The sequence below is a fragment of the Georgenia sp. genome (genome assembly GCF_054605595.1).
Genome location: NZ_JBTSDU010000010.1, coordinates 1 through 44,388, shown reverse-complemented (window position 1 = coordinate 44,388; position 44,388 = coordinate 1). Strand labels below are relative to the sequence as shown.

40 protein-coding genes and 1 pseudogene are annotated in these 44,388 nt (G+C 73.3%); 9 read left to right on the top strand and 32 right to left on the bottom strand.

Annotated elements, in window-relative coordinates; genetic code table 11:
* On the top strand, positions 1-274 hold a 274-nt coding region (locus ACYC1Z_RS02665), incomplete at its 5' end, for a hypothetical protein (protein ID WP_461408011.1).
* Between the two features lie 60 nt (positions 275-334).
* On the opposite strand, the gene ACYC1Z_RS02660 is transcribed toward ACYC1Z_RS02665, so the two are convergent.
* From ACYC1Z_RS02660 to dapA, 6 genes are all read right to left on the bottom strand, one after another.
* Positions 335-640 (bottom strand): helix-turn-helix domain-containing protein, encoded by a 306-nt coding sequence (locus tag ACYC1Z_RS02660; protein WP_461408013.1) that lies wholly within the window; start codon positions 638-640, stop codon positions 335-337.
* A gap of 284 nt (positions 641-924) precedes the next feature.
* A complete protein-coding gene (locus ACYC1Z_RS02655; protein ID WP_461408010.1) occupies positions 925-1,419 on the bottom strand; it encodes a CinA family protein in 495 nt (164 codons plus the stop codon).
* Complete coding sequence (gene pgsA, locus ACYC1Z_RS02650; protein WP_461408009.1) at positions 1,416-2,045, bottom strand: CDP-diacylglycerol--glycerol-3-phosphate 3-phosphatidyltransferase; 630 nt, start codon at positions 2,043-2,045, stop codon at positions 1,416-1,418. Before pgsA ends, ACYC1Z_RS02655 begins: the two co-directional genes overlap by 4 nt.
* A 48-nt stretch (positions 2,046-2,093) precedes the next feature.
* Complete coding sequence (locus ACYC1Z_RS02645; RefSeq protein ID WP_461408008.1) at positions 2,094-4,814, bottom strand: FtsK/SpoIIIE family DNA translocase; 2,721 nt, start codon at positions 4,812-4,814, stop codon at positions 2,094-2,096.
* Between the two features lie 98 nt (positions 4,815-4,912).
* Positions 4,913-6,598, bottom strand: a complete 1,686-nt coding sequence (locus ACYC1Z_RS02640) for a ribonuclease J (RefSeq protein WP_461408007.1) — start codon at positions 6,596-6,598, stop codon at positions 4,913-4,915.
* A gap of 38 nt (positions 6,599-6,636) precedes the next feature.
* Positions 6,637-7,554 carry a 4-hydroxy-tetrahydrodipicolinate synthase gene (gene dapA / locus ACYC1Z_RS02635; RefSeq protein ID WP_461408006.1) on the bottom strand — a complete coding sequence of 306 codons (918 nt, stop codon included), beginning with the start codon at positions 7,552-7,554 and terminating at the stop codon, positions 6,637-6,639.
* Positions 7,555-7,698: 144 nt separating this feature from the next.
* On the opposite strand from dapA, the gene ACYC1Z_RS02630 reads away from it, so the two are divergent.
* Positions 7,699-8,415: a GNAT family N-acetyltransferase gene (locus ACYC1Z_RS02630; RefSeq protein WP_461408005.1), complete on the top strand. Its 717-nt coding sequence runs from the start codon at positions 7,699-7,701 to the stop codon at positions 8,413-8,415.
* A 3-nt stretch (positions 8,416-8,418) separates the two neighbouring features.
* On the opposite strand, the gene dapB is transcribed toward ACYC1Z_RS02630, so the two are convergent.
* Complete coding sequence (dapB, locus tag ACYC1Z_RS02625) at positions 8,419-9,183, bottom strand: 4-hydroxy-tetrahydrodipicolinate reductase (protein WP_461408004.1); 765 nt, start codon at positions 9,181-9,183, stop codon at positions 8,419-8,421.
* Between the two features lie 84 nt (positions 9,184-9,267).
* Between dapB and ACYC1Z_RS02620 the strand changes: the two genes are divergently transcribed.
* Positions 9,268-9,396, top strand: a complete 129-nt coding sequence (locus tag ACYC1Z_RS02620) for a hypothetical protein (protein WP_461408003.1) — start codon at positions 9,268-9,270, stop codon at positions 9,394-9,396.
* Positions 9,397-9,451: 55 nt separating this feature from the next.
* On the opposite strand, the gene ACYC1Z_RS02615 is transcribed toward ACYC1Z_RS02620, so the two are convergent.
* From ACYC1Z_RS02615 to ACYC1Z_RS02560, 12 genes and pseudogenes are all read right to left on the bottom strand, one after another.
* Entirely contained in the window at positions 9,452-10,831 is a 1,380-nt protein-coding gene (locus ACYC1Z_RS02615) for a M16 family metallopeptidase (RefSeq protein WP_461408002.1), read from the bottom strand.
* A gap of 2 nt (positions 10,832-10,833) precedes the next feature.
* Entirely contained in the window at positions 10,834-13,170 is a 2,337-nt protein-coding gene (locus ACYC1Z_RS02610) for a polyribonucleotide nucleotidyltransferase (protein ID WP_461408001.1), read from the bottom strand.
* A 198-nt stretch (positions 13,171-13,368) separates the two neighbouring features.
* Positions 13,369-13,638, bottom strand: coding sequence for a 30S ribosomal protein S15 (gene rpsO, locus ACYC1Z_RS02605; protein ID WP_461408000.1), 270 nt, complete (start codon positions 13,636-13,638; stop codon positions 13,369-13,371).
* A 125-nt stretch (positions 13,639-13,763) separates the two neighbouring features.
* Positions 13,764-14,759 carry a bifunctional riboflavin kinase/FAD synthetase gene (locus ACYC1Z_RS02600; protein ID WP_461407999.1) on the bottom strand — a complete coding sequence of 332 codons (996 nt, stop codon included), beginning with the start codon at positions 14,757-14,759 and terminating at the stop codon, positions 13,764-13,766.
* Positions 14,760-14,926: 167 nt separating this feature from the next.
* Positions 14,927-15,157: a hypothetical protein gene (locus ACYC1Z_RS02595; protein WP_461407998.1), complete on the bottom strand. Its 231-nt coding sequence runs from the start codon at positions 15,155-15,157 to the stop codon at positions 14,927-14,929.
* 131 nt (positions 15,158-15,288) lie between these two features.
* A complete protein-coding gene (gene truB, locus ACYC1Z_RS02590; RefSeq protein ID WP_461407997.1) occupies positions 15,289-16,335 on the bottom strand; it encodes a tRNA pseudouridine(55) synthase TruB in 1,047 nt (348 codons plus the stop codon).
* Positions 16,332-16,877, bottom strand: coding sequence for a 30S ribosome-binding factor RbfA (rbfA, locus tag ACYC1Z_RS02585; protein ID WP_461407996.1), 546 nt, complete (start codon positions 16,875-16,877; stop codon positions 16,332-16,334). The genes truB and rbfA overlap by 4 nt, the downstream gene beginning before the upstream one ends.
* A 91-nt stretch (positions 16,878-16,968) precedes the next feature.
* On the bottom strand, positions 16,969-19,860 hold the full coding sequence (infB, locus tag ACYC1Z_RS02580; RefSeq protein WP_461407995.1) for a translation initiation factor IF-2: 2,892 nt from the start codon (positions 19,858-19,860) through the stop codon (positions 16,969-16,971).
* A gap of 56 nt (positions 19,861-19,916) precedes the next feature.
* Positions 19,917-20,051, bottom strand: coding sequence for a hypothetical protein (locus ACYC1Z_RS02575; protein ID WP_461408014.1), 135 nt, complete (start codon positions 20,049-20,051; stop codon positions 19,917-19,919).
* Positions 20,052-20,069: 18 nt separating this feature from the next.
* Positions 20,070-20,297 (bottom strand): annotated as a pseudogene (locus ACYC1Z_RS02570) (YlxR family protein); the annotation flags it as partial.
* A gap of 32 nt (positions 20,298-20,329) precedes the next feature.
* A complete protein-coding gene (gene nusA / locus ACYC1Z_RS02565; RefSeq protein ID WP_461407994.1) occupies positions 20,330-21,373 on the bottom strand; it encodes a transcription termination factor NusA in 1,044 nt (347 codons plus the stop codon).
* Between the two features lie 9 nt (positions 21,374-21,382).
* Positions 21,383-21,865: a ribosome maturation factor RimP gene (locus tag ACYC1Z_RS02560; RefSeq protein ID WP_461407993.1), complete on the bottom strand. Its 483-nt coding sequence runs from the start codon at positions 21,863-21,865 to the stop codon at positions 21,383-21,385.
* A 145-nt stretch (positions 21,866-22,010) separates the two neighbouring features.
* Between ACYC1Z_RS02560 and ACYC1Z_RS02555 the strand changes: the two genes are divergently transcribed.
* The gene (locus ACYC1Z_RS02555; protein WP_461407992.1) at positions 22,011-22,976 is read left to right on the top strand and encodes a DUF4439 domain-containing protein; all 966 of its coding nucleotides are present in this window, start codon (positions 22,011-22,013) and stop codon (positions 22,974-22,976) included.
* A gap of 40 nt (positions 22,977-23,016) precedes the next feature.
* Here ACYC1Z_RS02555 and ACYC1Z_RS02550 read toward each other — a convergent pair whose 3' ends face one another.
* Positions 23,017-24,813, bottom strand: a complete 1,797-nt coding sequence (locus ACYC1Z_RS02550) for a proline--tRNA ligase (protein WP_461407991.1) — start codon at positions 24,811-24,813, stop codon at positions 23,017-23,019.
* Positions 24,814-24,894: 81 nt separating this feature from the next.
* Here ACYC1Z_RS02550 and ACYC1Z_RS02545 point away from each other — a divergent pair, with 81 nt between their 5' ends.
* Complete coding sequence (locus ACYC1Z_RS02545; RefSeq protein ID WP_461407990.1) at positions 24,895-25,773, top strand: Fpg/Nei family DNA glycosylase; 879 nt, start codon at positions 24,895-24,897, stop codon at positions 25,771-25,773.
* A 13-nt stretch (positions 25,774-25,786) separates the two neighbouring features.
* Here the strand turns inward: ACYC1Z_RS02545 and ACYC1Z_RS02540 are convergent, their stop codons facing one another.
* The 11 genes from ACYC1Z_RS02540 to rpsB form a co-directional block, all read right to left on the bottom strand.
* Positions 25,787-26,647 carry a GNAT family N-acetyltransferase gene (locus ACYC1Z_RS02540; protein ID WP_461407989.1) on the bottom strand — a complete coding sequence of 287 codons (861 nt, stop codon included), beginning with the start codon at positions 26,645-26,647 and terminating at the stop codon, positions 25,787-25,789.
* A 14-nt stretch (positions 26,648-26,661) separates the two neighbouring features.
* Positions 26,662-27,810, bottom strand: coding sequence for a flavodoxin-dependent (E)-4-hydroxy-3-methylbut-2-enyl-diphosphate synthase (gene ispG, locus ACYC1Z_RS02535; protein ID WP_461408012.1), 1,149 nt, complete (start codon positions 27,808-27,810; stop codon positions 26,662-26,664).
* 74 nt (positions 27,811-27,884) lie between these two features.
* The gene (locus tag ACYC1Z_RS02530) at positions 27,885-29,186 is read right to left on the bottom strand and encodes a M50 family metallopeptidase (protein WP_461407988.1); all 1,302 of its coding nucleotides are present in this window, start codon (positions 29,184-29,186) and stop codon (positions 27,885-27,887) included.
* Positions 29,187-29,361: 175 nt separating this feature from the next.
* Positions 29,362-30,579 carry a 1-deoxy-D-xylulose-5-phosphate reductoisomerase gene (gene dxr / locus ACYC1Z_RS02525; RefSeq protein ID WP_461407987.1) on the bottom strand — a complete coding sequence of 406 codons (1,218 nt, stop codon included), beginning with the start codon at positions 30,577-30,579 and terminating at the stop codon, positions 29,362-29,364.
* Positions 30,576-31,124: a DivIVA domain-containing protein gene (locus tag ACYC1Z_RS02520; RefSeq protein ID WP_461407986.1), complete on the bottom strand. Its 549-nt coding sequence runs from the start codon at positions 31,122-31,124 to the stop codon at positions 30,576-30,578. The genes dxr and ACYC1Z_RS02520 overlap by 4 nt, the downstream gene beginning before the upstream one ends.
* Positions 31,121-32,344, bottom strand: a complete 1,224-nt coding sequence (gene rlmN / locus ACYC1Z_RS02515; protein WP_461407985.1) for a dual-specificity RNA methyltransferase RlmN — start codon at positions 32,342-32,344, stop codon at positions 31,121-31,123. The genes ACYC1Z_RS02520 and rlmN overlap by 4 nt, the downstream gene beginning before the upstream one ends.
* A gap of 15 nt (positions 32,345-32,359) precedes the next feature.
* A complete protein-coding gene (locus ACYC1Z_RS02510; RefSeq protein WP_461407984.1) occupies positions 32,360-33,307 on the bottom strand; it encodes a phosphatidate cytidylyltransferase in 948 nt (315 codons plus the stop codon).
* A gap of 17 nt (positions 33,308-33,324) precedes the next feature.
* Positions 33,325-33,882, bottom strand: coding sequence for a ribosome recycling factor (gene frr / locus ACYC1Z_RS02505; protein ID WP_461407983.1), 558 nt, complete (start codon positions 33,880-33,882; stop codon positions 33,325-33,327).
* Positions 33,879-34,655, bottom strand: a complete 777-nt coding sequence (gene pyrH / locus ACYC1Z_RS02500; RefSeq protein WP_461407982.1) for a UMP kinase — start codon at positions 34,653-34,655, stop codon at positions 33,879-33,881. Before pyrH ends, frr begins: the two co-directional genes overlap by 4 nt.
* 141 nt (positions 34,656-34,796) lie before the next feature.
* Complete coding sequence (gene tsf / locus ACYC1Z_RS02495) at positions 34,797-35,636, bottom strand: translation elongation factor Ts (protein WP_461407981.1); 840 nt, start codon at positions 35,634-35,636, stop codon at positions 34,797-34,799.
* A gap of 34 nt (positions 35,637-35,670) precedes the next feature.
* Entirely contained in the window at positions 35,671-36,762 is a 1,092-nt protein-coding gene (gene rpsB / locus ACYC1Z_RS02490; protein ID WP_461407980.1) for a 30S ribosomal protein S2, read from the bottom strand.
* A 425-nt stretch (positions 36,763-37,187) separates the two neighbouring features.
* On the opposite strand from rpsB, the gene ACYC1Z_RS02485 reads away from it, so the two are divergent.
* Positions 37,188-37,868, top strand: a complete 681-nt coding sequence (locus ACYC1Z_RS02485) for a M23 family metallopeptidase (RefSeq protein WP_461407979.1) — start codon at positions 37,188-37,190, stop codon at positions 37,866-37,868.
* 9 nt (positions 37,869-37,877) lie between these two features.
* Here the strand turns inward: ACYC1Z_RS02485 and ACYC1Z_RS02480 are convergent, their stop codons facing one another.
* Complete coding sequence (locus ACYC1Z_RS02480; RefSeq protein WP_461407978.1) at positions 37,878-38,891, bottom strand: tyrosine recombinase XerC; 1,014 nt, start codon at positions 38,889-38,891, stop codon at positions 37,878-37,880.
* A 451-nt stretch (positions 38,892-39,342) separates the two neighbouring features.
* On the opposite strand from ACYC1Z_RS02480, the gene cas7g reads away from it, so the two are divergent.
* The 3 genes from cas7g to cas3g form a co-directional block, all read left to right on the top strand.
* Positions 39,343-40,563, top strand: a complete 1,221-nt coding sequence (gene cas7g / locus ACYC1Z_RS02475; protein ID WP_461407977.1) for a type I-G CRISPR-associated RAMP protein Csb1/Cas7g — start codon at positions 39,343-39,345, stop codon at positions 40,561-40,563.
* Positions 40,563-42,134: a type I-G CRISPR-associated protein Csb2 gene (gene csb2, locus ACYC1Z_RS02470; protein ID WP_461407976.1), complete on the top strand. Its 1,572-nt coding sequence runs from the start codon at positions 40,563-40,565 to the stop codon at positions 42,132-42,134. Before cas7g ends, csb2 begins: the two co-directional genes overlap by 1 nt.
* A partial coding sequence (gene cas3g / locus ACYC1Z_RS02465; protein ID WP_461407975.1) for a type I-G CRISPR-associated helicase/endonuclease Cas3g occupies positions 42,131-44,388 on the top strand: 2,258 nt, incomplete at its 3' end. The genes csb2 and cas3g, both read left to right, overlap by 4 nt.

The window sequence follows — 44,388 nt, the reverse complement described above, 5'->3', positions numbered from 1 at the left end:
CGCCGTCCTCTACGTGGAGCGGGGCGGCCGCACCCTGCTCTCCTTCACCCGGGACGCGGTCACGCTGACGGCGGCGACGGCCGCCCTCGCGCGGGTCGCCGCACGCGGCGCCCTGGGGCCGCTCACGCTCCGGCGCATCGACGGGGCACCCGCACTCGATGCAGACGGTCCGCTGCGGGCGGCCCTCGACGCGGCGGGTTTCGGACCCACGCCGCAAGGTCTGCGCCCACGCGTGGCGCCGGGGCGAGGACCTGACGGCAGGGCGAGGACCTGACGGCGGCGAGGCCCGGACCTGATGGTCCGGGCCTCGCCGTGAAGCATTCTCGTGCACTGGTCAGCCGACGGGCGTCAGGACGCTCTCGCGGCGCAGCAACTCCTCGGGCACCGTGTCGGGCACGTGCACGCCCTCGGTGACGGCCACGCGGTCGGAGACGGCGCGGAGCACGAAGCTCAACGGGACGTTGAGAGCCTCGCAGATGGACGCGAGCAACTCGGAGGATGCCTCCTTCTGCCCGCGTTCGACCTCGCTGAGGTAGCCGAGCGAGACGCGTGCGGCGGAGGAGACCTCGCGCAGCGTGCGGCCCTGGCGCTGGCGGGCGTCTCGGAGCACGTCTCCGATCTCGCGACGAAGCAGGATCACGGTGCTGCCCTCCTCCCCGGCCCGGATGGGCTGTGTCTTGCTACCGTACCCCGCCGTCTGGGCAGGGGCCTTGCTACCGCGCCCCGCCGTCTGGGCGGGGCGCCTCCCCGCGCGGCCGTCGGGGCGTCCCTCGGGTCCGCGCAGGGCCTGGACGGTAGCACGCTTACCCGCCCGGTACTGATATCTGCTGCTAGTCATCAACGTGTCCAACGGTTCCGGGTGGCCCGTTGTTCCCCGGCGCGCTTGGGTCGAACCACGCCCGCGGCCGCGCACCGCACCCGTGCTCACGCCCCGGCGCCGTCCTCGTCCGCGAGCAGGCCACCGAGGAGGGCGAGCACCGCGGCGGCGGCCGCCGCACGCACCGCTGTCCGGGGCCCGGCGAGCACGAGCGAGCGCACGCGCTCGGCGCCGGGGCCGTGGGCGGCCACGTGCACGGTGCCGGCGGGGTGACCGTCGGCGGGGCCGGGCCCGGCCACCCCGGTCGTCGCGATCGCGTGGGTGGCCCCCAGGCGGGCCGCGGCGCCGCGCGCCATCTGGCGGGCGACGTCGGGGTGCACCGGCCCGCGGGCGGCGAGGAGCGCGGGGTCCACCCCGAGGAGCTCGGCCTTGAGGTCGCTCGCGTACGCGACGACGCCGCCGCGCAGCACCGCCGAGACGCCGGGCACGGCCACCAGGGTGGCGCAGACCTGCCCCCCGGTGAGGGACTCGGCGACGGCGAGCGTGGCGCCCCGGCGGGCGAGCGCGTCGACCACCCGGGTGACCGGGTCGGCGGCGTTCATTCCCCGGTGGTACCCGCCCGGGAGATCCTGACCGCCGTGCCGAGATAGTCGAGACCGGTCAGGACCGTGACCGCGACGGCGATCAGCACGATCACCCACGCGACGAGGGCGACGGCGTCGGCGATGCCGCTCGAGACCAGGTCGGGCCACGGGACGAGCAGGAGGCCGATGAAGACGATCTGCAGGCTCGTCTTGAGCTTGCCGCCCCGGCTCGCGGCCATGACGTAGCCGCGGCGCTTGAGGTAGTCACGCAGCACCGTGATCGCGAGCTCGCGGACGATGATGACGACCGTCACCCACCACGGCAGCAGGCCCTCGACGGAGAGCAGGACGATCGCGGTGATGACGAGTGCCTTGTCCGCGATGGGGTCGGCGAGCTTGCCGAAGTCGGTGACGAGCCCCCGGGCGCGGGCGATCGAGCCGTCCAGCTTGTCGGTGGCGGCGGCGAGGAGGAAGACGACCGTCGCCGCGATCCGGGTCGCCGTCGTGCCTTGGAGGAAGATGACCGCGAAGACCGGCACCATGACGATGCGGAGCATCGTCAGGATGTTCGCGATGTTCCAGAGCGGGACCGGGGCGGGTGCCTGGGTCGGGTCCTGGTGCGGTGCAGCCGGGTCGTTCGTCACCCGCTCACCTTAGTGTCACGGCACCGGTGCGGGCGCCCGACGCCGCCGTCAGCGGCCGGTGAGCGACCAGGCGTCGTCGTCACCCGCGTCGTCCTGGTCGTCCCAGGGTTCCGCGACGGCGGGGGCGTGCCCCTCGATGCCGTCGGCGTACGGGTCGGTGTGCCCGCCGTCGACCGCGTCCACCGCCACGTCGTACGGCGCCGCGCCGTCGCCGCCGGGCGGGTCCTCGCCGCGCAGCATGGCGAGCGTGGCCGGGAGGTCGTCGGGCTGGACCAGGACGTCGCGTGCCTTCGACCCCTCCGAGGGGCCGACGATCTCGCGGGACTCGAGCAGGTCCATGAGCCGACCGGCCTTGGCGAAGCCGACCCGCAGCTTGCGCTGGAGCATCGAGGTGGAGCCGAACTGCGTGGTGACCACGAGCTCGGCGGCCTGCAGCAGCAGGTCGAGGTCGTCGCCGATGTCCTCGTCGACCTGCTTCTTGACCACGGGGACGATGACGTCCTCGCGGTAGCTCGGCTTGAGCTGGGACTTGACGTGGTCGACGACGGCGTGCATCTCGGACTCGGTGACCCACGCGCCCTGCACGCGCATCGGCTTCGCGGTGCCCATCGGCAGGAACAGGGCGTCGCCCTGGCCGATGAGCTTCTCGGCACCGGGCTGGTCCAGCACCACCCGCGAGTCGGCCAACGACGATGTCGCGAACGCCAGCCGGGAGGGGATGTTGGCCTTGATGATGCCGGTGACCACGTCCACGGAGGGCCGCTGGGTGGCGAGCACCAGGTGGATGCCGGCCGCGCGGGCGAGCTGGGTGATGCGCTGGATCGAGGCCTCGACGTCGCGCGGGGCGACCATCATGAGGTCGGCGAGCTCGTCCACGATGACCAACAGGTACGGGTAGGGCGCGATCTTTCGCTCGGAGCCCGCGGGGGGCTGCACCTTGCCGGCGCGGACCGCGGCGTTGAAGTCGTCCACGTGCTTGAACCCGAACTGCGAGAGGTCGTCGTAGCGGGCGTCCATCTCGCGCACGACCCAGTCCAGCGCCTCGGCGGCCTTCTTGGGGCTGGTGATGATCGGGGTGATCAGGTGCGGGATGCCCTCGTAGATGGTGAGCTCGACCCGCTTGGGGTCCACCAGCACCATGCGCACCTCCTCCGGCGTGGAGCGCATCATGATCGAGGTGATCAACGAGTTCACGAAGCTGGACTTGCCGGCTCCCGTGGCACCGGCGACGAGCAGGTGCGGCATCTTGGCGAGGTTGGCGACGACGTAGCCACCCTCGACGTCCTTGCCCACGCCGACGACGAGCGGGTGCTCGCTGCGCCGTGCGACGGAGGAGCGCAGGACGTCCCCGAGGGCGACGGTCTCCCGGTCGGCGTTGGGGATCTCGACGCCGATGGCGGACTTGCCGGGGATCGGGGACAGGATGCGCACGTCGGCGCTGGCGACCACGTAGGCGATGTTCTTGCTCAGGGCCGTGATGCGCTCGACCTTGACGCCGGGGCCGAGCTCGAGCTCGTAGCGGGTGACGGTCGGGCCGCGGGAGAAGCCGGTGACGTGGGCGTCGACGGCGAACTCGGTGAGCACCTTGGTCAGGGCCTCGACCACGCGGTCGTTCGCGGCGGAGCGGACCTTGTGGGGGGCGCCCTTGGTGAGGGCGTCGTCGGCGGGCAGGGTGTACACGACGTCGGGCGCCAGCTCGAGCTGCTCGGCCCGGGCGGGCAGGGCCTGCGTGGGCGGGGCGACGAGCTCCCCCTCGGCGTCGTCCGGGCCGGCGGCGGTCGGTGCGGTGGGGGCGTCGCCGCCCCGACGTCGACGCCGGGCACCCTTGGCTCCCGCGAGCCCCCGGGTCGCGGCGTCGTCCCCGTCCGCCGGCTCGAGGTCGTGGGGCTGCGCGAACGCCTCGTCGGCGTGATACGCACCGGGGTCGATCTCGGGCGCCGTGCTCGCGCGCTGCTTGCGGCGGCGAGGAGCGGGGGGGCGGGCGGTGCCGTCGGCTGCGACGAGCTCGTCCGCCGCCGTCTCCGTCGCGTCCCGGTGCCCGTGGCCGAGCAGCCACGACCCGGCGGTACGCAGCCGCCCCGGGACGGCGGCCACCGGGGTGGCGGTGGCGACGAGGAGGCCGAAGGCGGCGAGGAGCACGAGCACGGGGACGGCGCCCCAGGCCGAGAGCAGCGTGGTGAGCGGCGTACCCGCGAGCCAGCCGAGCAGCCCGCCGGCGGACTCGACGGCGGCGAAGTCGGCGGTGGGGCTCGGCAGGTCGGCACCGAGGTGGATCAGGCCGGCGACGGCGGTGGTGACGGCACCCAGGCCGATCGTGACGCGGGCGCTGGCCCGGGCACGTTCCGGGTGCCGCATGAGGCGGACGGCCAGGGCGGTGAGGGCGACGGGCACGAGCACGCCGAGCACGCCGACCACGCCCGCGGCGACGTGGTGGATGACGTCACCCGCGACGCCGGACAGGCCGAACCACTCGCGCAGCGCGATGACGATCGCCAGCCCGAGGAGCAGGAACGCGAGCCCGTCGCGACGCAGCGCCGGGTCGAGGTCCCGCGCGCCGGACCCGACGCTGCGGGCCGTGCCTGCCACCACGTGTGCTCCTCCCATCCAGATGCCGCGGACCATCCGCACCGGGAGCGGGCCGCGCCTCGGGCGCGCCGGCTTCGCCGGGCGCCCGGCGCCACGGGGGGCCTTGCCGCCGCGCGAGCCGCGCGCAGAGGATCCACGTGCCGTCGAGGCCGACCGTCCGGAGGATGTCGTACGGGTAGCCATGTTGCGCCCCAAACTAGCGCCGCCGCGCCGCCCGGGCACCCCCGCCGCGCCGGGGTGACGAGCGGCACTCGCCCGTGCGCGGCCTCGACGGTCCGCGCTCAGGCCTCGACGACGGTGGGGATGATCATCGGGCTGCGGCGCAGCCGCTTGGCCGTCCACCGGCCGACGACGCGGCGCATGGCCTGCTGCATCTGGGGCACGTCCGCGTTCCCGCGGCCGACCACCTCGTTCAGCGCCTGCGTGACGTCGGGCAGGATGCTGTCGAAGACGGCGTCGTCCTCGGCCATGCCGCGGGCCTGGATGTGCGGGCCGGTGAGGACCTTCCCGGTGGCCGTGTCGACGACGGCGAAGATCGAGATGAAGCCCTCCTCGCCGAGGATGCGGCGGTCCTTGAGCTCGGCGTCGGTGATCTCCCCGACGCTGGAGCCGTCGACGTACACGTAGCCGCAGGGCACGGCGCCGGCGATGCGCGCCCTGCCGGCGACCAGGTCCACGACGACGCCGTCCTCGGCGAGGACGACCCGCTCCGGGGCCACGCCGGTGGCCACCGCGAGCGCCCCGTTGGCCACCAGGTGCCGGATCTCGCCGTGCACGGGCATGACGTTCTTGGGCCGGACGATGTTGTAGCAGTACAGCAGCTCGCCGGCGCTGGCGTGCCCGGAGACGTGCACCTTCGCGTTGCCCTGGTGGACGACCTTCGCGCCGAGGCGCATGAGACCGTTGATGACCCGGAACACGGAGTTCTCGTTGCCCGGGATGAGGGAGCTGGCGAAGATCACCGTGTCCCCGGGGCCCACGGCGACGCGGTGGTCCCGGTTGGCGATGCGGCTGAGCGCGGCCATCGGCTCCCCCTGCGAGCCCGTGGCCATCAGGACCGTGTCGGACGGCGCGTAGTCGTCGATCTTCTTGACGTCGATGAGCGTGTTCGGCGGCACCTTGAGGTAGCCGAGGTCGGCGGCGATGGTCATGTTGCGCACCATCGAGCGCCCGACCAGGGCGACCTTGCGCTCGTGCAGGGCGGCGGCGTCGAGCACCTGCTGGACCCGGTGCACGTGCGAGGCGAAGGACGCGACGACGATCTGCCCCTGCGCCTGCGCGAAGACGGAGTCGAGCACCGGGCCGATGTTGCGCTCGTGCGCGGTGAAGCCGGGGACCTCGGCGTTGGTGGAGTCGACCATGAAGAGATCGACCCCCTCCTCGCCGAAGCGGGCGAAGGCACGCAGGTCGGTCACGCGCCCGTCCAGCGGCAGCTGGTCCATCTTGAAGTCGCCGGTGTGCAGGACGTTGCCGGCATCGGTGCGGATCATGACGGCGAGGGCGTCCGGGATGGAGTGGTTGACGGCGACGAACTCCAGGCCGAACGGCCCGAGCTGCTCCACCTGGCCCGCGGCGACGGTGAGCGTGACGGGGGTGATCCGGTGCTCGCGGAGCTTGGCCTCGATGAAGGCCAGGGTGAGTTGCGAGCCGATCAGCGGGATGTCCCCGCGCTGGCGCAGCAGGTACGGGACGCCGCCGATGTGGTCCTCGTGCCCGTGGGTCAGGACGATGGCGACGACGTCGTCGAGGCGGTCGGCGATGTAGTCGAAGTCCGGCAGGATGAGGTCCACGCCGGGCTGGTTGTCCTCGGGGAAGAGCACGCCGCAGTCGACGATGAGCAGCTTGCCGGCGTGCTCGAAGACGGTCATGTTCCGCCCAACCTCGCCGAGGCCGCCGAGGGGGACGATCCTCAGTCCTCCCTGCTGGATCGGACCGGGCGTGGACAGCTCAGGATGGGGATGGCTCACGGACCCATCTTGCCAGGCGTGGGCCGCACCTGCCGCACTCAGCCGAGCAGCGCGTGCTCGCGCAGCACCCGGGCGAGCTCGTCGACCTCGGCGGGGGACGCCGCCACGAGGGGCAGCCGGACGGTCGCCGTGGGGATGACGCCCTGGAGCACGAGGGCGTGCTTGGACATCACCGCACCCTGCCCGCCGCCCATGAGGGCGGCGACGATCGGGCGCATCCGGGCGGCGACGTCGCGTGCGCCGGGCAGGTCACCGGAGTCGACGGCGCGCACCATCGTGGCGTAGGCGCCTGCTGCGACGTGGCCGACCACGGAGACGACGCCGGACGCACCGTGGGCGAGCCAGTCGAAGTTGAGGGCGTCGTCGCCGGAGTAGAACTCCAACCCGGTGCGCGCCATCCGTTCGAACCCGGCCGGGACGTCCCCGGTCGCGTCCTTGACGCCCAGGACCCGCGGGTGCTGGGCGAGGCGGTCGAGCGTGTCGTCGCCGATGGCGACGCCGGTGCGGCCGGGGATGTCGTAGAGGAGCACCGGCAGGTCGACGGCGTCGGCCACGGCCTTGATGTGCTGGTACACACCCTCCTGGGAGGGTCGGTTGTAGTACGGGGAGACCACGAGCACGCCCTGCGCGCCGGAGCGCTGGGCGCCCTGCGCGATGCGGACGGCGTGCGCGGTGTCGTTGGAACCGGCGCCGCCGACGATCATGGCCCGGTCCCCCACCGCGTCGACGACGGCGCGCACGAGGTCGTCCTTCTCGGCCTGGTGCGTCGTCGGGGACTCCCCCGTGGTGCCGCTGAGCACGAGGGCGTCGCAGCCGTCGTCGACGAGCTTGACCGCCACCCGCACCGCGGAGTCGATGTCGATCGAGCCGTCCTCGTGGAAGGGTGTCACCATCGCCGTGGAGACGGACCCGAAGGTCCTCGACGGGGTGCGGGCCGCGATGTCGGAGTGCGCCATAGGCGAACCGTAGCGCCGTACGTCCCCGGCGCCGAGCCCCTCCCACATGGTGGTGCCGGGACGTGCCGGCTGCCCGGGCCGGGCCCAGGACGCACCCTGGCCCCGTCGGCAGCCGCCCACCTCCTCGGCGGTTAGCCTGGCGCGGTGACCACTCCCGGCGATCCCTCGGACGACCTGCTCGGCAGCCTGCTCGGCGGCACCGACCCCGACCCGCACGCGGGCCACGCCCACAACGACCCGCTGCGCCCGACCGCGGACTACTCGGTGCGCCCGGCGACGGCGGACGACGCCCGCCTCCTGGGGAACATCCATGCCCGCACCCTGCGCGCCACGCTCGCCGCGGGCACCGGGAAGGAGCTCGCCCCCGAGGTGGCGGGCCTCATCGATGCGCGGGCGCTCGGGGAGTCGTGGGCCGCTGCCATCACCGCGCCGCCGACGCCGCGGCACCGGGTGCTCACCGCGCTCGCGGGGCGGGTGATCGTGGGCTTCGCCGCCTACGCCCCGGCCGAGGTCGCCGTGCCGGTGGAGCCGGGCGAGGCCGCCGTGCCGGTGGAGCCGGGCCAGGCGGGTGCCGGCGCCGCGACCGCGGAGCCTGGGGGCGCGGGCGCCGTCGCGGAGATCCTGGCGCTCGAGGTACCGGCGGAGTACGGCCGGCGCGGCCACGGCTCCCGGCTGCTGGCGGCGTGCGCCGACCTGTTGCGCGAGCAGGGCGCCCGGCGTGTGCAGACGTGGGCGGTGCAGGGCGACGATGCGCGCACGCGGTTCCTCGACCAGGCCGGCTTCGCCCCGGCGGGGCTGCGCCGCACGCTCGACGTGGGCGGCACGCCCGTCACCGAGAGCTGCTGGTACGCCGAACTCTGAGCCTCACAGGTCGAGCAGCTCGCCCAGGCCGAACGTCAGGCCCGGGTGGGCACCGACCTGCCGAGCCGCGAGCAGCACCCCGGGCATGAAGCTGGACCGGTCGAAGGAGTCGGTGCGGATCGTCAGCTGCTCCCCGGGGTTGCCGAGCAGGATCTCCTCGTGCGCGACGAGGCCGCGCAGCCGCACGGCATGCACGTGCACGCCGTCGACGACGGCGCCGCGCGCCCCGTCCACCTGCGTCGTGGTGGCGTCGGGCATCGGCCCGAGCCCGGCCGCCGCCCGCGCCTCGGCGATGTGGCGCGCAGTGGTCATGGCGGTGCCCGAGGGGGCGTCGACCTTGTCGGGGTGGTGCAGCTCGACCACCTCGACCGACTCGAAGAACCTGGCGGCCTGCTGGGCGAAGCGCATCGCCAGCACGGCGGAGAGTGCGAAGTTCGGGGCGATCAGGACGCCGAGCCGCCGCTCGCGGCCGGCGTCGGCCTCGGCGAGGTGGTCGCGGACACGGCCGAGCGACTCCGCGGTCCACCCGGTGGTACCGACGACGGCGTGCACGCCGGCGTCGATCAGGGCATGGACGTTCCCCTCGGTGACGGCGGGCACGGTGAAGTCGACAGCCACCTGAACGGCCCCGGCGAGGGCGGCGACGTCGTCGCCCACGTCGAGGCGGGCGACGAGCTCGAGGTCCGGCGCACCGTCCACGGCGTCGCACACCGTCGCACCCATGCGCCCACGGGCGCCGATCACCGCTACCGAGAGGGGGGAGGTCACACGGAAAGCGTAGGCGATGGACGACGGCGCCCGCGGCTCCGGCCGGCCACGGACGCCGTCGAGGACTCTCACGGCCTCCCGGGGATGGTACCGGCACCCGACCGCACGGTCGTGGCGGTGCCCGGCGGCCACGCGCTCGAGAAGGACCTCCCGGCCGTCCGGCAGGCGGTGGCCGACTGGCTCCTGCGCGTCCTGCCGGTCGTGTACGCCTGACTGCGAACGCGGCCTGACGGGCCACGCAACCTCACCGACGGCGAAGCGCGCGGCGTCAGGGTGCGGGTATGCCCGCGAGCAGCGTTGCGGCGACGTCGTTCTCGAACGGGCCGACGACCACCACGGACCGTGGCGCGGCCGCCAGCTCGACGGCCAGGTCGCGGACCTGCCCGGTGGTGACGACGCTGATCCGCTCGATCATCTCGTCGATGCTCGTCAGCTCGCCGTACACGATCTCGGCGCGCCCGAGCCGCGACATCCGCGAACCGTTGTCCTCCAGCCCCAGGACGAGGTTGCCGCGCAGCTGGCCGATGCCGCGCTCGAGCTCCTCGGCGGAGATGCCGTCGGTGGCGAGCCGGGCCCACTCCGCCGCGAGGAGCTCGGTGACCTGGGCGACGTTGCCGGGCGCGCAGCCCGCGTACAGCCCGAAGGTGCCTGCCTCGGCGTAGGAGGAGGCGAAGGCATAGGTCGTGTAGGCCAGTCCCCGCCGCTCCCGGATCTCCTGGAACAGGCGCGAGCTCATGCCACCGCCGAGCACCGTGGTCAGGACGGACAGCACGAAGCGCCGCTCGTCCCCGACCAGGATGCCGGGGCCGCCGAGCAGCACGTTCGCCTGCTCGGTGGGGCGGTTCACGGTCACCGCGCTGCCGGTCGTGGGGATCGTCGCCGTCCCGGAGCCGGGCCCGGCGGTGCCGGTCCGGCGCGGGGCGGGGGCGGCGCCGTCGTCCAGCTCCCAGCCCGCCGCACGCACGGCGGACAGGACCTGCGCGCAGAGCACGTCGTGCTCGACGCTGCCCGCGGCGGTGACCACCAGCTCGGCGGGGACGTAGGTGCGCCGGTAGTGCTCGAGGACGGCCTCGCGCGGGACGGCTCGGATGGTCTCCGGGGTGCCACCGATGGGACGCCCGAGCGGGTGCTGCCCCAGCACGGCGGTGGCGAAGCGCTCGTGGGCGACGTCCGTCGGGTCGTCACCGTTCATGGCGAGCTCTTCGAGGATCACGCCACGCTCGGTCTCGAGCTCGGCGGCGTCCAGGGTCGCGGAGGTGATCATGTCGGTGATGACGTCGACCGCCATCGGCAGGTCGGCGTCGAGCACCCGCGCGTAGTAGCAGGTGTGCTCCTTGCCGGTCGCCGCGTTGGCCTCGCCGCCGACGGCGTCGAAGGCCTCCGCGATGTCCAGCGCGGAGCGCCGTGCGGTGCCCTTGAAGAGCAGGTGCTCGAGGAAGTGCGTGGACCCGTGGTGGCCGTCGGTCTCGTCGCGCGAGCCGACGGCGACCCAGGCCCCGACGGCCGTGGACCGCTGGCCGGGCATGTTCTCGGTCAGGACCCGGATCCCGCCGGGCAGGACGGAGCGCCGGATGACGCTGCCGTCCTGCCCGAGGCGGACCTCCGTGCCGGGTCTACCGGCGGGAGCGAGGTCGAGCGGCTGCGGCATCCTCAGGCGTCGTCGCCCGACCCGGCCGCGTCCTCGCCGCCACGGTGACGGGTCCGCTCGCGGCGGCGCCCGCCGTCGCGGCGGGGGGCCCGCTCGCCGTCGCCGGACTCCGCCGGCTCAGCGGTCTCGGCACCGTCGGTGGCGTCGCCGCCCTCCTCGTCCTCGACGACGGCGTGCAGGGACAGCTTGCCGCGCGGGTCGATCTCGGCGAGCTCGACCTGGACCTTGTCGCCGACGTTGATGACGTCCTCGACGTTGTCGACCCGCTTGCCACCCACGAGACGACGGATCTGCGAGATGTGCAGCAGCCCGTCCTTGCCGGGGCTGAGCGAGACGAAGGCACCGAAGGTGGTCGTCTTGACGACCGTGCCGACGAACCGCTCACCGATCTCCGGCATCGTCGGGTTGGCGATCGCGTTGACCGCCTGGCGCGCCGCCTCGGCGGAGGGGCCGTCGATCGCGCCGATGTACACCGTGCCGTCGTCCTCGATCGAGATGTCGGCGCCCGTGTCCTCCTGGATCTGGTTGATCATCTTGCCCTTCGGCCCGATGACCTCGCCGATCTTGTCCACGGGGACCTTGACGGTGATGACGCGCGGTGCGGTCGGGGCCATCTCGTCCGGGGTGTCGATGGCCTCGTTCATCACGTCGAGGATGTACATGCGGGCATCACGGGCCTGCGTCAGCGCGCCGGCCAGCACGGAGGCGGGGATGCCGTCGAGCTTGGTGTCGAGCTGGATCGCCGTGACGAACTCGCGGGTACCGGCGACCTTGAAGTCCATGTCGCCGAAGGCGTCCTCGGCGCCGAGGATGTCGGTGAGCGCCGCGTAGCGGACCTCACCGTCCACGGTGTCGGACATCAGGCCCATGGCGATGCCGGCGACGGGGGCGCGCAGCGGCACGCCCGCGTTCAGCAGGGACAGGGTCGAGGCGCAGACGGAGCCCATCGACGTGGAGCCGTTGGAGCTGAGGGCTTCGGAGACCTGACGGATCGCGTAGGGGAACTCCGTGCGCGTGGGCAGCACGGGCAGGAGCGCCCGCTCGGCCAGCGCGCCGTGGCCGATCTCGCGTCGCTTGGGCGAGCCCACCCGGCCCGTCTCACCGGTCGAGTACGGCGGGAAGTTGTAGTTGTGCATGTAGCGCTTGCGCGTCGCCGGGCTGAGGGTGTCGAGCTGCTGCTCCATGCGGAGCATGTTCAGCGTGGTCACGCCCATGATCTGGGTCTCGCCGCGCTCGAACAGCGCCGAGCCGTGCACGCGGGGCAGGACCTCGACCTCGGCGGAGAGGGTCCGGATGTCCTTGAGGCCACGGCCGTCCATGCGGACGCCCTCGGTCAGGACGCGCTTTCGCACGGCCGCCTTGGTGGCGGACCGGTAGGCGGCGGAGAGCTCCTTCTCGCGGCCGACGAAGCGCTCGCCGAGCGTGGCGAGTGCGCCCGCGCGGATCTCGTCGAGGCGCGCCTCGCGCTCGAGCTTGTCGGCGATGACGATGGCGCCGGTCAGGTCCGCGCGCACGTGGGCCTCGACGGCCTCGTAGGCGTCGCCCTCGTAGTCGAGGAAGCGGGGGAACTCCGCGACGGGCTTGGCGGTCTCCGCGGCGAGCCGGCTCTGGGCCTCGCACAGCGCCTTGATGAAGGGCTTGGCGGCCTCGAGGCCCTGGGCCACGACCTCCTCGGTGGGCGCGGTGGCGCCGTGCTCCTTGATGAGCGTCCAGGCGTTGTCGGTGGCCTCGGCCTCGACCATCATGATCGCGACGTCGTCGCCGGCGATGCGGCCGGCCACGACCATGGAGAAGACGGCCTTCTCGAGCTCGCTGTAGCGCGGGAACGCGACCCACTGGTCGTCGATCAGGGCGATCCGGGTGCCACCGATCGGGCCGGAGAAGGGCAGGCCGGAGATCTGGGTGGACAGCGACGCGGCGTTGATGGCCAGGACGTCGTAGGTGTCGTCCGGGTGGATCGCGAGGACGGTCTCGACGACCTGGACCTCGTTGCGCAGGCCCTTGGCGAACGTCGGACGCAGCGGGCGGTCGATCAGGCGGCAGGCCAGGATCGCCTCGGTCGAGGGGCGGCCCTCGCGGCGGAAGAACGAGCCGGGGATCTTGCCCGCGGCGTACTGGCGCTCCTCGACGTCGACCGTCAGGGGGAAGAAGTCGAACTGCTCCTTGGGGTGCTTGCCGACCGTGGTGGCCGAGAGCACCATCGTCTCCTCGTCGAGGTAGGCGACGGCGGAGCCGGCGGCCTGGCGTGCGAGCCGACCGGTCTCGAAGCGGACGGTGCGGGTGCCGAACTTGCCGTTGTCGATGACGGCTTCGGCGGACGTGATCTCGGGTCCCTCCATGGGGCGCCCTCCTTCGTGTTCTGCCGCACTCCAGACACGTCGGTCATCGATCGAGGCCCACGGACATCACGCCGTCGGCGCGTTCCGGGAACCACTACCGAGGACCGGACCGCTGGCACGGTGCGGGCGAGGTGTGTTCTAACGGGTTCGCACGCCCCCGTCGGGACGTGCACGGTCGGTGCCGGCCCGACCGGTGGATCAGCGACGCAGGCCGAGACGCGTGATCAGGCTGCGGTAGCGCTCGATGTCCTCCTGCTGGAGGTACGTCAGCAGGCGCTTGCGCTGACCGATCAGGAGCATCAGGCCACGACGGGAGTGGTGATCGTGCTTGTGGGTCTTGAAGTGCTCGGTGAGGTCCTTGATGCGCTGGCTCAGCATCGCGACCTGGACCTCGGGGGAACCGGTGTCACCCTCGTGGGTGGCGTATTCCTTGATGATGGACTGCTTCACGTCAGCAGCGAGGGCCATGGTTCTCCTTGTGGGTTCGTTGCACGGAGCACCGGGGCTGGTTCACCCGGGCATGACACATCCGTGGCCGGCTTGACGGCAACGGTCAGCCTACCAGGAGCGCAGGATGCCGCGCGAACAGGCCCTCAGCCGACGGGGGGCACGTAGGCCGGGCGCGCCGGGGCCGGCACGCCGAGGAGCTGCGCGGAGCGGGCGACGTCGTCGGCCATCTGATCGAGCAGGGCGGGGATGCCGTCGAAGCCGATCATCGGCCGCAGGTGCTGGACGAGCTCGACGACGACCTCCTCGCCGTACAGGTCGAGGTCCGTGCGGCCCAGGACGTACGCCTCCACGGTGCGCTCGACGCCGTCGAACGTCGGGTTGGTGCCGACGGAGATCGCGGCGGGCAGCCGTTTGGACGTGCCGTCGTCGGGGGCGTGCTCGGGCCGGATGAGCCAGCCGGCGTAGACACCGTCCGCGGGGACGAGGCCGAGGTCGTCGGCGCGCAGGTTCGCGGTGGGGTAGCCCAGGGCGCGGCCGCGCTTGAAGCCGTGGGCGACGACGCCGCGCACGCGGTGGCTGCGGCCGAGGACGGCGGCGGCCCCGGCCACGTCCCCGGTGGCGAGCATCTCCCGCACCCAGGTCGAGGACCAGCGGCGACCGTTGTCCGCGCAGATGTCCTCGACGATGCGCACGGCGAAGCCGAGCTGGTGCCCCAATGCCGCCATGGTGTGCCGGTCGCCGGCGTTCTGCCAGCCGAAGCGGACGTCCTCACCCACCACGACGAGGGAGGCGTGGAGCGCCCCCAGCAGGTACCGGCGGACGAACTCCTCGGGCGAGTTCCGCGCCAGGTCCATCGAGTACCGCAGCACCAGCACCGCGTCCAGGCCGGTCGCGGCGAGGCGCTCGATGCGGTCGGTGAGGGAGGTGATGAGGTCGAAGGGGAGCTCGGGCCGGTGCACCGTAGCGGGGTGCGGGTCGAACGTGACGGCGACGGACGTCAGCCCGGCGTCCTCGGCCTCGGCGGCGGTGGCGCCCAGGACCATCTGGTGGCCCCGGTGCACGCCGTCGAAGATGCCGAGGGTCGCCACGGTGCGGCCGAGGTCCGCTGGGATCTCATCGATCCCGTTCCACACCTGCACGCGTCCTCCGGTTCGTCCGTGTGACGGCCTTCCGCCACGATGTGCGCGCTCGACACTACCCAAGGGCGGGCGGGCGTCGAGCACCCGGGCAGGCGTTCCCCTCGGGTCCGGCAACCGGGTCGTGGCCGGACCCGGTCGCGTTCCCGCACCCTGGGCCGGGGTCTCGGTCAGTGGCGGCCGCAGGCGCAGCCGCCGCCCGGCCGCGGGCCCTGCTCGGCAAGGGTCGCCGGGTCGGTGCCCTCCCCGGGTCGGGCCGAGGTCAGGCCGAGGTCGGGCCGCCCTCCGGTGAGATCGCGCGGGCCGTCCGGCGCCGCGTGCCCGTGGCCCCCGCCGTGCCCGTGACCCCCGCCGTGGCCGCCGCAGGCGCAGGTGCCGGGCTCGGATGCGTTCGCAGTCATCGTGGTGCTCCGTCTCTCGTCGGGATCTTCCTTCCCCTGACGATACGACGCGCCCGCGGTCCGCAACGAACGGCCACGTCGCCGGACCGCCCCGGGCGGCGACCACCGGGCGCCGCCGGGCCGGGTCCGGCTCAGGCCGGGGCGAGGACGAGCACGGGCCTGGCCCGCCCGGACCGGTCCTGCAGCAGCGCGACCACCTCGCCGTCGGGCGCGACGGCCGCGACGACCCCGTCGCCTCCCGTCGCGTCCAGGAACTTCCCGACGGCGACCGCGCGAGCCTCGTCGGCGGTGAGCGGGCGCACCGGGAAACAGGCGGTCGCGGCCTCCGTCAGCCCCGTCACGGCCAGGGCGGTCGGCTCGGGGTCGTGGGCCTGGGCCGCGACCTCGTCGCCGAGCCGGGCCAGGGTCCGGGCGACGTCGACGGTGAAGGGGCCCACGCGGGTCCGGCGCAGCGCGGTCAGGTGCCCGGCCGTGCCGAGCGCGGCCCCGAGGTCGCGGGCGAGCGCGCGCACGTAGGTTCCCGAGGAGCACTCCACGAGGACGTCCAGGTCGAGGACGGGGAGCCCGTCCACCTCCGCCGCCCGGGGCGGCGCGAGCAGCTCGAGGCGCGTGATGGTGACCTCCCGGGCGGGCAGGACGACGTCCTCCCCGGCGCGCACGCGGGCGTACGAGCGGCGGCCGTCCACCTTGATCGCCGAGACCGCGCTGGGGACCTGCCGGACGGTCCCGCGCAGCTGGGCGAGGGCGGTCCCGAGTCGGGCCATGTCCACTCCCCCGCCGGCGTCCAGCAGGTCGGCGGCGCCGGGACGGGCGGTGATCTCGCCCTCGGCGTCGTCGGTGAGCGTGCCCTGGCCGAGCCGGACGGTAGCGGTGTATTCCTTGTCGGCGCCGACGAGGTAGGTCAGCAGCCGGGTGGCGCGGCCGATGCCGAGCACGAGCAGGCCGGTGGCCATGGGGTCCAGCGTGCCGGCGTGCCCGACCTTCTTCGTCGCCGCCAGGCGCCGGGTACGCGCGACGACGTCGTGACTGGTCCAGCCCTGGTCCTTGTCGACGAGGAGCAGACCGTCGGCCGCGGTGACCCGGCCCCGGGGGGCGTCGGGCCGGGGGGCGCCGTGCCTGGACGTGCCAGGCGTGGCCCCGTCGGGGCGGGGGCCGTCCGGGGCGGCACCGGTGGTCACGGCCGCGCCGCACCGCCGTCGGTGTCCTCGTCGACGGCCTCGGTGTCGTCATCGACGGCGTCGGCCAGCGCGTCCTCGAGCTCGGCGCCGCGGTCGTCCGCGCCCTCGTCGAGCTCGTCGACCTCGTCGTCGCGGCGGTACGGGTCGGCGTCCCCGGCGGGCTGGGCGCCCACCGCCAGGCGGGCCACCTCGGCGTCCCGGGCCGCGGCCGCACGCAGGGCGTCCTCGAGGCTCGCCGCGGTCTCCGGGAGTGCGTCGAGGATGAAGTCGATCGTGGGGGTCAGGCGGATGCCGACCTGCTTGCCGACCTCCGAACGGATGAGGCCCTTGGCAGAGGCGAGGGCGGCCGCGGAGGAGATCCGGTCCTCGTCGGAGCCGAGCACCGTGTAGAAGACGGTGGCGTTCTGGAGGTCGCCGGTGACGCGGACGTCGGTCACGGTGACGAATCCCAGCCTGGGGTCCTTGATGCGGGTGTCGAGCATGCGCGCGACGATCTGCTGGATGCGCTCGGCGAGCTTGCGGGCGCGGGGTGCGTCGGCCATGGGTGTGCTCCTGGTTCTTGGGACGAGGGAGGCCACCGACGGGCGGGGCCGGGCCGAAGCCTGACCCCGCCCGCGGGCGGCCGGGTGACGATCAGGCGCGCGGCTTCTCGCGCATCTCGAACGTCTCGATGATGTCGCCTTCCTGGATGTCCTTCGCGCCGAGGCCGATGCCGCACTCGAAGCCCTCGCGGACCTCGGTGACGTCATCCTTCTCGCGACGCAGGGACTCGATCGTGAGCTTGTCGCCCACCACCACACCGCCGCGCAGCAGACGCGCGCTGGCGTTGCGGCGCATGAGACCCGACCGCACGATCGATCCGGCGATGTTGCCGACCTTGGAGGACCGGAACACCTGGCGAACCTCGGCGGTGCCGAGCTGAACCTCCTCGAACTCCGGCTTGAGCATGCCCTTGAGGGCGGCCTCCACCTCGTCGATGGCGTCGTAGATCACCGAGTAGAACTTCAGGTCCACCCCCTCGCGGTCGGCCAGCTCGGCGACCCGCTCGGCGGGGCGCACATTGAAGCCGATGATGACGGCGTGGTCCACCGTCGCCAGGTTGACGTCGTTCTGCGTGATGGCACCCACCCCGCGGTGGATGATCCGCAGCGCGACCTCGTCGCCCACGTCGATCTTGAGCAACGAGTCCTCCAGCGCCTCGACGGCACCGGAGACGTCACCCTTGATGATGAGGTTGAGGTTCTCGACCTTGCCCTCCTCGAGGGCCTTGGCGAAGTCCTCCAGGCTGACGCGCTTGCGACGCTTGGCCAGCGTGGCGGCTCGGTCGGCCGCGGACCGCTTGTCGGCGATCTGTCGGGCGGTGCGGTCGTCGGGCGCCACGATGAACGTGTCACCGGCTCGCGGGACGGACTGCAGGCCGAGGACCTGGACCGGTCGGGCGGGCCCGGCGGCCAGGACGTTGTCCCCGTGCTCGTCGAACATGGCACGCACGCGCCCGTGAGCGGTGCCGGCCACGATCGAGTCACCCACGTGCAGGGTGCCGGACTCGACCAGGACGGTTGCGACGGCGCCGCGACCCTTGTCCAGCTTCGCCTCGACGGCCACGCCACGCGCGTCCTTGTCGGGGTTCGCCCGCAGGTCGAGCGCGGCGTCCGCGGTGAGCAGGACGGCCTCGAGGAGCTCGTCGATGCCGATGCGGTTCTTGGCGGAGACGTCCACGAACATCGTGTCGCCGCCGTACTCCTCGGCCACCAGGTTGTACTCGGTGAGCTGCTGACGGATCTTCGCCGGGTTCGCCTCGGGCTTGTCGATCTTGTTGACCGCCACCACGATCGGCACGCCGGCCGCCTGGGCGTGGTTGAGCGCCTCCACGGTCTGCGGCATCACGCCGTCGTCCGCGGCGACCACGAGGATCGCGATGTCCGTCACCTCGGCCCCGCGGGCCCGCATGGCGGTGAACGCCTCGTGGCCAGGGGTGTCGATGAAGGTGATCGGACGCTCGATACCCTCGTGTTCGGTGGAGACCTGGTAGGCACCGATGTGCTGGGTGATGCCGCCGGCCTCGCCCGAGAGGACGTCCGTGGACCGGATGGCGTCGAGCAGGCGGGTCTTGCCATGGTCGACGTGCCCCATGACGGTCACCACCGGCGGGCGGGGTGCCAGGTCCTCGTCGGTCTCACCGGCCTCCTCGGCCGCGAGGTCGATGTCGAAGCCGCTGAGCAGCTCGCGCTCCTCCTCCTCGGGGGAGACGATCTCGATGCGGTAGCCGAGCTCGGTACCCAGGGCGCCGAACGTGTCCTCGTCCAGCGACTGCGTGGCCGTGGCCATCTCGCCGAGGTGGAACAGGACCGTGACCAGCGAGGCGGGGTTCGCGTCGATCTTGTCGGCGAAGTCCGCGAGCGAGGCTCCGGCGCGGATACGGACCACGGTGCTGCCGTTCCCGCGGGGAACCTGGACGCCGCCGATCGACGGCGCCGACTGCTGCTCGAACTCCTGCCGCTTCGCGCGCTTGGACTTCCGCCCCCGCACGGGGCGGCCACCGGCGCGACCGAACGCACCCTGCGTGCCGCCGCGGCCACCGCGTGCGCCCCCACCGCCGCCGGGGCGCCCGGCGAAACCGCCCGGTGCGCCACCGCCGCCGCCGGGACGACCGCCGCCGGCACCGCCGGCACCGCCGCCGCCGGGGCGACCGCGGCCGCCCGACCGGGCGGGAGCACCTGGACGGCCCACCGTGGAGTGACCGGGCATCATGCCCGGGTTGGGGCGCGCCGACCCCGGGCGCGGGCCGCCCGTACCGCCGGGCCGCGGGGCTGCGGTCCCCGGACGGGGACCACCGGTGCCGCCCGGTCGGGGCATGCCCTGGGACGGGGCGAACGGGTTGTTACCAGGACGCGGACCACCTGGACGGGGGCTGCCCTGGCGGGGCATGCCCTGGGAGGACGCGAAGGGGTTGTTACCGGGACGGGACCCACCCGCCCGGTGCTGACGCGTGTCCTCACCACCCGCGGCGGGGCGCGCGGTGCGCGGAGGCTCGGCCGCCGGCGCCGGACGCGCACCTGGCTTGGGACCGGTCGCGGGGCGGGCCGGTCCGGCCGGTGCCTCGGGGGCCGGGGTCGAGGGTGCCGGTGCCTCGCGGGCCGGGGTCGACGGTGCCGGCACAGCGGCAGGTGCCGGGGTCGACGCCACGGCCGCGGCGGCAGGAGCCGCCGGCTCGGCCGGAGCGGCGGGGGCCGGTGCGGCCGGTGCCGCGGCGGTTGCCGGTGCCTCGGCGACGGGGGTGGGTGCCGGCGCCTTGGCCGGACTCGGGGCGGACTTGCCGACCGGCTTGGCCGCCGGGGCGGACTTCTTGGCGCTCCCCGCTGCCTCGGCGGCGGGGAATGCCTCGCGCAGACGGCGAATGACCGGGGCCTCGATCGTCGACGACGCCGACTTCACGAACTCCCCCTGCTCGCGAAGCTTCGCGAGCACCGTCTTGCTATCGACGCCGAGCTCTTTCGCAAGCTCGTGGACGCGGACCTTTGCCACAACTCTCCTGTTCCGGGCCATCCCGGACAGGGAGGACCGCTATTGGTGCTGGCAGCTCATCGCTGGGTACTCATCGGGTGCCCATCGGCTTCCAACCCGCTTTCTTCGTCGATGACTCGTTGTCCGTCCGGCACATGGGGCGTCGGGCGGGTGTTCTGGTCGAACCATGCCTCGACCGCGGTGGCGTCCACCTGGCCTGCTGCTCGCAGGGCCCGGGGGATCGCACGCCGCCGGATGGCGAGGTCGAGGCACTCCCGGCTCGGGTGGAGCCAGGCCCCTCGCCCCGGGGCGCTTCGTCCCGGGTCCACCACCGCGCGCTGCGCGGGGGCGTCCAGGACCAGGCGAACCAGGGCCGACCGTGAGGCTCGGCCGCGGCATCCCGTGCAGGTCCGCACCGGCCCGTTGGCGGGCGTGAGTGTGTCGCTGCGTGGTGTCATGTGGGAGTCCGGGCGTGTGCCCATCGGACAGTCTACCCCCGGGAGGCTTCCGGCCGCTCCGGCTGTGTCGTTCCCGACCCGCTCCCGGGTGCCGGCTCCGCCGCGGGGGTGTCCCCCTCGGTGTCGGAGTGGATGTCGATCCGCCACCCGGTCAGGCGGGCGGCGAGCCGGGCGTTCTGGCCCTCCTTGCCGATCGCCAGGGAGAGCTGGAAGTCGGGTACGACCACGCGCGCCGCCTTCGCCTCGGCGTCGACGATCTCGACGCTGCTCACGCGCGAGGGCGAGAGCGCGCTGGCGACGAACCTCGCCGGGTCGTCGGAGTAGTCGACGATGTCGATCTTCTCCCCCGCCAGCTCGGCCATCACCGCACGCACCCGCTGCCCCATCGGCCCGATGCAGGCGCCCTTGGCATTGAGGCCCGGCACGGTCGCCCGCACGGCCATCTTGGTGCGGTGGCCGGCCTCGCGCGCCATCGCGACGATCTCGACGCTGCCGTCGGCCACCTCGGGGACCTCGAGCTCGAAGAGCTTGTGGACCAGGTTGGGGTGCGTGCGCGAGAGCGTGATCGAGGGCCCCTTCATGCCGCGGGTGACGTCGAGCACGTAGGCACGCAGCCGGTCGCCATGGGTGTAGGTCTCGGTGGGCACCTGTTCGTGTGCGGGCAGCACGGCCTCGATGTCGCCGATGTCCACCAGCACCGTGCGCGGGTCGCGGCCCTGCTGCACGACGCCGGAGACGAGCTCGCCGGCCTTGTCCCGGTAGTTGCCCATGACCTGATCGTCCTCCGCGTCGCGCAGTCGCTGGACGATGACCGAGCGGGCGGTGGCCGTGGCGATGCGGCCGAAGTCGGTCGGGGTGTCGTCGAACTCGCCGAGCGCGTTGCCCTCCTCATCGACCTCGGTCGCGAGGACCGCGACGCGGCCGGAGCGGTCGAGCTCGACACGGGCCTTCTCCACCGCACCCGGGGTGCGGTGGTACGCCAGCAGGAGCGCTTCCTCGATGGCGCGCACGAGCACCTCGAACGGGATGCCACGCTCGCTCTCGATCAGGCGCAGCGCGGTCATGTCGATGTCCATGCGGTCCTCCTAGGCCTCGGGCCGGTTGAGCTCGATCTCGACGCGGGCCCGGGTGAGCCGGTCGTAGCCGAGCTCCTCCGCCGTGCCGTCGACGTCGAGGACGACACCGGTCTCGCCCGCCTCGCGGAGCCGCCCGGTGAGCTCGCGGCCGTCCGTCGTGCGGACGACGAGCAGTCGGCCGACCGCGCGGCGGTAGTGCCGGGCCTCGGTCAGCGGTCGGTCGGTGCCGGCCGTGGTGACCTCGAGGGTGTAGGCGCCCTCGACGAGGTCGGCGTCGTCGAGCACGTGCGAGACCTCCCGCGAGACGGCCGAGAGCTGGTCCGAACCGACCCCGCCGGGCCCGTCGGGCAGGTCCACCACCACGCGCACGACCTTGCGGCGACCGGCGGCGGCGACCGTGGCGTCCTCGAGGAACAGGCCCGAGGCGCCGACGACCGGTTCGATCGCGACACGCAGCCGGGCGTGCAGCTCGGACGGACGGGCGGGGCTCATCGGGACGGTGCTCCTCAGGGTGATCTCGAAAGTTGGTCAACCCCACACACTACCCACCCGCGGGCGCGGCGGCGGCGCCGGTGGCGCGGCGCGCGGGCCGGTCCGGGAGCCGGTTCGAGGGCGCGGCGTGCAAGGATCTGCCCTGATGCGCAGACCTTCCCCACGCCCCTCGTGGCCACGTCGGACCGCCGCCCGGACCGCCCCGGCGGCCGCCGCCGGGCGCTGGGCGCTGGCCGTTTCCGCAGCCCTCCTCCTCGCCGGCTGCGGTGTCCGCCTCGACAGCCCACCACCCACGGTCCCGGTGCCCGACGACGTGGAGGTGGTCCGCCAGCACGAGGCGACCCTGGCGGCCACGCTGGCGCTCGGCGTGCCGCAGATCACCACCGCCGACCCCGCCGTCACCGCGCAGCTCGAGCTGGTCGCGGACCAGGCGCGGGCGCACGCCGACGCGCTCGGCGGGGTCTGGGAGCCGTGGCCCGACGGGGTGCCGGCGGGCGTCACCGTGCCCGAGCCGGTGTCCCCGCCCGCGCCCGCCACCGCCGAGGACGTCCTCGCCCTCCTCGCGGCGGGTGCCGCCAGCGCCCGGGACGAGGCCCTGACCACGCCCGACGACGCCCTGGCCGCCACGCTCGTGGCGACGTCGATCTCGCGCGCGCACGCCGCGGCCGATCTCGCCGGCGTACTGGGGCTGCCGGTCACCACCCCCGAGGCCGCGCCGCTGAGCCGTGAGGCGCTCGTCGCCCGGGGAGCGGACGGCCCCACCGTCCTGGTGCTCGACGCGGCCCGCTACGCCCTCGAGACGGTGGCCGCACGCTCGGACGGCCCCGTTCGCCAGGCGGCCCGGGAGCGTGTCGCGAGCCTGCAGTCGCTCATCGACACCGCCCTCGCGGCCGGCGCCCCGGACGGCCGGCTGCCCGCTTACGACCTCGAGGCCGAGGATCCCGCCGCGGTGGCGGCCGCCGCGGAGGCTCGGCTGCTCGAGCACTGGCTGTTCAGCCTGACGCTCGTGGCACCCGGCGAGCGCGGCGACCTCGTCGCGGCGGCCCAGGACGCCGCCGACCGGGTACGCGCGTGGGGCGGGACCCTGGGGGCGCTGCCCGGCCTGGCGTGATCGGCCCGGCCGGCCCGAGGTGAGCGACCGGGCGAGCGCCTCAGCGGGCGAGCGCGCCGGCCACGAGCTCGCGCACGCGCGCCACGGCCGCCGCGGGTGCCAGCTCCGCCCGCTCGCCGGTGCGGCGCTCCCGGACCTCGACGACGCCCTCGGCGAGCCCGCGGCCCACCACCAGGCTCAGCGGCACCCCGAGCAGCTCGGCGTCGGCGAACTTCACCCCGGCGGAGACCTTGGGCCGGTCGTCGTAGAGCACCTCGACCCCGGCCGCCTCAAGCTCACGGGCCAGCTCCTCGGCCGCATCGAAGATCTCCTGCCCCTTGCCGGTGGCGAGGACGTGCACGTGGGCGGGTGCCACCTGCATCGGCCAGACCAGGCCCTTGTCGTCGCAGTTCGCCTCGGCGAGCGCGGCGAGTGCCCGGGTGACGCCGATGCCGTAGGAGCCCATCGTGACGGTGACGGCCTTGCCGTTCGCGTCGAGGACCTTCAGGTCGAGCGCGTCGGCGTACTTGCGCCCGAGCGCGAAGATGTGGCCGATCTCGATGCCACGGGCCAGCTCCAGCGGCCCGGAGCCGTCCGGTGCCGGGTCGCCCGCGCGGACCCCGGCGGCCTCGATCGTGCCGTCGGCGGTGAAGTCCCGCCCCGCGACGAGACCGAAGACGTGCTTGCCGGCGACGTCGGCGCCGGTGACCCAGGAGGTGCCGGGCACCACGCGCGGGTCGAGCAGGTAGCGCAGGGCGCCGCCGGTGCCGTCCGGTTCGCGCGGGGCGCCGTTGGGGCCGAGGACCCGGGGCCCGATGTAGCCCGCCACGAGCTCGGGGTGCGCCTTGAGGTCCGCCTCGCCGGCCTGCTCGACCTCGGCGGGCTCGACGGCGGCCTGCAGCCGCTTGAGGTCGACGTCGCGGTCGCCGGGCAGGCCGACGACGACGACCTCCCGGGTCCGGTCCGGGTGGACGAGGGCCAGCACGACGTGCTTCAGGGTGTCCGCCGCGCTCCACGGCCGGGCCGGGCGGGGGTGGAGCCGGTTGGCGGCCTCGACGAGGGTGGCGATGGTGGTGGCGGCGGGGGTGTCGAGCACGACGGCGGGGGGCAGGTCCGCGGCGTCGAGCGCGGGTGGTACGGGCGTGGTGACGGCCTCGACGTTGGCGGCGTACCCACCCGCCGAGCGCACGTAGGTGTCCTCCCCGATGGGGGTGGGGTGCAGGAACTCCTCACTGCGCGAGCCACCCATGGCCCCGCTCGTGGCCCGCACGATCACGTGCTCGAGCCCGAGGCGGTCGAAGATGCGCTGGTAGGCACCGCGCTGGAGGTTGTAGGCGCGCTCGAGCCCGTTCTCGTCGATGTCGAAGGAGTAGGCGTCCTTCATGATGAACTCGCGGCTGCGGATGAGCCCGGCCCGCGGGCGGGCCTCGTCGCGGTACTTCGTCTGGATCTGGTAGAGGGCCAGCGGCAGCTCCTTGTACGAGGAGTACAGGTCCTTGACCAGGAGCGTGAACATCTCCTCGTGCGTCGGGGCCAGGAGGTAGTCGGCGCCCTTGCGGTCCTGCAGCCGGAACAGGTTGGGCCCGTACTCGGTCCACCGGCCGGTCGCCTCGTAGGGCTCCCGCGGCAGGAGCGCCGGGAAGTGCACCTCCTGGGCGCCGATGGCGTCCATCTCCTCGCGCACGATCTGCTCGATCTTCGCAAGGACCTTCAGCCCGAGCGGCAGCCACGAGTAGATCCCCGGAGCGGCGCGGCGGATGTAGCCCGCCCGCACCAGCAGCCGGTGGCTCGCGACCTCGGCGTCGGCAGGGTCCTCACGCAGTGTCCGCACGAACAGGGACGACATCTTCATCAGCACGCCGGCAAGCCTACCGAGCGGCGCGGCACGCTCCGCCCGCGACGCCGGGACGCCGCGGGCGAGGTGCGACACACTGGTGCGGTGCCGGAGATGCCGGAGGTGGAGGGCCTCGCCCAGTTCCTGCGCGAGCGTGCCGTGGGGCGCACGCTGACGGGCGCGGAGGTGGGCACCGTCAGCGCGCTGAAGACCTTCTCGCCCGCTCCGGCGGCGCTCGTGGGCGCCACCGTGTCCGACGTCGCCCGGCACGGCAAGTGGCTCGACATCGTCACCGCACCGGTGGGCGCGCCGACGGACGGCGCCCCGCACCTGGTGTTCCACCTCGCCAGGGCCGGCTGGTTGCGCTGGTACGACGAGGTGCCCGCCCGGGCGCTGCGGCCCGGGCGCTCCCCCGTCGCGCTGCGCGTCCGGCTCGACGACGGCGCCGGGTTCGACCTGACCGAGGCCGGCACACGCAAACGCCTGGCCGTCCACGTGGTGGCCGACCCGGGCGACGTGCGGGCCATCGCGACCCTGGGCGTCGAGCCGGGCGCCCTCACGCCCACGACGCTGCGCGAGCTCCTCCAGGCGAAGAACCAGCAGATCAAGGGCCTGCTGCGGGACCAGTCCGTCATCGCCGGCATCGGCAACGCCTACTCGGACGAGATCCTCCACGCCGCGCGCACCGGCCCGTTCGCGCTCACCCGGTCCTTCGACGAGGCGGCGACCGCCCGCCTGCTCACCGCGATCGGTGACGTGCTGAGCTCCGCCGTCGAGCAGGCTTCGGGCGAGCCCGCCGCCGAGCTCAAGGACGGCAAGCGGCGCCGCATGAAGGTCCACGGCCGCACCGGCGAGGCGTGCCCGGTGTGCGGGGACACGGTGGCGGCGGTCTCCTTCGCCGACTCCTCGCTGCAGTACTGCCCCACCTGTCAGACGGCGGGCAAGCTCCTGGCCGACCGGCGCATGTCGAAGCTGCTGAAGTAGCCCCGGCGGCCACTCAGAACAGGACGGTCGCGTACGTCCCGACGCGGCGGAAGCCCACCCGGTCGTACGTCGCGAGCGCGGCGGTGTTGTAGCTGTTGACGTAGAGCGACACGATCGGGGCCAGGCGGGCCCGCACGTCCGCGACGACGGCGGCCATGCCGGCGGACGCGAGCCCGTGCCCGCGTCGCTCGGGGTGCACCCACACCCCCTGGATCTGCGCGACGCCGAGGGCGAGCGCACCGACGTCGGCCTTGAACACGACGCGGGGGCCGTCCGCGGTCTCCTCCATGCGCACGTAGGTGCGGTCGGAGCCCACCAGCTCGGCCACCCGGGTGGCGTAGGAGAAGCCGGTCAGGGTGGGGTCGTAGCCGACCTCCTCGGTGAACATCGCCACGGAGGCGGGCAGGACGAGCCCGACCTCCTCCGGGCGGGCGCTCCGGACCTCGGGGTCGGGCACGCACGCGGGGTCGTGGTCGATCACCAGGGAGGGCTGGTCGGGGCGCACCTCCCGCGGTCGGGACCAGGCCGGCGCCAGCCGCTCCCACAGGGCCAGCACCTGGTCGGCCGGGCCGACGATGGAGGAGCAGCGCCGGCCGAGCCGGCGCACGTGATCGGCGAGGAGGTCGACCTGGGCGCCGTGGACCTGGACGGGAACGAGGTTCGCCCCGGCCCAGCACAGCGCAGCGAGGGCGCCGTCGTCGTCGTGCAGGCCGATGAGCTCCGTGCCCGGCGGGCCGAGCACGCCCAGCCGCTCGACCTGCACGCCGGCGAGCACGGCACCGACGGGATCGAGCCGGCACACCTCGAGGGCGGCCGCCCGTTCCGCCGGGGGCAGCGCCCGGACCGCGACGGCCGGACGCCGCCAGCGCGACACCTGGGCGCCCCGGTTCAGCCGACGCTGACGACCGGTGTCCCGGTCGTCGTGGCCTCGGCCGCCGCGCCCATCTCGGCGGCGATGCGGTTCGCCTCGGCGATCAGCGTCTCGACGATCTGGTCCTCGGGCACCGTCTTGATGATCTTGCCCTTGACGAAGATCTGCCCCTTGCCGTTGCCGGAGGCGACGCCGAGGTCGGCCTCGCGCGCCTCGCCGGGGCCGTTGACGACGCAGCCCATCACCGCCACCCGCAGCGGCACGGTGAGGCCCTCGAGGCCCGCGGTGACGGAGTCGGCGAGGGCGTAGACATCCACCTGGGCGCGCCCGCAGGACGGGCAGGAGACGATCTCGAGCTTGCGCGGGCGCAGGTTGAGGGACTCCAGGATCTGGTTGCCGACCTTGACCTCCTCCACCGGCGGCGCGGAGAGGGAGACGCGGATGGTGTCCCCGATGCCCTGGCTCAGCAGCGCCCCGAACGCGGTGGCGGACTTGATGGTGCCCTGGAACGCTGGACCGGCCTCGGTGACCCCGAGGTGCAGCGGCCAGTCGCCGCGCTCGGCGAGCATCTCGTACGCGCGCACCATGACCACGGGGTCGTTGTGCTTGACGGAGATCTTGAAGTCGTGGAAGTCGTGCTCCTCGAAGAGCGACGCCTCCCACACGGCGGACTCCACGAGCGCCTCGGGGGTGGCCCTGCCGTACTTCTCCAGGATCCGCTTGTCGAGCGAGCCGGCGTTGACACCGATGCGCAGCGAGACGCCGGCGTCCTTTGCCGCCTGCGCGATCTCCTTGACCTGGTCGTCGAACCTGCGGATGTTGCCCGGGTTCACCCGGACGGCGCCGCAGCCGGCCTCGATCGCGGCGAAGACGTACTTCGGCTGGAAGTGGATGTCCGCGATCACGGGGATCTGGGACTTCTTGGCGATGATCGACAGCGCCTCGGCGTCCTTGTCCGTGGGGCACGCCACACGCACGATGTCGCAGCCGGAGGCGGTGAGCTCGGCGATCTGCTGCAGGGTCGCGTTGATGTCGTGCGTCTTCGTCGTCGTCATGGACTGGACGGAGACGGGGGCGTCGCCACCCACGTCGACGGTGCCGACCCGGATCTTCCGCGTCGCCCGCCGGGGGGCGAGGACGGGCGGGGTTTCCTTGACGGCCGGCATTCCCAGGGAGATCGGTACGCTCACCGCCCCAGTATCGCATCCGGGGCGCCGCCGTGGGCCCCCGCCGGGGCCGTTCAGCCCGTCAGGCTCAGCGGGTCGACGATGTCGGCGTACGCCAGCAGGGCGCTCATGCCGAGCATCACCGCGACGACCGCGTAGGTCAGCGGGAGCATCCGGGCGACGTCGACGGGGCCGGGGTCGGGCCGCTCGCGCAGCCGGGCCACGCCGCGCCGGGCGCCCTCGACGAGCGCGCCGGCCATGTGCCCGCCGTCGAGCGGGAGCAGCGGGATCAGGTTGAACACCAGCAGCGCCATGTTGAGCGAGACGAGCAGGGAGAGCAGGTCCGCGGTGCGTTCGGCGACGCCGTAGCCGTCCCCCTGGACGGAGGCGATCTCGCCGGCGACCCGGCCGACGCCGATGAGGCCCATGACGCCGGGGTCGCGCTGCTGGGTGCCGAAGGCGGCATTGGCGACGTCGACCAGGCGCTGGGGCAGGGTCAGGACCACCGTGACGGTGCCGGTGAAGGTGGACCACACCATGCCCGGTACCGCGGTGAGGGGCCGGCGGGTCAGGGCGACCGTGGGGCCGACGCCCACGAAGGGACGCATCTCGGTGACCGGCCGGCCCGCCTGGTCGAGGACGGGGCCGCCGTCGCCCCCCACGACGGGCCGCTCGGTGAGCTGTGGGGTGACCTGGAGGGTGAGCCGCTCGCCGGCGCGGTCCACCACGACGGCGGTGGGTCCGGTGCCGCCGGCGGCGATGGCGGCGGATAGGTCCGCCCACGTGGTGACGTCGGCGGTGCCCCATCGGAGGACCGTGTCACCGGGTTCGAGGCCCGCGGCCGCGGCGGGCGCGGCGGCGGCGTCGGGCGCGCAGGCGCCATCGGGGGTGACGCACTCCTGCACGGCGCCGAGCGTCGCGGTGTACTGGGCGATGCCGAGCCCGGAGACCACGACGGCCATGAGGACGGCGGCGATCACGAGGTTCATGAAGGGCCCGCCGAACATGACGACGAGCTTGCGGGGCACGGTGAGGTTGTAGAAGGCGCGGTGCTCCTCACCGGGGCCGATCTCCTCCAGGGAGTACTGGCGCGCCTCCTCCACCATGGTGGGGCGGCCGTCGCGGCGGGTCCTCGCGGCGCGCCGCGCCGGGGGGTACATGCCGACCAGGCGCACGTAGCCGCCGAGCGGGACGGCCTTGAGTCCGTACTCGGTGCCGCCCACGGTCTTCGACCACAGCGTCTTGCCGAAGCCGACCATGTACTGGGGCACCTTGACGCCGAACTTCTTGGCGGGGACGAGGTGCCCGATCTCGTGCAGCGCGATCGAGGCGATCAGCCCGATGACGAGGACGAGCACACCGATGACGTAGTCCACGCTGCCTCCTCCCTCCGGTGCGCGCGGCGCGCACCTCCATCATCCTCGCCGAACCCGTCCGGCGGTGGGTGTCCACCAGAGCCGCCACCCGGCGGCCACCGCCCATCAGAACCGTCAACGCCCGACGCCGGCACCCGGTTCCCGCGTCCGCGGCGGACCGTCCGCCCGCCCGGGGTCAGCACCGGCGCGCGAGGATCTCCTCGGCCCGGGCCCGCGCCCACTCCTCGGCGCCGAGCACGTCCGCCAGGTCGGGGCGCCCGGTGGTGCCGGCGTGCGCGGCGAGGACCTCCTCGACGACGGCGACGACGCCCAGGTAGGGCAGCCGCCCGGCGAGGAACGCGGCGACGCACTGCTCGTTGGCGGCGTTGAGGACCGCGGGGTGCGTCGCGGAGGCGGCGGCGGCCTGCCGGGCGACGGCGACGGCGGGGAACACGTCGTCGTCGAGCGGTTCGAACGTCCACGCCGTGGGGGTGTCCCACCGGCACGGGGACACCACGCCCTCGGCCCGGTCCGGCCAGGTGAGGCCGAGCGCGATCGGCAGACGCATGTCGGGCGGGGAGGCCTGCGCCAGGGTGGCGCCGTCGTGGAACTCGACCATGGAGTGCACCACCGACTGCGGGTGCACGACCACGACGATGTCCTCGGTGGGGACGTCGAACAACAGGTGCGCCTCGATGAGCTCGAGGCCCTTGTTGACGAGCGTGGCGGAGTTGATGGTGACGACCGGGCCCATCGCCCACGTCGGGTGCGCCAGTGCCTGCTCGGGGGTGACCCCGGCGAGGTCGGCGCGGGTACGGCCGCGGAACGGCCCGCCGGACGCGGTCAGGACGAGGCGTCGCACCTCGGTGCGGCCGGTCACCACGGGGCTCGTCATGCCCCTCTCGTGACGCCCGCCCAGCAGGGCCTGGGCGATGGCGGAGTGCTCGGAGTCCACCGGCACGACCTGCCCGGGCCGGCGCTGCGCCGCCCGCACGAGCGACCCGCCGACCACGAGCGACTCCTTGTTGGCCAGCGCCAGTCGCGCACCCGAGCGCAGGGCGGCGAGCGTGGGCGCCAGGCCCACCGAGCCGGTGATGCCGTTCAGGACGACGCCGGTACCACCGGCCAGGGCGGCCACCTCGGCGGCCGCACCGGGGCCGGTGCGGATCTCGGGCAGCGGCTCCCCGCCCGCCCGCTCGGCCAGCAACGTGCGCAGCCGGCCCGCCGCCGAGTCGTCGGCGACGGCGACGACGTCGACGCGGTGGGTGGTCGCCTGCTCGGCCAGCAGCTCGAGGTTCGCGCCGCCCGCGCTCAGGGCCCGGACCCGGTAGCTGCCCTCGGGGGCGGCGGCGACGACCTGGAGCGCCTGCGTGCCGATGGAGCCCGTGGAGCCGAGCAGGACGAGGTCCCTCACTCCACCGCCACCAGCACCTCGACGGCGCGGTCGAGGAAGGCGTCGACGGTGCCCTCGTGGTAGGCGCGGGAGGCCCTGGCCGAGGGGAACGCCGCGGCCCGCACCTCCGCGGCGGTCAGTTCGCCGCCGTCGTCGAAGTAGGCGACGACACGGTCGAGCATGGCGTCGACCGCCGCCCGGTCGTAGCCGCGGCCCCGGTCGGGGGCCCGGAAACGCTCGCCCGCGGGGCGCAGCAGGCGCGGGTAGAGCGTGGTGGCGAGGTGGGCGATGTGGTCCATCCACGCCGGCTCGCCCTGGGCGGCGATGAACGTGGTGCGCCGCCGCTGCACGAACGCGGCCTCGAGCCGGTCCAGCGCGGCGTCCACGGAGGCGGTGGCGTAGCCGTCCCGGACCAGGTCGAACGCGGCGGCCCGGACGTCCTGCTCGTCGAAGCCGCCACGCTGCCCGCTCTCGTACGCGGCGCGGGCCCGGGTGAAGAACTCCTCGACCTGCATCCGGTCGTACCCGGTGCGTGCCCGGCCGGCCGGCGGGAACATCGCGTTCATCCCTGCTCCTTCTCCACGGGCGTCCGCGGTGCGGGCGCGGCGTTCTCGACGAGGACCTCGGCGGCGAGCTGGCCGCAGGCGCCGTCGATGTCGCTGCCCCGAGTGTCTCGCACGGTCGTGGGGATCCCGGCACGACGCAGCGTGTCGACGAAGGTCTGCTCGACGTCGCGCTCGCTGGCGGTCCAGATGGAGCCGGGCGTGGGGTTGAGCGGGATCGGGTTGACGTGCACCCAGCCGCGCCCGCGGGCGTTGAGCTCGTCGGCGAGGAGCTGGGCGCGCCAGGCGTGGTCGTTCATGTCCTTGATCAGCGCGTACTCGATGCTGACGCGCCGGCCGGTGGCCTCGAAGTAGCGGCGGGCGGCGTCGAGCAGCTCACCGACCTTCCAGCGGGAGTTGATCGGGATGAGCTCGTCGCGCAGCTCGTCGTCCGGGGCGTGCAGGGACACGGCGAGCGTGACCGGGATGCCCTCCTGGGCGAGCTTGTCGATGGCGGGCACGAGGCCGACGGTGGAGACGGTGATGTGCCGGGCGGACAGGCCCAGGCCCGCGGGGGCGGGGTCGATCATGCGGCGGACCGCGTCGATGACGGCCCGGTAGTTGGCCATGGGCTCGCCCATGCCCATGAAGACGATGTTGCGCAGGTGCGTGGGCCCGCCGGCGAGCTCGCCGTCGCGGGAGGCACGGGCGGCGAGGCGCACCTGCTCGACGATCTCCGCCGTCGAAAGGTTGCGGGTCAGGCCCTGCTGACCGGTCGCGCAGAACGGGCACGCCATGCCGCAGCCGGCCTGCGAGGAGACGCACAGGGTGGTGCGGTCGGCGTAGCGCATGAGGACGGACTCGACCATGGCGCCGTCGAAGAGACGCCACAGCGACTTCACGGTGGCACCCTTGTCCGCCTGCAGGTCGCGGACGTTGGTGACGAGCTCGGGCAGCAGCGTCGCGGTCAGCTCGTCGCGCGCCTGCACGGGCAGGTCGGTCATGTCGGCCGCGTCCCGGGTCAGGTGGCCGAAGTAGTGGCGGGAGAGCTGGTCGGCCCGGAAGGCGGGCAGGCCGAGCTCGGTGGCCACGGCGGCGCGCTCCGCGGTCGAGAGGTCGGCGAGGTGGCGTGGGGGTTTGCCCCGCCGCCGGGCCGTGAAGCTCAGCGTGGGCCGCTCGCCGGGCCCGCTCTCGTGGGACGGGCGGATCTGGACCGGGGCGGGGATGGGTGGCTGCTGCGTCATGACCGGACCATCCTCTCAGAGTGGCCAGGTGCCGGTCGCGGCGGAGAGGATGAGGTAGGCCACCGGGGCCGAGACCAGGAGCGAGTCGATCCGGTCCATGACGCCGCCGTGACCGGGCAGGATCGAGCCCATGTCCTTCAGCCCGAGGTCGCGCTTGAGGAGGGACTCGGCGAGGTCGCCGGTGGTCGCGGCCGCGACGGCGGCGACACCGAGCAGCGCCCCCGCCCACCACGACCCGCCCAGGGCGAGGGTGGTGACGAGGCTCCCGAGCCCGGCCGACAGCACCAGGGAACCGCCCAGGCCCTCCCAGGACTTCTTCGGGCTGATCGAGGGCGCCATGGGGTGCTTGCCGAAGAGCACGCCCGCGACGTAGCCACCGATGTCGTTGCCGATGGTGACGAGGATGTACGCCACGACCATCCACGCCCCGTTCTCCGTACGGACCATGAGGACGGCGAAGCCCGCGAGGTAGGGCACGTAGGCGGCGGCGAATATCGCGGCGGTCGCGTCCCGGACCGCGGAGCGGCCGCCGCCGTCGATGACGCGCCAGACGAACACCCCACCGGCCGTCAGCGCGAACGCCATGAGCATGGCCTCGGCGCCGGCGACCCAGGCCGAGACGACGATGCCGACCGTACCGACCCACAGCGGCAGCAGCGGGATGCGGATCTCGCGCCGACCGAGGGCCCGGGCGAGCTCCCACAGGCCCCCGAAGCCGGCCACCAGGACGAACGCGACGAAGGCCTCCCGCCGGATGAACAGGCTCAGCGCGAGCACGACGATGAGGACCAGCCCGACCCCGACGGCCGCGGGCAGGTTCCGCCCGGCCCGCCCGGTCGGGGGTGGCGGATCCTTGGGCTTCGGCGGTGCGGGTGCCACGAGGGCGGTACGGGCGCGTTCGCGCGCCACGGACAGCCGTCGCAGCGCGACGGTCAGCGGCTCCCGGGCATCCTGGTGGTTCACGGTCTCCTTGCGGCGGCTCAGACCTCGAGCAGCTCGCGCTCCTTGGCCTCGAGCACGGTGTCGACCGCGTCGACGTGCTTCTTCGTGACGGCTTCGAGCTCCTTCTCCGCGCGGTCGACCTCGTCCTCGCCGGCGTCGCCGTCCTTCTTGATGCGGTCGAGCTCTTCCTTGGCCTTGCGGCGCAGGGAGCGGATGGTGATGCGGGCGTCCTCGCCCTTGGTGCGGGCGAGCTTGACGTACTCCTTGCGCCGCTCCTCGGTGAGCGCGGGCAGCGCGACCCGGATGACGTTGCCGTCGTCGGTCGGGTTCACCCCGAGGTCGGACTCACGCAGGGCCCGGACGATCGCGGGCGCGGCGGAGCGGTCGTAGGGCGTGATGAGGACGGTGCGGGCCTCCGGGATGGTCAGCGAGCCGAGCTGCTGCAGCGGGGTGGGGGCACCGTAGTAGTCCACCAGCACCGGGTTGAACATGCCGGCGTTGGCACGGCCGGTGCGGATGTGGCTGAAGTCCTCGCGGGCGCGCTCCACCGCCTTCTCCATCTTGTCCTCGGCCTCGAGCAAGGTCTCGTCGATCAAGGCTGTACTCCTTCGTCTAGTGGGTGGCGGGTCACGAGTGTCCCGATCTTCTCACCCCGCAGCGCGCGGGTGACGTTGCCGGGCTCGGTCATGCCGAACACGCGCATCGTCAGGTCGTTGTCCATGCAGAGGCTGAAGGCGGCGGCGTCGACGACCTTCAGGCCCTGCCGGATCGCCTCGTCGTACGTGAGGTGGTCGAGCTTGCTGGCGGTGGGATCGGTGCGCGGGTCGGCCGTGTAGACGCCGTCGACGCCGTTCTTGCCCACGAGGACCTCGTCGCAGTGCGTCTCCAGGGCACGCTGGGCGGCGACGGTGTCGGTGGAGAAGTACGGCATGCCCGCCCCCGCCCCGAAGACGACGACGCGGCCCTTCTCCAGGTGGCGGATGGCACGCAGCGGGATGTACGGCTCGGCTACCTGGCCCATGGCGATCGCGGTCTGCACGCGGGTCCGCACCCCGGCCTGCTCGAGGAAGTCCTGCAGCGCGAGGGCGTTCATGACGGTGCCGAGCATGCCCATGTAGTCGGCGCGGGAACGGTCGATGCCCCGCTGGGACAGTTCGGCACCGCGGAAGAAGTTCCCACCGCCGACGACGATGGCGACCTGGACGCCGTCGGCCACCGCCCGGGCGATCTCCCGGGCGACCGAGGAGACGACGTCGGGGTCGAGGCCGACCAGGCCGCCGCCGAAGACCTCACCCGAGAGCTTCAGGAGGACCCGGCGGGACTTCCCGGTGCCGGTGCGGACAGCACCGCCGACGGTGGGTTGGGACATGGTTGAGCCTCCTGCGGTTCGGGGCGGGCCGTGATGGCGGCGCGGTGCACGGCGTGGGGCGTCCGGTTGTCGAGCGTACCGGGGCCCGGACGTGCCGGTGGCCCCGGCCCGTCGAGACGGGTCGGGGCCACCGACGGGGCGTCAGGAGCCGACGCGGAACCGGACGAAGCCGACCACGGTGCCGCCGGCCTCCGTCACGATCTGGCCGACCGACTTCTTGCTGTCCTTGGCGAACGCCTGGTCGAGCAGGCAGTTCTCCTTGAAGAAGCCGTTCATGCGGCCCTCGATGATCTTGGGCAGCGCCGCCTCCGGCTTGCCCTCGTTGCGCGAGGTCTCCTCGGCGATGTGCCGCTCGCTCTCGACGACGTCCGCGGGGACGTCGTCGCGGGAGAGGTACTTGGGCGAGAACGCCGCGATGTGCATCGCGACGTCGTGGGCGACGTCGCCGCCCTTGGCGTCCGTGGCCACGAGCACGCCCACCGACGGCGGGAGGTCCTTGGCCGTCCGGTGGAGGTACATCGAGACCTTCTCGCCGCTCGCGCGGGCGACGCGACTGACGGCGATCTTCTCGCCGATCGTGGCCGCGATCCCGTCGACCTTGGCCTGCACCGTCTCCCCGTCGACGTCGGCGGCGAGGAGTGACGCCACGTCGGCAGCGCCGGAGGAGACCGCCGCGGCGAGCACGGCGTCCGCGAAGTCGATGAACTTCTGGTTCTTCGCGACGAAGTCGGTCTCCGAGTTGACCTCGACCAGCACGCCGACCTCGCCGGAACCGTCGGGGACGACCCGGCCGGCCACGAGCCCCTCGGCCACGGTACGGCCCTCGCGCTTGGCGACGCCCTTCAGGCCCTTGACGCGGATGATCTCCAGCGCCTTCTCGGCGTTGCCGTCAGCCTCGTCCAGCGCCTTCTTGACGTCGAGCATGCCCGCGCCGGTCTTCTCACGGAGTTCCTTGATGTCGGCGGCGGTGTAGTTCGCCATGGATGATCCTCTCCAGATCTGTGCGGGGTGGGTCTCAGGCCTGCTCGGACGCGGGCGCCTCGGCGGCGTCCGTGCCCTCGGCAGCGTCCTGGGCCGGCTCGGTGACGGGCTCGGTGGCCACGACGGGCTCGGCAGCAGGCTGGGCGACAGCAGGCTTGGCAGCCGGCTTAGCAGCAGGCTTCGCAGCAGCGGGCTCGACGTCCGGCTCAGCAGCAGCAGGCTCGACGGCCGGCTCAGCAGCAGCAGCAGGCTCGGCGGGCTCGACGGCCGGCTCAGCAGCAGCAGGCTCGGCGGGCTCGACGGCCGGCTCAGCAGCAGCCGCGGGCTCCACGGCCATCCCGGTCCCGGCGGCACCCTCGGCCTCGTGGGTGGCGAGCAGCTCGCGCTCCCACTCGGCGAGCGGCTCCTCGGCGGCCGGCGCACCGGTGCCGCCACCGTGACGGGAGACGAGGCCCTCGGCCGCCCCGTCCGCGATGACGCGCGTCAGGAGCGAGACCGCGCGGATGGCGTCGTCGTTGCCCGGGATGGGGTAGTCGACCTCGTCGGGGTCGCAGTTGGTGTCGAGGATGGCGACGACGGGGATGTGGAGCTTGCGCGCCTCGGCGACGGCGAGGTGCTCCTTCTTCGTGTCGACGATCCAGACGGCCGAGGGGACCTTGGCCATGTCCCGGATGCCACCGAGCGTGCGGGCGAGCTTGTCCCGCTCGCGCCGCTGCATCAGCAGTTCCTTCTTCGTGAACGAGCTGCCGGCGACGTCGTCGAAGTCGACCTGCTCGAGCTCCTTGAGGCGCTGCAGGCGCTTGTGGACCGTGCCGAAGTTGGTGAGCATGCCGCCCAGCCAACGCTCGGTGACGTAGGGCATGCCCACGCGCTGGGCCTGCTCGGCGATGGCCTCCTGGGCCTGCTTCTTGGTGCCGACGAAGAGGATGTTGCCGCCGTGGGCGACGGTCTCCTTGACGAACTCGTACGCGCGGTCGATGTCCGTCAGCGACTGCTGGAGGTCGATGATGTAGATGCCGTTGCGCTCGGTGAAGATGAACCGCTTCATCTTCGGGTTCCAACGGCGGGTCTGGTGCCCGAAGTGCACGCCGCTCTCGAGGAGCTGGCGCATCGTGACGACGGCCATGGCACGTCCTTTCCTGGCGCGGTCACCCGCACCGTGAGGACCACGGCGGTGTTGCGCCCGCGACGTGGCCCATGTTTCGGTTGTCCGCCGGACGACCGGGTGGTCGCCAAGCCCTGGTGCCCGCGACACAAGCACCTCCGGGGAGGACCGCTGCTGGTGTCGACTCGCCGACCTGGGCCTGCCTGCCATGAAGGCCGACGGGCCGGTCGCACGATGTGCGGGCACGCGATGTCAGCCGGCTGTCGCCGGATGCAGGTGCCATGGTAGCCGATGGGTCCTGTCCCCCGGGACCCGGCGCCGGTGACGTTCCCCAGGTCAGACCCGTGCCCCCTGCCGGTCACGACCGGGGCCGTTGTTGCCACCTCGTCCACAGGTGGCAACGGACGCCGAGTGGGACGCACCACCCGTCGGGCACGGTGACGGGCATGGCATTCACCCGCAGCACCCAGGTCCTCGTTCTCGGCGCACTCGCCGCCGGCGCCCTCTCCCTCGGCGGGCTCGCCGCCGCGACCGCCCCCCGTGCAGATGCCCCGTCCTCCAGCGCGCGCACCGCCGTGGCGGTGCGCGCCGACCGCCCGGTGGCGGCGCCCCCGACCGCCCAGCCCCCGACCGCCCGCAGCGGCCACCCGGGGCTCGAGGTCGAGGCGCTCGCCTCGGCCGGCTACGACGCCACGACGGCGGTCCGTGGCACGGTCGCCTACCGCTGGCCGACGACCGCCCCGGCCGAGGTGGTCCGCGCGTTCGACCCACCCGAGGTGCCGTGGGGGGCCGGGCACCGGGGCGCCGACCTCGCGCTCGGGGTCGGTGAACCGGTGCTCGCCGCGGCCGACGGCGTTGTCGCCTTCGCCGGCACGGTGGTCGACCGCCCCGTGGTCTCGGTCCTGCACGACGACGGCCTGCGGACCACGTACGAGCCGGTCGAGGCGGTGGTCGTCGCCGGCCAGAAGGTGCGGGCCGGTGCGCTCCTGGGTCACCTCAGGGCCGGGCACTGCCCGCCGTGGCAGCCGTCATGCCTGCACTGGGGTGCCCGGTCCGGCGCGTCCGCCTACGTCGACCCGGTGGCGCTCCTCGGCGAGAGCGTGGTCCGGCTCCTGCCCGACCGGTGAGGCGGCACCTCAGGCGCGCGGGTGGGCCTGGGAGTACACGGCGCGCAGCCGCTCGGCGCTGACATGGGTGTACCGCTGGGTGGTGGCGAGCGAGCTGTGCCCGAGGACCTCCTGGACCGTGCGCAGGTCGGAGCCCCCCTCGAGCAGGTGTGTCGCCGCCGAGTGGCGCAGCCCGTGAGGCGCGATGTCGCGCACGCCGGCGACCGCCGTGAGCCGGTGGAGCATGCCGCGCACGGTGCGCGGGTCGATGCGCCCACCCCGCGCACCGAGGAACACGGCACCGCCGGACCACGGGCCCACGAGGGCGGGGCGACCGTGGGCGAGCCACTCCCCCACGGCCCGTTGCGCGGGGATGCCGAAGGGGACCACCCGTTCCTTGTCCCCCTTGCCGATGACCCGGACGGTGCGTTCGCGGCTGTCGACGTCGCGGACGTCCATGCCGACGAGCTCGGCGATCCGGATCCCGGTGGCGTACAGCATCTCCAACGCCGCCCAGTCCCGCAGATGTACGGGGTCGCCGTCGTCCGCGCGTTCCTGAGCGGCGGCGAGGAGCCCGGCGGCGTCGTCCACGGCGAGGACCGTGGGCAGGTGCCGGTCGGCGCGGGGGCTGCGCAGGCGCGCCCCGACGTCGCCGGCGAGGTAGCCGGCGCCGGTGGCCCAGGTGGAGAACGTGCGGACCGCGGCGGCCCGGCGGGCGAGGGTGGCGCGGGACATGCCCCGCCGCTGCTGCGCCGCCAGCCAGGACCGCAGGGCGGCCAGGTCCGCGGCCGCGAGCACGGCCGGCAGGTCGGGCCGCTCGTCGTCCGGCGCACTGGTGGCGGGATCGCCGTCGGTCGCCGCTGCATCGGCGGGCGTGCCGGCGGCGCCGGCCGCGAGGGCGCGCAGATGGTCGAGGAGCTGGGTGACGTCGGCGAGGTAGGCGCGCACGGTGTGCTCGCTGAGCCCGCGCTGGAGCGCGAGGAACCGGGCGAAGGCATCCAGCAACGTCTCCTGGGACGCCGGGACGGAACCGCTGGTGGTCATCCGCCCACGATAGCCACGCCGGCCCCGGCACCGGCCGTGCCGCACCGGCCACCGGTCCCCCGCGCCATGCGCCCGGATGGCGGCGTCGGGCAGGTCGGGTGGATCGGACAGGTCGGGTAGGAGGTCCGGCAGCCGGCCGCGAGCATCGCCGTCCCCGCCCCGGCGCGCCGGCGAGGAACAGCTGGTGGTGGCCGTCGGCCACGGCGACGGCGCGTGCCACGATCTCGATCTCCCCGCAGGCGCAGCGCCAGTTCCACTCGAGCACCTCCAGTTAGGTTGGTGACAAGGACGGTCCGATGGTGCGCCAGGTCCAAGGGCAATGTCAGACCTCATCCCTACCGTCAGACACGTACGGCTCGAACGCAGTACCAGTACGTCGGGCCGGACAGGCTTTCGACCAGTTTCCACACCAAGGTCTGCACGCGCAGACCTCGACGTTGAAGGAGTCCTGATGTCCACGATCGACCTTGCCATGCTCCACGAGGCCACGAGCGCCGGCGGTCCGAGCGCACTGAGCTCCGTCACTGCCCTGGCACCGGCCGCCGGTCCGCACGCCGCGGTCGCCCCGGCCAAGTACGTCACCGCGCGCGGCAGCGACCAGACCTACGTGTACGACACCCGCTACGTCGACGGCGAGGCCCGACGCACTGTTCTCATCGACTCCTCGCAGAGCCAGGGCAACCGGATCGAGGCCGCGATCGCCGGAGCGATCCTTGACGGCCACCCAGCGCTTGGGCGGATCCCCCGGATCGAGGTCACCTACGAGCGGGACGGACAGGCGGAGATCTACTCCGACCTCACCCTTCCTCACCGTGCGTTCGACGCCCACATACGGGCTGGCACGGTCGATGGCGAACCCACCACCGATGACGCACGGTACCGGGCCGCGCGCGACGCCAACCCCCTCAACGCCAGTGCGTTGCTCAACCTCAGCCCTATCTCTCTCGTGCTCGGCTCCTGGGATGCCTCCCGTAAGACGCGCCAGGGACGGTGGGCCAGCGCGGTCACCGGCGAGATCGTCGGCGTGCTCGCCGACCAGCGAGAGGGTTCGCCGAGCCCCCGCAAGGGTGGCGCGCGCGTCGACCCGGTCGGTATGCGTGCCCAGGTGGGCGGCACCGCGCTGCGTGGCCTTGCCGAGGCCCAGCGGGACGAGCTCAGCCCGAAGACCTACGGCGACATCGTCAAGGCGGCGGCAAAGCTCAAGGGAGGGGAGACCACCTCGGCCTCTGCTCTCGGATTTGGCGGCATTCCGCCATCACTCAGCCAGCTCGGCGGGGTCTCGTGCTCCCAGATCATCCGGTCGAACGTGCTCAGCTTCGCCACGTTGCGCCAGATCCGCTTCGGCGCCGGACCGCGCGGAGACTCCGCCATCCGCGCCTTGCTCGCCGCGCTCGCGCTGAACGGACTCGTGCGGTCACACGCCGAGCTCTACCTCCGTGCCCACTGCCACCTGGTGGAGGCCGCGCCGTCGTCGACCTCGATCGACCGGCGTAACGGGCACCATGAGGACGTCGTGCTGCCGGACATCGCCGAGGCCGACGCACTCCTCGCCGCCGCTCTCGCCGACGCCGGTGAGCACGCCGGCCTGGACTGGCACGGGCAGGTCTTCGCTGTCATGGGCGACCCAGCCATCGTTGCCGGGGTCGAGGACGACGCGTCCGGAGCCGAGTGATGTCCTTCGCGATCGTCGCGCACTTCCCGCTCGGCGCGTACCGCGGGCACGTCGGCACCGGGGAGCAGGACCCGTGGCCATCCCCTCTCCGTCTACACTCGGCGCTCCTCAGCGCGGCCGGGCAGGGCAGCTACGCCGTCGAGGACGGCGGAGCGTTGCGTCCGTCCGAACCGTCGATGTCCGCCCTCGCCTGGCTCGAGGCGACGCCGCCGGACGGTCTCGTGTTGCCTACACTCACCCGTCGCAACCCCGCTACCAACTCGGCCTACCGCGACATGGGCCTGCTCAAGCCGAAGAGGCGCGGGACGAAGGTGTCCGCGAAGCGGGACAACGAGTCCGTCGCGCTCGGCGAGGAGATCATGTGGGTCTGGGCGCAGGACCCGCCCCGGCCCGTCCGGGAGGCCCTCGGTGACCTGTGCCCGGACGTGCCCTATCTCGGTCAGTCCGACTCGCCTGTTCGGCTGCGCGTGGAGTCCACGGACGCGGAGTACACGCACATGCATGACCCCGACGCACGGCTCGGGACCTCTCGGGCCACCGATGTCGACCTCGACGCACCGACGCCCGGTCGGACGGAGGCTCTCATCTCCGCGCACCACGAGCGCAGCAATGCAAAGCCCCCCTCGACGGCACAGGACCGGGCGAAGACGGACGAGGACGACAACCGGCCGGGAACGGTTGCGGCCGGCGCCCGGCGGCGGCGGTATGTGAAGGTGCGCTCGACAGCGAGGGGAGCGGCGCCGTGGTCCGCGGCCTGGGTGCTCCCAATCGTCGACGCCGACCCGATCCCGCTCGACCGGCGGGTGGCGTGGGCGGTGGCGCTGCACCGCGCGCTCATCTCCGTCCACGGCGACGACGCCCCGGCGATCCTTACCGGGCACTACCACGAGGGAGTGCCGCTCCCGGCGAACCGCGTAGCCATCCACGTGATCGACGACCATCCCGCGATGCGGTACCGCCTCGATGGCCAGCAGGCGTTCGTCGTGAGCCTTCCCACGGGCGCCGATCCGGGTTCCGTCCAAGCCGTCGACGACGCCGTTCGGGTGCTCGACATCGTGCGGGGCCCGGGCGGTCGGGTGCACCGTCTCCGCGCCGACGGCAGGCGACTCATCGACGCGGCGGCATTCTGGACGCCGCCCGAGCAGGGCCTGACCCGGTGCTGGGTGAGCCACCCGGCCGTGCACGAGGCGCGCCCGCCCCGTCGCGGGCAGTGGAGCCTCACGGATGCCACGACCTTGTCCATCGCGCTCACCTGGCGCGACGCCCTCGGGACGGCGGAGACGTCGGGCCTGGGTAGGGATGCCCGTTTCCTCGCTCTCTCGGACGCCGCCCGCGAGCACGGCGTGGAGGTCTACGACGTGCGCCGGCTGACGACTTCGCACGTGGACCGCTACGTCCACAAGGTCTCCAGCGGCCACCTCGTCCAGCCGTACATCACCACCGTGCACCTGGGCGATCTTGCCCCTGCCGGTGTGCTGGCAGCGATCGGGCAGAGCCGCCACCTCGGTGGCGGTCTCCTCACCCCGGTCGACGTCGCAGCACCGGTCCTTGACGTCTGGAGACACCGATGACGCTCGAACTCACCGACTTCGGCGCCTACTTCCGCGCCCTCAACGACGATCGCCCACCCTTCGCCTGGCAGGAGCGCCTGCTCGAACACCTCGTCACCCACCGGCAGTGGCCCGACCAGATCGATGCCCCGACCGGAGCCGGGAAGAGCGCAGCCATCGACATCCATACTTTCGCCACCGCACTGACACTCCACGATCCCGAACCGTTGCGGCGTCTTCCGCGACGGCTGGTGGTGACCGTGGATCGCCGGGCGCTGGTCGACAGCCACGAGCAGCGGGCGAGCCGGATCGCCGCCCGGCTGCGAGACGCGCTCCGCGACGCGGACGCGGCCCCCGAGCTCCGCACGGTCGCGACGATGCTGCGGAGTCTGTGGACCGAGCCGCTGGACGTGCACGTCAGCCCGGACGGCGACTGGAGTCCGCTCGGAGTTGTGCGCCTACGCGGCGGCACGGTGGCGTCGTCCAGCTGGCTCGACTCACCGAGTATCTGCCAGGTCATCGCGGCGACGCCCGACATGTGGGGCAGCCGGCTGCTGTTCAACGGCTATGGCTCGACGACGTTTGCTCATCCCCGTGAGGCAGGTCTGCTCGCGATCGACAGTGTCATCGTCCTCGACGAGGCACACCTCAACCGCCAGCTGCTCACCACGGCCCGCCGCGTCGCCGAGCTGGTCGGTCCCGACGCCGCGAGACTCGGGCTACCCCCGCTCCAGGTCACGGCCATGACCGCCACGCAGGACACCGCGCAGCTCACCTCCGTCGGCGTCCTCGAGTCCGATCTCGAGCGTGAGCCGATCCTGCAGGCGCGGCTCACCCGGCCCAAGCCGGTCCGACTTCGGACGAGCGAGGGTTGGGCGGGCACCGGTAAGGGCCTGAAGGACCTGGCCGACGCCGTCGTGGCGGAGGTCCTGGCGGCACGCGCAGCGGCGGGCGCGACCGTAGGCTGCGTCGTCAATAACGTCCGCCTGGCCACCGAGGTTCGGGATCGGCTTGCTCGCCTCACTGTCCCGGAGACGGCCAGCGAACGCGCGAGGGAGCCTCTCGAGGTCATGCAGATCGTCGGCCGCATGCGACCGTGGGACCTGGAACGGCTTCGTGCCGACCACCCGCTGCTGTTCACCCACGGCGGCGACCCCGGCGTCGACGTCCTCGTCGCCACCCAGACGGTCGAGGTGGGCGTCGACATGGACTTCGCCGCCCTCGTCACGACCCTCGCCCCCGGTTCCGCGATCGCCCAGCGGGCCGGCCGAACGAACCGGTCGGGGACCAGGGCGAGCGGTCCGGTCACGGTGATCGTGCCCCCGGACATCATGCGGGTGAAGGACGCCGACGTCGCACCCTACCGGGCGGAGGACCTCTCACTGGCCCATGACTGGCTCGAACGCCGTGCGGAGAGCCCAGCGGGGCTGGCACCGTGGGAGATCCGTGGGAGCGCCGCGGGCGACCCGGCGCCGACCGCCAGCGAGCGCCGGATCGCGCTGCACCGCTTGGAGCCGTGGAACGTCTCCCTCTGGGCACGCACGTCGGATGCACTCTTCGCCGACCACGACCTCGAGCTCTGGCTCAGCGACGATCTCTCCGAGGACCTGAGCGCGGGCGTGATCGTCCGGCATGGGCTGCCGGAGGACGTCGTCAGTGCCGCGAGGCTCCTCGAGGCCACGCCGCCCCAGCCGCACGAGCTCTTTCCCGTTCGCCTGGGCGAGGCCCGGGCTGTCGTCCGGGCGAGCACCGATGTCACCGCGCCGAAGTTCCGGCGCCTGTTCGTCATCCGCCGCGGTGAGGTCACCGGGTATGAGAGCACCAGGTTCGACGAAGTCCGGCTGCGACCCGAGGACGTCGTCGTGGTCGACAGCGACGCCGCGATCTTCCGGTCGGCGGTCGTCGACAGTGACGGCAACGAGACCGCGGAGGACGTGTCCGAGCGGGCTACAGCACAATCACCTGCACGGCGGTCCGTCCGCGTGCACCGTGGGGCACCGGTGGCCGGCGGCCCGGTCGGCGAGGCCCTGGTGGGGGACCTAGCACGGTTCCTCGTCGGGAGTCCGGACGGGGGCGATGGTATGTCCGCTAGGAACGGTGACGTCGACCGCGACGGCATCATCGACCTGCTCCGCGGATGGAGCGCCCAGGTCGCGGGTGAAGTCGGGACGGCGCGCGCTGCCTCCGCCCAGGACTCGGCAGACCTGCTGCGGCAGATCCTCGACGACGGACACGCGGTCGATGTGGTCGTCGAGCGTGGAGGGGAATCCGGCGG

What these genes read in the sequence shown, in the direction of transcription:
- ACYC1Z_RS02655 (WP_461408010.1), bottom strand. Translation starts at nt 1,419, where the DNA reads ATGAACGCCGCCGACCCGGTCACCCGGGTGGTCGACGCGCTCGCCCGC.
- ACYC1Z_RS02645 (WP_461408008.1), bottom strand. Translation starts at nt 4,814, where the DNA reads ATGGCTACCCGTACGACATCCTCCGGACGGTCGGCCTCGACGGCACGT.
- dapA (WP_461408006.1), bottom strand. Translation starts at nt 7,554, where the DNA reads ATGGCGCACTCCGACATCGCGGCCCGCACCCCGTCGAGGACCTTCGGG.
- ACYC1Z_RS02620 (WP_461408003.1), top strand. Translation starts at nt 9,268, where the DNA reads ATGGTACCGGCACCCGACCGCACGGTCGTGGCGGTGCCCGGCGGCCAC.
- ACYC1Z_RS02615 (WP_461408002.1), bottom strand. Translation starts at nt 10,831, where the DNA reads ATGCCGCAGCCGCTCGACCTCGCTCCCGCCGGTAGACCCGGCACGGAG.
- ACYC1Z_RS02610 (WP_461408001.1), bottom strand. Translation starts at nt 13,170, where the DNA reads ATGGAGGGACCCGAGATCACGTCCGCCGAAGCCGTCATCGACAACGGC.
- rpsO (WP_461408000.1), bottom strand. Translation starts at nt 13,638, where the DNA reads ATGGCCCTCGCTGCTGACGTGAAGCAGTCCATCATCAAGGAATACGCC.
- ACYC1Z_RS02595 (WP_461407998.1), bottom strand. Translation starts at nt 15,157, where the DNA reads ATGACTGCGAACGCATCCGAGCCCGGCACCTGCGCCTGCGGCGGCCAC.
- rbfA (WP_461407996.1), bottom strand. Translation starts at nt 16,877, where the DNA reads ATGGCCGACGCACCCCGCGCCCGCAAGCTCGCCGAGCGCATCCAGCAG.
- nusA (WP_461407994.1), bottom strand. Translation starts at nt 21,373, where the DNA reads ATGGACATCGACATGACCGCGCTGCGCCTGATCGAGAGCGAGCGTGGC.
- ACYC1Z_RS02560 (WP_461407993.1), bottom strand. Translation starts at nt 21,865, where the DNA reads ATGAGCCCCGCCCGTCCGTCCGAGCTGCACGCCCGGCTGCGTGTCGCG.
- ACYC1Z_RS02555 (WP_461407992.1), top strand. Translation starts at nt 22,011, where the DNA reads ATGCGCAGACCTTCCCCACGCCCCTCGTGGCCACGTCGGACCGCCGCC.
- ispG (WP_461408012.1), bottom strand. Translation starts at nt 27,810, where the DNA reads ATGCCGGCCGTCAAGGAAACCCCGCCCGTCCTCGCCCCCCGGCGGGCG.
- ACYC1Z_RS02520 (WP_461407986.1), bottom strand. Translation starts at nt 31,124, where the DNA reads ATGAACGCGATGTTCCCGCCGGCCGGCCGGGCACGCACCGGGTACGAC.
- rlmN (WP_461407985.1), bottom strand. Translation starts at nt 32,344, where the DNA reads ATGACGCAGCAGCCACCCATCCCCGCCCCGGTCCAGATCCGCCCGTCC.
- pyrH (WP_461407982.1), bottom strand. Translation starts at nt 34,655, where the DNA reads ATGTCCCAACCCACCGTCGGCGGTGCTGTCCGCACCGGCACCGGGAAG.
- tsf (WP_461407981.1), bottom strand. Translation starts at nt 35,636, where the DNA reads ATGGCGAACTACACCGCCGCCGACATCAAGGAACTCCGTGAGAAGACC.
- rpsB (WP_461407980.1), bottom strand. Translation starts at nt 36,762, where the DNA reads ATGGCCGTCGTCACGATGCGCCAGCTCCTCGAGAGCGGCGTGCACTTC.
- ACYC1Z_RS02485 (WP_461407979.1), top strand. Translation starts at nt 37,188, where the DNA reads ATGGCATTCACCCGCAGCACCCAGGTCCTCGTTCTCGGCGCACTCGCC.
- ACYC1Z_RS02480 (WP_461407978.1), bottom strand. Translation starts at nt 38,891, where the DNA reads ATGACCACCAGCGGTTCCGTCCCGGCGTCCCAGGAGACGTTGCTGGAT.
- cas7g (WP_461407977.1), top strand. Translation starts at nt 39,343, where the DNA reads ATGTCCACGATCGACCTTGCCATGCTCCACGAGGCCACGAGCGCCGGC.
- csb2 (WP_461407976.1), top strand. Translation starts at nt 40,563, where the DNA reads ATGTCCTTCGCGATCGTCGCGCACTTCCCGCTCGGCGCGTACCGCGGG.